This is a genomic window from Pelagibius sp. (genome assembly GCF_028281305.1).
Lineage (GTDB): Bacteria > Pseudomonadota > Alphaproteobacteria > Kiloniellales > Kiloniellaceae > Pelagibius.
Window position 1 is genome coordinate 1 of record NZ_JANQKD010000015.1, and the last position, 57,671, is coordinate 57,671.

Below are 57,671 nucleotides of genomic sequence, written 5' to 3' on the forward strand. Positions count from 1 at the left end.
ATGCCGACCCAAGACTGACCTCCTCAAAGGTCAGTCTTGAATCATGCCCAGATGAAAAAGGGAATCCCCAAAATCATAAATTGTCACCACAGCCTAGGCCAAGTCGGGCGTTAGCCCCATGACCAATCACCGGACTGACCAATTGACTGCTTGATTAACCTGGGCCACGCTAGCGCGCCCTAGAGGGAACACGAGCCTCGTCATCCGCATGCAAATGGGCATCTTGGCGTCTGCCGCCATGGCACAAAGGCTCGGCCCGAGAAGACATCGATAAGACAATGCGCGGGAAAACCCGCCCAACACCTGGGAGGATTGTTCATGGTCAAGAAAGCGATAGCCTCTGCCGTCTTGGCGGGCCTGATGGCAGCCGGGGCCGCGTCCCCGTCCCTCGCTGCCGGCCCCGAAGAAGTCAGCGGACCCGGCTATAATCCCAGCTGCTTCGCGCCTTTCAGCGCCGAAACCAAGCACTTCCAGTTCCAGGCCAAAGAGCCGCCCTACCGCATCGCGCTGGCCAATGGTTTTGTCGGCAACACCTGGCGGATTCAGATGATCAAGACGCTGAAGGCCTATGCCGAGCAGCCGGACGTGAAGCCCTTGATCGAAGAACTGAAGATCGTCTCCACGGGAACGGACGTGGCTGCCCAGGTCGCCGCCATCGACAACTTCATCAACGCCGGTTACGACGCCATCCTGACCATCGCCGTCAATCCCACCGCCTTCGGGCCGGTGATCCGCCGCGCCAATCGCGCCGGCGTCGTCCTGGTGCCCTTCGACAACGTGCTGGACAGCGACAAGATCATCCAGGTCAATGAGGATCAGTCGGAGATCGGCCGCATCATGGCGCGCTGGCTGCTGAAGAACGTCGGTAGCAACGGCAAGATTCTGGAGGTCCGCGGCCTGCCCGGCAACTCGGTCGACCGCGACCGCCACCTGGGCTTCCGCGAGCTGATGGAGGCCGGCGGCAACAGCTTCGAGATCGTCGAAGTGGTCGGCAATTGGGACGACGGCACCGCCCAGAAAGTGACCGCCGATGCCATCGCGGTGCATGGCACGTTCGATGGCGTCTTCGTGCAGGGCGGCTCAACCGGGGCCGTGCGCGCGATGATCGACGCAGGCCATCCCTTCGTGCCGGTGGCCGGAGAGGCCGAAAACGGTTTCCGCAAGCTCTGCGCCCAGCACGCCGGCGACGGCCTGCTGTGCTCGTCGGCCGGGCAGTCTCCGGGCCTTGTGGCCATCGCTGCCAAGACGGCCCTGGAAGCGCTGCAGGGCAAGGTTCTGCCACAGTACGTCTCGGTGCCGATTCCGCTGGTCGAGCACCCGGATTTCAAGGCCAACGTGAACTACTACCCGGACCTGACGGACAACTTCTTCACGCCGAACGAGTTCCCGCCCTGCGGGGTCAACATCACCGCTACGGAGATCATGGCCAAGACGGAAGAAGACCAGTAGGGGCGGGTTTAGACGCCCAGGAGCTGAAGCGCCGCGTCCGCAATCCGGACGCGGCGCCCTTTCATGGAAACACAGCTTGCCCGGAGTCCGCTTGGCCCGATGAACGCACCCGCGGAAGAACCTGTCTCAAGGCCTCCTGACCCCGCCGCCTTCTGGCAGATGCGGGGAATCAGCAAGCGCTACGGCGGTGTCGTCGCCCTGGACGGCGTAGACTTTGCCTGCCATCCCGGCGCGATCCACGCGATTCTGGGCGAAAACGGCGCCGGCAAGTCGACCCTGATCAAGATTGCCGCCGGCGTCGTCCAGCCCTCCGCCGGCACCCTGCTCCTCGACGGCGAGGCTGTCACCTTCGCCGGTCCGCAGGATGCCAACGCCAAGGGGATCGTCTGCATCTTCCAAGAGCTCTCCCTGATGCCGGACCTCTCGGTGGCCGACAACATCTCCATGGCCGATCCGCCGCTGCGCTGGGGACTGATTGACCACCGCGCCCAGCGGCGGCGCGCCGAGGAACTGCTGTCGAAGGTCGGCTGCGACGACGTCAACCCGCTTGAGCTGGTGAAGAACCTGCCGCTGTCGCGCCGCCAGATGGTGGAGATCGCCAAGGCCCTGGGGCGAAACCCCAGGATGTTGATCCTCGACGAGGCGACCTCTGCCCTCACCGCCGCCGACGTGGAAAAGGTTTACGCGATCCTGGGGGAGCTGCGCGCGCAGGGCCTCGCCATTCTCTACATATCGCACCGCATGCACGAGATCGAGGAACTGGCCGACACCTGCTCGGTGTTCCGCAACGGCCGCCACATCGAAACCTTCGCCAAGGGCACCCGCAGCGACAGCGAGATCGTGCAGCTCATGATCGGGCGGGAATACACCCAGGTCTATCCGCCCAAACCCCAGCACGAAACCCCGCCGGAGCCGGAATTGGAGATCACCGGCCTCACCTGGGGCAACCGCCTGGCCGACATCTCGCTCTCCGTCGGCAAAGGCGAAATCGTCGGACTCGGCGGGCTGGACGGCCAGGGCCAGCGCGAGCTGCTGCTGGCGCTCTTCGGCGTGCTGCGGGGCGTCACCGGCGAGGTGAAGGTCGCCGGTCGCCGGCTACGCCTGACCAGCCCGCAGTTCGCCAAGTCCAGCGCCGTCGGCATCGCCCTGATCCCGGAGGACCGCAAGTCCGAGGGGCTGCTGCTGCCCATGTCGGTGCGCGACAACATCTCGATGGCTTCCATCAGCCATTTCACCCGCGGCCTCTTCATCGACCGGGAGCGCCAGAACGCGGAGATCGACGAGATGGTGCGCCGGCTCTCCATCAAGGCCGGCGATGTCGACGACCCGGTCGCCACGCTGTCCGGCGGCAACCAGCAGAAGGTCGTCATCGCAAAGTGGCTGATGACCAACGCGCGCATCGTGCTGCTGAACGACCCGACGCGGGGCATCGATGTCGGCACCAAGCAGGAGATCTATCAGTTGTTGCGCGATCTGGCTGCCGCCGGAACCGCCATCCTGTTCTATACGACGGACTACGACGAGTTGATCGGCTGCTGCGACCGGGTCAGCATCATGTACGACGGCCGCATCGTGCGGGAGCTCGAGGGCGAGGCCATCAACGAGGAGAACATCGTCGCCAGCGCCCTGAACCTGATGCTGGACGACCGCTCCGAGGTTTCCTCCCAGGCGGAGGAGCCGGCATGAACGACTTGAAACTGCGGCTCGGCCAGAACCAGGGGGTGATCCTGGCCATCGTCGTCTTCTTTCTCATGTTCACGCTCTACATCGCCAACCATCCGGCGGGCCTCACCGTGCCGGTGGTCACGACGGCCGCCAACAAGGCGGTGCTGCTGGCGCTGGTCGCCATGGCCCAGACCCTGCCGGTGCTGACCGGCGGCCTCGATCTCTCGGTGGGCATGGTCTTCATCATGACCAACTGCCTGGCCTCCAGCATGGTCAGCGGCGACCCGCTGCAGATCGCCATCGGCACCGCCGTGGTGCTGCTGGCCGGCGCGCTGGCCGGCCTGGTGAACGGCGTGATCGTCGTCTACGGGCGCCTGCAGCCGATCATCACCACCCTGGCCACCGGCGCGGTCTACTACGGCATCGCCCTGCTGCTGCGCCCGGTGCCCGGCGGCGACGTCGACGAGGAGCTGGCCGACTTCATGACCTACACGGTCTTCGAGGTGGTGCCGACCTCCCTGGTCGTGCTGCTGGCGGCGGTGCTGATCATCTGGCTGCCCTTCCGCAATTCCGTCGTCGGCCGCGGCTGCTATGCCGTCGGCTCCGCCGAGGGCGCAGCCTACATGACCGGCGTCGCCATCGGCCGCTCGAAAATGGCGGCCTACACCCTCGCCGGGCTGCTGGCCGGGCTCGCCGGACTGATGCTCACCTTCGTCACCTTCTCCGGCGAGGCCAGCGCCCCGATCGGCGGCACCTACACGCTCAACTCCATCGCCGCGGTGGTGATCGGCGGCACCTCGCTCTACGGCGGCGCCGGCGGCGCCATCGGCTCCATCTTCGGGGCCTTCATCCTGCGCACCATCGACGACCTGCTCTTCGTCTTCGATCTGCCGCCGCTCTGGCAGCCGCTGTTCCAGGGCGTCGTGCTGCTGGTCGCCGTCAGCCTGGGGGCCGCCCGCGTCTTCCAGATCCGCAACCGCCTGGAGCTCTTCAAATAGCCATGTCGATCCAGGAGAACATGCAGGGCGCGCTGCAGGGGGCCTTGAAGTCGGTCGACAGGCCGGTGGTGATCGCTTTCGGCTTCATCGTCGTCATGCTGCTGGCCGGCAGCCTCTATTCCTCCAGCTTCCTCTCGGCCAATTACCTGCTGCAGCAGCTCCAGGTCGCGGCTTTCCTGGGCATCATCGCCTCCGGGGTCATGCTGGTGATCCTGCTGGGGCACATCGACCTCTCGATCCCCTGGCTGGTGACGGTCGGCGGCATGATGTCGACCGCCGCGGCCGGCTGGTGGGGGCCGGAGTACGCCATTCCCTTCGGCCTGTTCTGCGGCCTCGTCTTCGGGCTCATCAACGGCCTGGGCGTGGCCATCCTGCGCGTGCCCTCGATGATCTTCACCCTCGGCATCAACGCCGTGGCCCAGGGCGTCATGGTGCTGCACACAGGCGGCTTCGCGCCCCAAGACCATGCCAGCGAAACGATGCGCTGGCTGGCGGTCGAGCGCAGTTTCCTCAACATCCCCAACGCCGTCTTCATCTGGGCGGTCATCGGGATTGCCGTGGTCATCCTGCTGAAGCGCACGCCGCTGGGCCGCTACATCTACGCCATCGGCAACCAGGAGGGCGCCACCTTCCTCTCCGGCGTCAACACCAAGGCCGTACTGATCGCCTGTTTCGCCATCTCCGGCATGTGCAGCGCCATGGCCGGCGTCCTGCTGGCGGGCTACTCCAACAAGGGCTACCAGGCCATGGGCGACCCCTACCTGCTGCCCGCGATCGCTGCCGTGGTGCTGGGCGGCACCCACATCCTGGGCGGGCGCGGGACTTATCTGGGCACGGTGGCCGGGGTCATTCTGATCTCCCTGCTGCAGTCCATCCTCTCGGTCATGCAGATGCCCGAAGCGGGGCGCCAGATCATCTACGGCTGCGTCATCATCGGCATGCTGCTGGTCTACGGCCGCGGCCAGAGAGTGCAGGGCTAGCCGACCGACCGTTCTACGCCAAAGCCCTCATCCCCTCTGTCACGTCAGAGCGTGACGGTTCAGTGGTCGAGCGGCCGTCGCCTCACGGCCATTGGACGCCGCGGCGGTTCAGGTAGACGGCGTAGAGCGAGGTTGTGGCGGTGATGAAGAGACGGTTCTTCTTCGCGCCGCCGAAGGTGACATTGGAGACCTTCTCCGGGATGCGGATCTTGCCGAGAAGCTCTCCCGCGGGGGAAAAGCAGTGCACGCCGTCGCCGCCGCTGGACCAGATGTTGCCGTCCTCGTCCAGGCGGAAGCCGTCGAAGACACCGGTGTCGCAGACGGCGAAGACCTCCCCGCCCGAGAGGCTGTTGTCGTCGCCGACCTGAAAGGCGCGGATATGGCGCGGCCCCTCGGGATCGTGGGAAAGGCCGGTGTCGGCGATGTAGAGGGTCTTTTCATCCGGCGAGAAGGCGAGACCGTTGGGCTTGTCGAAGTCGTCGGCCACCACGGTCAGATCGCAAGCCTTGGGGTCGAGGCGGTAGACGTAGTTGGCGCCGATCTCGCTGTCGGCCTTGTAGCCCTCGTAGTCGGAGAGGATGCCGTAGGGCGGATCGGTGAACCAGACCGTGCCGTCGGACTTCACCACCACGTCGTTGGGGGAGTTCAGGCGCTTGCCCTGGTAGCTCTCGGCCAGCACGGTGACGCTGCCGTCCCACTCCGTGCGGGTGACCCGCCGGGCGCCGTGCTCGCAGCTCACCAAGCGGCCCTCCCGGTCGCGGGTGTGGCCGTTGGAATAGTCGGAGGGGCGGCGGTACTCGGTGACGCCGGCACCCGCCGTCCACTTCAGGATGCGGTTGTTGGGGATGTCGCTCCACAGCAGGAAGTCGCCATCGCAGAAGTAGACCGGCCCTTCCGCCCAGAGCGTGCCCGTATAGAGCTTCTCCACCGCGCAGTTGCCCAGCAGGTAGTCCCTGAAGCGCGGGTCGCGCACGTCGTAGTCCGGGTTCATCGGCCCCCTCCCCTCGTTGCCCGGGCTTCGCCGCCCGCTGTCGTGGAGAGTGTAGCGCCGGGCGCCCGCTGCGCCAATTGTCAAACCCGAGACATCTATTAGCGGTTGTACAGCTATGATAAACCTTGCCGGACCGAGATGTGTCGCGGGGGAGAGCGTGACGAAGAAGCTGCTTTGTTTTCTGGTGGCGGTGATGGGCTTGGCCGCGGCGCCAAGCCACGGCGCCGATCAGTTGATCTGCACGCTGGTCGAAGAAACGAGGCCAGATGTGAACTGGAAGAACCGCCAGGAATTCAGGATCGCGGCGGAGTTCAAGAAGCACTTCGGAGCCGCGATCGATACCGACTTCGTTCCCTGGACCCCCGATGAGATCGCCGAGAAGGCGGAGAACTTTGTTACGCGAAAGACTACTGGTCTGAAACGGGTGAACACCTTTGCGGTCTGGACGAGCGAACCGCCCTATTTCGACTTCGGGCCGACGGACGAGGGCTTTGCTGTGTTTATCGCGAGATCGGACGGGCGCCTGGTCCTTTTCGAATCTGACAGGCGCATGCAAACAGGCGAACTGGTGTTCACCTTCAGCTTCTTCCTCTCAAGGTCATTGGCGGATTGCGGCCGTGCTCTGCGCGATCCCGAATTCGCATCTTTGCAGTACAGATTTGCCGTTATTGAGTTGGCGGCATGGTGTGCGGGAGACGGCAAGTGGTTCAAATCGAAGATCTGCGATCAGGAGCCACTACGCCTGGAGATCGAGCGCGTTGACAACGCCTATCGCCGGGTCCGGGCACACGCTGCGGACCTGGCTCCCGCGATGGAAGCGAGAGAAGCCTACTTCGTCGTGACCTACCTCAAGGACTGGGCGGAAGCGATCTCGAGGCTGAAGGATGAGTGGTGCCAGAGCTACCAAAACGGAGAAGCCTCCTGCCTAAACTGACCGCGACGCGGTCGGCGCCTCAGGGAATCCAAGCACCATGGCCGTACTGATCCCCGATATCTTCAGCGATCCGATGAGGTACCTCGAGGCGGAGCACGTCCTCCGTCGGCTCTTCGATCGAATCAAGTGTGAAGACTATACTGGGCCCATGTGGACGCAGTGGATGAACAGAACGTTCAACAACGGTACGCGTCTCTATGACGACAGCATGCCCGTCTACACCCAGTACTGCGAAGCGCGACGGAAGGGCATTGCCATCTGGCTCAAGGACCCCGAGGAAATGGAAGGCTACGGTTTTCAGCCGGAAACCTTCTTCCGGGCCTACCTTGAACTCACCGATCCGGATGTCGCGCGGATCAACAAGCTCGACATTTCCTGCGTCCTCTCGGAGGAAAACCTGAACAAGGCCGAAAGCCTGATCCGCCTCTACATGATCGATGACGTCTCGCCCGCCGCTCTTTCCATGGTCATCGAGGAACGGGGACTGGGCTTCGACTGACTTTCAGCTCAGCGGCTGCAGGTTGTCGCGGAACATCTGGGCGCAGTTGGCCCAGGAGAACTTGAGGGCGTGCTCGCGGCAGTGGTCGCGGTCGATCTTGATGGCCTCGCGGGTCGCGCTGCCGAGATCTTCGCTGAGGATGCCGACCCCCGCCCCGTTCACCACGTCCAGCGGTCCCGGTACCGGATAGGCGGCCACCGGCATGCCGCTCGCCAGCGCCTCCAGCATCACCAGGCCGAAGGTGTCGGTGCGGCTGGGGAAGACGAAGACGTCGCCTGAGGCGTAGTGGGCGGCCAGGTCCTCGCCCTGCTTGGCGCCGACGAAATGGACGTCCGGAAAGGCCGCCTCCAGTTCGGCACGCTGCGGACCGTCACCCACCACCACCTTGCTGCCGTCAAGCTCGAGATCCAGGAAGGCCTTGATATTCTTCTCCACCGCGACGCGGCCGACGTACATGTAAACCGGCCGCGGCAGATCCAACGCGTGCGGTGCCTCCGGCCGGAACAGCGCCGTGTCGACGCCCCGGGTCCAATCGACAAGCCGTTCGAAGCCGCGGGACTCCAGTTCCTCACGCATCGACTGGGTGGCCACCATGACGCCGCTGGAGGGCCTGTGGAACCAGCGCATGAAGCGGTAGCCGACATCGGCCGACACGGGGATTCTCGCGGAGAGGTATTCCGGGAAACGGGTGTGGTAGGAGGTGGTGAAGGGCAGCTTGTGCTTCACGCAGTAGCCGCGCAGGGCCACGCCGATCGGTCCCTCGGTGGCGATGTGGATGGCGTCGGGCCGGAAGGCCTCGATGCGCTTCTTCAGGCCGATCTGCGGCAGGACCGCCAGCCGGATCTCCGGATACGTCGGGCAGGGAAAGGTCCGGAACATATGCGGGGCCAGGACTTCGAAGACGTCGCCCTGCGGCTCCAGTTCCTCGCGCACCCGGTTGAGAGTGCGCACCACGCCGTTGATCTGTGGATACCAGGCGTCCGTGGCCAGAAGGATACGCATCTCCGTCACGCCGCGGCGGTTGCCGGCTCCAGCATGGGAAAGGCCCGCAGCTCGGCCCAGGGCAGGATCTCCAGCCTGCCGTCGAAGTGCTCCACCAGGGCGGTGCAGCTTTCCACCCAGTCCCCGTCGTTCACGTAGAGGATCCCGTCGATCATCCGCATCTCCGCCATGTGGATGTGGCCGCAAATCACGCCGTCGGCGCCGTGACGCTTCGCTTCGGCGACCACAGCCTCCTCGAAGTTGCAGACGAATTGAACGGCATTCTTCACCCGGTGCTTGAGGTAGGCCGAGAGCGACCAGTAGCCGAAACCCAGCTTGCGGCGCAGGTAGTTGAACCAGGTATTGACGTGCAGCATGGTCACATAGGCCCAATCACCGAGCAGAGCCAGCCAGCGCGCGTACTTGACGATGCCGTCGAACTCGTCGCCGTGGATCACCAGCATGCGCTTGCCGTCGGCGGTCTCGTGCATCACCTCCTTCATCACTTCGACGCCGCCGAAGTGCATGCCCAGGTAATCACGCAGCACCTCGTCATGGTTGCCGGGCACATAGACCAGCCGCATGCCCTTGCGCACCTTGCGCAGAAGCTTTTGAACGACGTCGTTGTGAGCCTGAGGCCAGTACCAGTTCTTCTTGAGGCGCCAACCGTCGAAGATGTCGCCGACCAAGTAGAGCGTCTCGCACTCGGTCTCTTTCAGGAAGTCCAGCAGGTAGTCCGCCTTGCAGCCCCGGGTGCCGAGATGGATATCGGAGATAAAGATGCTGCGGTAGCGGGTCGGTCGCGAAGGTGCCAGGCCGTCCATGGGTCCACTCTCTAGATCCCATTGCAATCACCAAAAACGGTGATCTTTCGCCGGCTTATATCAAGATGCTGAAGCGGGAAAAAGGAATACGATCAAATAAGCCACAGATATCATCCCAGCTTCACTGCACTGTCACAGAAAGTACATGCAGCAATTACTTTTGGTTAATGAAGGCATCGAAATCCCGATTCGTTTCGCCGCGGACGATTACTTTGTCGATGCGAATCGCAGACTGGAGGCGCTTCATCCACAGAGACTCGGGCCCAGAGACTCGGGCCCAGAGACTCGGGCCCTGCCTCACGCGAAAGGGGCCTGCGCAACGTACAGGCCCCCCGGAAACCGCACGTCGTCGGTTCTATGGCAGTTCTCGTGCCGAACGCATCAGCGCCACATGGGATTGAGCCCGATCGCGTTGGCGCGCTGGTCGATGCGGTCGCTGTGCGACATCGGAATCATGCCCAAATCCACCAGATAGCCGTCCGGGCCCCAGGCGCGGTCGCTGGTGTACTCCGTCACGAACTCCAGGATCCCGGGCACCTGCTCGTAGTGCTGAACCTTCACGTAGATGAAGAGCGTGCAGATCACGGGGTACTCGCCCAGCGCAATGGACTGCTCGTCCGGCAGGACACCGTCGATGGGGTGCAGGGTCAGGCTGTCCGCATGGATCTCATAGAACGAGAACGGCATGATCGCCAGCTGATGCTCGCGCGAACTCACCAGACGGACGGCTTCGTCATAGCTCTTGGAAACCGACTCGAAAGCCTCGTCATTGCGCAGGCTGACGCAGGCCGGATCGCGCACCTCCTCCGGCAGGCGCGCCATCGCTTCGATTTTGCGGCAGCCGGTGTCCATAACCTCCAGCAGGAAGGCATTACCCGGGTCCGTATTGACCAGCGGGCCGATCACGCGGATCGGCATGTCGGGCAGGGAGTCGTGGATCTGATTCCAGCGGGTGTGAGGGTTGTCGACCAGCGCGCCGTCGACGACCAGGCGCTTGGCCAGGGCCTGGAAGATCTGCGCCTTGGTCGGCCGGACAACCGGGCCGTCCTGTGCCCCGACGAGGACGATCCCGTCGTAGCCGATCTTGATCTCGGTGATCCGGCTGACTCCGTTCTCCTGGCACTCCTTGAATTCGGCGTTCCACATGCGCCTGGGGATACCGATGATGTCCGGAAACTCGTGGCCGACCCCGGCACAGAAGCTGCGGGTGCTGCTGCGCGCCGTGGTTCGTTCGATAATGGGTGTTGGCTGGCGGTAATTGCTGGCGAAGCTCTCGCCCACCATGGCGGTAAAGGGAAAGTTGGATTCGGAAGACATAATGCGGATGGTATCGCGCCCCTCGGCCTGCGCGCCGAAAAGCATCGTGGCCGCCGCCGCGGCAAACACCAGATGTTTCATCTCAAGTCCCCAAGAATACGAATGACCGAATAACCCGGACTCCGGAGGCCGAAAAATCCTGACTGACGGAGGCGTCGATGCCACGCGCAATCGCTGCACACCCGGGTGGGCCTCCTTCTATTGTCTTCCTGTAACGCCTGGATTGCTTCGGCTCCGACACGCGGTTTCTTTTGTTTCGGTCGGCACTCGTTACTGAAACGGTTCAGCGTCATCTGTGCGATCCATCACAAATGCTTCACAAATCACAAAACAGTCATGAAACTGTAAGATTTGACGCCCTGTACGGCGATGCCGTCGATGACCTAAAAGTCATGGAGAAAGTTGGGCATGAAGCCCGGTGCATCGGCTCAGTCGCTTTAGGGTTTCGCTCAAACGCAGAGCGAGAGCCAGTGTTCTTTCGAAGCCACTGTTCTTTCGGACTCAGTCCGCTTCAGTACCGGTTCGATCAGGTTACCCATGATGTTTCGCCCTGCCATGGTTCGCAAAGAGGTCAGTCCGTGAGTTCGAGCACCCACCCCCGCTACGCCATCTACTACGCACCGCCGCCGGGCGGCGGCCTTTGGGAACTAGCACAGCGCTGGCTGGGCCGCGACTGCGAGAGCGGTGCCACCTTGGTGCGTCCGGAGATCGATGGGCTGAGGGCCATTGACCTGGATGCCGCCACGGCAAGTCCACGCCGCTACGGCTTTCATGCAACGCTGAAGGCGCCTTTCCGCCTGGCGCCCGGCACTTCGCTAAGGGATCTGCACGATGCGCTTGCCGTCTTTGCCGCCCGGCAGAGCCCCTTTGAAGCACCAGCGCTGACGGTGCGGGCCCTTGGGCCCTTTCTGGCCATGACACTCTCCAAGCCTTCGGAAGAAATGGACAGGCTTGCGGCTGCTGCGGTGCGCGACTTCGAGCCTTTGCGTGCGCCGCTTCGCGAAGGGGACCTGCAGCGGCGACAGAAATCGGGGCTGACCCCGCGCCAGGAAGCCCTGCTGCGTCAGTGGGGCTATCCCTACGTCATGGAAGAGTTTCGTTTTCACATGACTCTGACGGGCCCTCTGGAGACCGCAGAGAGGGAGCTGCTGCAAAGTCACCTGACCGACCTCTTCAGCCCGCACACGGCGGCGCCCTTTCACGTGGACACTGTCTGCCTCTATGGCCAGCACAATCAGGAAACCCCCTTTCAGCTCATGGACCGCGTCCGTCTTTCGGGTCCGAGGGCGCCCGATGCGGCAGACGCGGAAAGAGGAGAACTTGCGCGATGAGCAATGCAGGTGAACGAACCCACAGCCATGCGGCCGCAGGCATGCCGGATGAAGACGAAAGCCCCTCGGCGATTGCGGATGCCCTGCTCTCACAACTCGAGGCCTTGGGCGGCAGCCGCTACGGCGGCGAAGCGGTGAGCCAGTTGGATCACGCCCTGCAGTGCGCCACCCTGGCCCGCAGCGCCGGGGCGGAAGACGCATTGATCGCCGCCGCTCTGCTGCACGACATCGGCCATCTTGTGAACCCCAAGGATGAAGGTGCCGCCGCCGCCGGAATCGACGCAGCCCACGAAACCATCGGCGCGACCTATCTGTCCCGTTGGTTCGGCCCCGCCGTAACGGCGCCGGTCGCGCAGCACGTCGCCGCCAAACGCTATCTCTGCCAAGCCGAACCCGGCTACTTTCAGACGCTCTCCGAAGAGTCCGTCCGCAGCCTCGCGCTTCAGGGCGGTCCCTTCACGGCCGAGGAGGCGGAGGCTTTTCTGGCGGGACCCCACGCCAAAGCGGCCCTCGCCCTCCGGCGCTGGGACGAAGCCGCGAAGGACCCGGCCATGGAGACGCCGCCGTTGCGGGACTTCGAAGCCGTGATCGAGCGGACCCTGAGGACCGCGCCCTGAGATGGCAGGAGCTTCGAGAGCGTCTTCCCCAGGGCCTTCCAAAGCGGCATCCGGCCATCTGGTTCTTGTCGTCGGACCGAGCGGCGCCGGCAAGGACAGTCTGATCAACGGCGCGAGGCTGCGCCTGCCCGTAGATGAGGGCTATGTCTTTCCAAGCCGGATCATCACACGCACCAGCGATCCGGCGAGCGAGGTCCATGAGACGGTCGATGAGGACGAGTACGCGTCCCTGAAGGAAAGCGGGGCCTTTTTTCTGCACTGGGGCGCTCATGCCCTGCGCTATGCCCTGCCCGCCTCCGTTGCCGAGCAACTGGACGCCGGGGCCACGGTGATCGCGAACGTGTCCCGCGCCGTTATTGCTGAAGCCTTGCGCAAACATCCGAAAACCACCGTCGTACTGGTCACCGCGCCGCAGGCCGTGCTCGAAGAGCGCCTGCTGGCGCGTGGACGAGAGGATCTTGCGGCGGTGCGCCGGCGCCTCGCCCGCAGCGCCGCCCTGCCGCCCGGGGTTCGAACCGTCACCATCGTCAACGGCGGCAGTCTGGAGGCGGCCGTCGACCAGTTTGTCGACGCGATCTCCCGGGCGCCTGCTGACGGCGCCGTGCCTTGAGGACCTGACTGATTTCCTACCCGCGGTGAAACCCTCACGGCCTTGGCCGCGTAGATCTGAACAGGAAGCAATCTGGCCCTGACCAGGACCTCTTCAGCCAAGGATCTTAAGAGATGGTTGCCGTTCACTTTTCTTTTATTTCAAGGCTTTGCAGCGTAGTTCTGTCGCCGAACGACCACGCCGCCGAGGCACCGGGTGCCCGGCGAAGCGCGCTGCCCGGCAGTTCGGAAGACCCCCGCGCCCTGCTGACAGGGGCGCTGGCCGACATGCTTCCCTCGACGCTGGAGGAGATTGCGCTTGCCGCGGGCCTGGAGCCGGCGACCGCTGCAGCCTATCTGGCCGACATGTCTGCACGCTGCGCGGTCATGTTCAATCCCTTGACCAAGCGCTACAGCCTGCCGAAAACCGCCTTTGGGTCGCCTCTGGCAGCCTAGCCTGCACCCGGTCACAGCCGGAGCCTTCTTGTCTGGGCGGGAAGAACAACTGAAACACTCTGCCCGCCCCAAGACATCACACAGAAACCACCCGCCATTACACTGTTCGACAGCCAATAGCACCTTATAGACCAAGGAATTACTGGTCGTCCTGGTTTTCGAGAAGCGCGATTTGATACGGAAGATTTTTCACCTTCTGCGGTGAATACACGTCTGGAGAGGCTTCACCGCATCGATCCCCACTGGACGTCGACCTCCACAGGATGCCTGCCCAAGGATACCGGGCAAGTCTTTGGCTACAGGCCCCCAATCGAGACCGTCGGCGGACACAGGGCCATGACAAAACCCGCGGAATGCCACGGGTAAAAAAGCCGCACAACCAAGAACACACAATGCCTCTGGTGCCTCGTTAACCAGTTTTTGTGTGTTGCATGTTGAGATTTCGACTGAGGAGCAAAACGAATGCTGTTCAGAACGCTGATTGTTGTCCTAATTCTTGGGATCGCGGCACCTCTGCAGAAGGCGGAGGCGCAGGGTGCCAGCGCGCCGCTGTCCACCGACTTCAATCTGATTACCGCGATCGACGTTTCGGACTCGATCAGCCGTCATGAGGAATGGCTTCAACTTACCGGCCTCTCCCGCGGGGTCGTCCATCCCAGCTTTGTCTCTTTGGTGCGCGAAGGGCTGATGCAGCGCATCGGCTTCATGGCCTTTACCTGGTCCAGTGACGGCCAGGTGCGCATCGTCGTGCCCTGGACGGTTATCGCCGGGCCGGAGGACGCCGCCCGTGTCGCCGCCCAGCTGCGCGACGCTCCGCGCATCGACCGCTCCCACTACGACGGCAACCATCAGGCCCCGCAAGCCGGCGGTGGCGCCGGCACCGCCGCGTCGACCGGCGGCATGACCGATATCGCCCAGGCCGTCGGCGCGGCCACGCGCATTGCCGCCGCTGCGCCGTACCAGGGCCGCCGCGCCGTCATCAACATCCTGAGCGACGGCGTCGACAACGCAGGCTTCGATCCAGCCATGCTGCGCGACGAGGCGATCCGACAGGGCGCGACGGTCAACGGCGTTGTCTTCGGCGGGCGCCGGGACCTGCCGGCCTACTTCCGGGAGAATGTCATCGGCGGGCCCGGCGCTTTTCTGATGACCGTCCAGGACCCCCAGGACCTTCCCAAGGCCCTGGAGAAGAAATTCTGGCGGGACCTGATCGCCGGTCACACGCCGGCCTCCGCCGCAGCGGGCTGATCCCGTCAATCTACCTCCCTCTTCGCGATAGCCCACCCGGGCGGCGGGCCAAGCGGCCCGCCCGCGCCGCTTCATCGTCGCCAGAAAGGCTTGATGCAGGTCACACGACCGCGGCGCCGGATATCTCCGCCAGGCGCCGGGACGCTTCCTCGCGGTAGCGCTGGTTCAGCGGGCTGCTCGGCTTCAGCTCGACCCTTTCGTTGGCAAGGGCGCGGACAAGGGAGAGTTGGCCGTCGCGGCGTGCAGCCTCGATCAATGTCAGATCGAAGACGTCCCGCTGCGCATGGCTGCCGCCAAAGCGGCTGAGACGGCCACGGACCTGGCGCAGCAGATCGACCGCCGTCACGTAGTCACCCCGGCCAAAGGCGCGCAGCGCGTTGCACAGGGGATAACCAACGTGGTGGGTCATCATGGCGTTGCTGCGGGTACCGGTCATGGCCCGCTGCTGCGCCAGCAGCAGGCGTTCGGCAGCAGCCGTGCGCCCGTCGGCGACGAAGGCCATCATGGCGTGAGCATCGTTGAAGGCGTAGAAGCCGTCTTCACCCAGCGGCTCCCAGCAATCCGCCAGCTCGATCCAGCGATCGCCGACGTCCACACCGCGCAGGTGCAGCCGCCACAGCAGCGCTGAAGCATCCAGAAGATCCAGCATGACCCGAGAGCGGTCCTTGCGGATGCTGTCGTCATAGACCGCCAGGACGCTATCGAACTGGTCGAGGTCGAGATGGTAGAGCGCCAGGTGCCACCAGTTGTGAACGGCAAAGAAGCTGTCGTTTGCCCAGTCGCCTTCGCGCCCGCGCATCCAGGCGATTCCGTCTTCCTGGCGGCCCTGCATCTCCATGACATGGGCCACGGCATGCTGGGCCCAGGCGTCGCGCGGATTGAGATCGATGGCACGCCGGCCCATCTCTTCGGCCCGTTCGTAGTCGCCGCATTCCTCCAGACCGAAGGCGTACATCCCCAGCAGCGCATGGTAACCCGGGTCATCGGCCGACCATTCCGGCAGAACCCTTGCGACATGGTCGCGCAGGTGGCGGGCGTCCCCCACATAGAAGTCACTGAGATGCAGGACCTGCAGCGCCAGCGCATCGCGCGGACAGTTGACCAGGGTGTCCTCCAGCACCGCAATGGCCCCTTCCCAGCTGCCCTTCAGGTATTGATCGATCGCTGCCAGATGGCGGCGCTCGCGCGCCGTTGTCGAGTGGCCGCGCGCCGCCTCGAAGCTCTTCTGTGCTTCCGCCATGGCATCCACTTCGGTGGCCAGGGCGAAAACATAGGCGCGCAGGCAGTGCGCCATCACGAACTCGGGGCTCTCCGCAACGGCAGCCTCTATGGTCTCGACCGGATCGCCCTGATAGCACTGCAGCTGCGCCAGGGCCTTCTCATACAGCGTTATGGCATCTTCGGAGGCTCCGCTCACCGGCTCGCCTCGCGCATCGACATGGCTCATCATGTCCTTCCGCACTCCCACACTTCTTTCTTGGGCGGCGATGCGCCGGGCGGGGGTCGTTCCCCGGATCCGGCAGTGTTGTCCCTACGCCTGGCAGGGCAAGCCACCAGTGGGGATTCTCACATTAGCAACATTTGAAACACGCAGGCAGCGCGCAGGAGGGCTATATCCCCATCCGCGACTGGGGCAGCCCAGAACGCAACTGTCCGCAGGTATGCCCTCAAGCGCAGTTGATCACTGCGTGACACCTTGTGAGTTGCCGCCGGACCTCCCCGCCTCCAGGTTATCGAGAGACCCAGCGGACCTCGTCCTCCCCGATGACCCTACGGAGCCGCCGCCGTGAGCAGAGAACCGGGCCGAAAGCAAACCCTCGCCGGAACCCTCGCCGGGGCCGCCCTTGCCGGCCTGATGGCCGTTCTTGCCGCAGGACCCGGCCTTGCCCAGGCCGCGGTCCTGGCGGGCGACAAAGCATTGCAGCCCTTCGACGAGTGGCAGGTGCTGACCCTGCCGGAGAAGCCGCCGGCCGACTTCATCATCGCCGCTCCGGACACCTTGATTGTGGAGGCCGATGGCGCGGTGGCTTTCCTCTATGCCGAGGTCACCGTCAAACCCGGCGCCCAGCTCACGTGGCGCTGGCGTGTCGACCGGGGCATTGCCCCGAGTGCGCAGGACCGGGTCGGCCAGGACGACCGGCCTCTCGCGATCCATCTCTGGTTTCCGCCGCCCGAAGCCGAGCGCTCCCTCTTCGACCGACTCGGTGGGCTGTTCGGCTATCCGTCTATCGGGCGCGTCATGACCTATGTCTGGGGCGGCGAGCGCGAGCGCGGCACCGTGTTCGACCATCCCCACTTCGACGAAGGGCGTTTGACGGTTCTGCGCGGGGCCGAGGCCGGGCTCGGCACCTGGTACGAGGAACGCGTCGATTTCATCGCCGACTACCGGGACGCCTTCGGCGAAGATCCGCCGCAGCGCCTCTACATCGCTATCTCGGCCGACACCGACGACCTGGGCGGCATGTCGCTGGCCAAGATCAAGCATCTGCGCTGGAGCCTCGGGGATCGCGCCTTGTTGCAGCCTTCGCTGCAAGAAGGGCGTTGGTTGGATCGTTGGGCGGGCCGTCCGTGACGGACACACGGGCGCAGTTGCTTGGCCTGTTGCTGGATAAAGGGCAAAAAGCCCTCGCTCTTCCGGTGGGGAGTCTCTGGCAGGACATTGTCGACCGCGGTCCCGCCGGGGAGGACCGGCTGGCCCGGACTCTCGCGGGTCAGTTTCTGGCCGGGGAAGAGACCACGGCGGCGGTCTGCGACGCCTTGGCCAGCCGGCTTTCCCACGCTCGCGCACGCGATTGCCTTGCGCTTCAGGCAGAGGAAGAGCATCGCCATGCGGAACTTTACCGGCGCTACTTGGCCAAGAGCGGGGGCAAGAGCACCGTTGGAGGCCTGGGCAAGGACCCGGCCAGCGAAGCCGGCCCCAGTCTTCTGAGCCCGGCCCGCGACGCCATCCTGGCCTGGCAGGGCCCGCCGGAAGCCGTGCTGCTCGCCGTCCAGGTCATCATCGAGGGTGAGGCCCTCGCCTTTCAGGAAACCGCCCGCCGCTTCACGCACTGCCGGCGCTTTGCCGTCCTTTCGCATACCATCGCACGCGACGAGGCGCGGCACGTGGCCTTCGGGCGCGTCTATCTGCCGGTCGCCCTGCAGGCTCTGACTCGAAGAGAGCGGGTCGAGATCCATAGCTGGTTGCGCGGGCTGTGGTTTGCTTGCATGGAACGGCTGCCGCAGGTCGCCCCGCTGCCCTGGGCCAGCGGCCCCCTGGCACGTCATTGGGCGCGGGCCTGGGCGAGACGGCGATGGTCGCACTGGGACGCGCAACTCGCACTGCTGGGCATCAGTCCTTCCGCAACGCAGCCCATGGGCGCCGACCCCGATCTCGCACCATGAAACTCTCGATTATCGTCCCCACCTTAAACGAGGCCGAGCGCATACCGGCACTGATCGACCGGCTGCGCCGGGAGGATCCGGACAGCGACATCCTGGTGATCGATGGCGGCAGCACCGACGGCACCGTGGCTATGGCCCTGAAAGCCGGGGCACGGGCGATCCGCAGCGCACGTGGACGTGGCCAACAACTGGCCCTCGGCGCGGAAGTGGCCGAGGGCGACGTCTTCTTGTTCCTGCATGCCGACAGCAGACTGGCCCCCGGAAGCCTCGATGCTCTGCGCGAAGCCATGGCCGCCCCTCATGTCGTCGGCGGCAATTTCCGCATCCTTTTCGACGGCAACAGCCCCTTCGACCGCTGGCTGACCCGGTTCTACGCCTGGTTCCGGCGCTTCGGCCTCTATTACGGGGACTCCGCGATTTTCGTGCGGCGCGACGCCCTTCAGCGCATGGGCGGACTCCGGCCCATCGCCCTGATGGAGGACTACGACCTCTGCCGCCGACTCGAGCGCAGCGGCAAGACGGTCTGCATTACCGAACCGCCTGTGACGACGTCTTCGCGCCGATTCGAAGGCCGCTGGCCACCGAGAATCGTCACCGGCTGGCTGCTGATCCACCTGCTGTACTACCTGGGTGTGTCGCCCGACGTCCTGGCACGCCTCTACAGATCCGAACGGCGGACAGGCAAGACGGGAAAGCGGCCACAGCGAAATGCGCTGTCGCGCACTCCATCAGCGAGCGAGAATGTTCACGGCGACACATAGAGTCACCCCGTCTTGCTCGGCTGATTTCTGAAACACCGCCTCTTTTCTGACACAGGCGAGTGCGCCGGCGGCGCAGCCAACCTGAGGCTTGGTTTCAAAAAAATTTCGACTGTGTGTCACGCGACCTTCATGGCTTCGCGAGACTTTCGCTGCGCCCGCTTAACCAAAAAGAAGGCTGTCTCCAGCCCGTAGGAATCTTCAGAGGCACTGTCTGCATTAGTTCTTGCACATCGCGACCAGAGCGCCGACCGGCCGCCGTTGAGGCGCAAGGGAACCGGGTCGGCTGCTCCCGAAGCCCGAACCTGCGAACGACATACGAAGGGGAGCCAATATGTCGGCGGTCATCAACGAGTTTGTCTTCAATCACAGCGGCAGCGACGACGCCGAGTTCGTCGAGATCCTCGGCGATCCGAACACCGACTATTCGAACCTTTGGCTCATCCAGATTGAAGGGGACAGTGGCTCCAACGAGGGCACCATCGACAGCGCGATCCAGGTCGGCATAACCGATGCCAACGGTTTCTGGACGACCGGCCTTCTCAACAGCGAGTTCGAGAACGGCAGTGTGACGCTGCTGCTGGTGGAAGACTTCACCGGCAGCGTCGGCGACGATCTCGACATCAACGACGACGGCACCCCCGATTCCGCGCCCTGGACCTCCATTATCGACTCGGTTGCTGTACGCGATGACGGCGCTTCCGACCTGACCTACGCCGAAACTGAGCTGGCGCAGGGCTTTGACGGCAACACCTTCACCGTCGGCGGCGCCTCGCGCATCCCCGATGGCACCGACAGCGACACTCCGGCCGATTGGGCGCGCAACGAGTTCACCAGCCCCAACGATCCCTCCAATGCAGCCCCCGGCGAGGCGGAGAACACACCGGGCAGCAGCAACGTCCAGGTTCCCGTCATTCCGGTCATCAACGAATTCGTCTTCGATCACGCCAGCACCGATGACAGCGAGTTCGTCGAGGTTCTCGGCGCACCGGACACCGACTACTCCAACCTCTGGCTGATCCAGATCGAAGGCGACGGCAGCGGCGCCGGCACCATCGATACGGCCATTCAGCTTGGAACCACCAATGCCGACGGCTTCTGGACAACGGGTTTCCTTAACGGCGAATTCGAGAACGGCACGGTGACGCTGCTCCTGGTCGAGGACTTCACCGGCAGCGTCGGCGACGACCTGGATACCAACAACGACGGTGTTCCCGAGTCCGGCCCCTGGACATCGATCATCGACTCCGTTGCCGTCTCCGACGGCGACGGCGGCGACCAGACCTATGCGGATCCGGTGCTGGCGGGCGTCGACGGCGCCTCCCGCATTCCCGACGGTACCGACACCGATACGGCCGACGACTGGGTCGAGAACGAGTTCACCAGCCCTTCCGCTCCGTCCAACGCGGCGCCGGGCGAAGCCATAAACACGCCGGGCAGCGAGAACATGGTGGAGGAAGAGCCGGTCCAGGCGGTCACCATCATGGAGATCCAGGGCGCAGGCCACACCTCGCCCTTTGAAAACCAGGTCGTGACCACCACCGGCATTGTCATCGCCCTGGCCTCGGACGGCTTTTTCATCCAGGACCCCAACGGCGATGCCGACATCGCCACTTCCGACGGCATCTTCATCGCCTCCGGGGACACCGTCGCCATCGGCAACGCGGTGGAGGTCACCGGCACGGTCGAAGAGGACCTGCCGGGGGGCAATGCCAACAACCTGACGACGACGCAGATCGGCGGCAGCCCGACCGTCAACGTGCTGAGCAGCGGAAACCCGCTGCCGGCGGCCGTGGTGCTCGGAACCGGCGGGCGCGTGCCGCCGCAGCAGGTGGTGGAGGACGACTCCTTCGGCTCCTTCGACCCCGAACTCGACGGGCTCGACTACTTCGAAAGCCTGGAAGGCATGCTGGTCACCGTGCCGGATGCCGTCGCCACCTCGGCCACAAACCGCTTCGGCGAGACCTGGGTCGTCGCCAACAACGGCGACAACGTGGGCCCCGACGGTCTCAATCCCCGTGGCGGCATCGACCTTGCACCCGACGACATCAATCCCGAGCGCATCCAGATCCAGACCAACTCGGACCTCGGCGCCGACGTTGGCGACGGGTTGGGCGACGTCACCGGCGTGCTGGGCTACGACTTCGGCAACTACGAGGTCCGCCCAACCGGCCCGGTGGCCGTCGTGACCGACGCCGGGCCGGAGGCCGAGACCACCGCTCTGACCGGCACGGCCAACCAGCTGACCGTGGCCAGCTACAACGTTCTGAACCTCTCCGCAACCGCCAGCGACGACACCCAGCGCGACATCCTGGGTCAGCAAATCGTCAACAACCTTCAAAGCCCGGACATCATCGCGCTTCAGGAGATTCAGGACAACAACGGCACGACCGACGACGGCACCACCGACGCTTCGCAGACGCTGCAGGAGCTGGTTGACGCCATCGCCGCCGCCGGCGGACCTACCTACGAGTTCTTCGATATAGCGCCGGAGGACGGCAGCCAGGGCGGCGTGCCGGGCGGCAACATCCGGGTCGCCTATCTCTACAATCCGGACCGCGTCGACCTGCTGGAGGGCTCGGTCCAGGCACTCGACTTCGAGGCTTTCGAAGGCAGCCGGGTCCCCCTGAAGGCGCAGTTCGAGTTCGAGGGCAACGAGGTCACCGTCATTAACAACCACTTCTCCTCGAAGTTCGGCTCGACGCCGGTCTACGGCTCGCAGCAGCCCTTTGTCGACGCCGGCCTTGATGAGCGCGAGGCCCAGGCCCAGGCCATCAACGACTACGTCGACGGCCTGAAAGCGGCCGACCCGGACGCCAATGTCATCGTTCTGGGCGACCTGAACGACTTCCAGTTCGCCACGCCGGCACCCATCCTGACCGGCGAGTCCGATGGCGATCAGGTGCTCTTCAACCAGATCGACGAGCTGACCGACGACGAGGTCTACACCTTCAACTTCGAGGGCAACTCCCAGGTCCTCGACCACTTCCTGGTGACCGAGAACCTCGCCGACGACACCGAATTCGACATCGTTCACGTGAACGTCGACTTCGACGACGGCGCGCGCAGCGGCACCGAGACCGGCAGCGACCACGAGCCGATCGTCGGTCGCATCACCCTGGAGTCACAGCCGGAGACCTTCAAGCTGCAGATCCTCCACGCCTCTGACCTGGAGGGCGGCGTCGAAGCGGTCGAGCGGGCGGGCAACTTCGCCGCCATTGTCGACTTCCTGGAAGACACCCACGCGAATTCCATCACCCTTTCCGCGGGCGACAACTTCCTCAGCGGCCCCTTCTTCAGCGCTGCCGACGACCGCGACGTGTTCCGCGACCAGGGCGTCTTCAACGACTTCTACAACGATTTCTTCGGCCTGGAGGCACCGGACGAGCTTTACGAGAGCCTGCGCGAGGGCGGCGGCCGGGTCGATATCTCGATCATGAACGCCATCGGCTTCGACGCCTCGGCCCTGGGCAACCACGAGTTCGACCTTGGGACCGCGACTCTGGCTGATATCATCGCCCCGCAGTTCCGCAACGACGACGGCGTGGCCGACGACCGCTGGGTCGGTGCCCAGTTCCCCTACCTGGCGGCCAACCTGGATTTTTCCAACGACGACAACCTGGCCGACCTCTTCACCGATCAGATCCTGCCCAACACCGACTTCCAGACCGGGCCGGAGCAGTCGGCGACCAGCACACCTTCGCCCAAGATCGCCCAGGCGACGATCCTGGAGGAAGGCGGCGAGAAGATCGGTGTGATCGGCGCCACCACCCCGAATCTTGCCAATATCTCCTCGCCGGGCGACACCACCGTGATCGACGGCGATAACCCGGACGACATGGACGCCCTGGCCGCCGTCCTGCAGCCGATCATCGACGACGTGATCGCCCAGGGCGTCAACAAGATCGTCCTGGTCACCCACCTGCAGCAGATCAGCCTTGAGAAGGAACTGATCGGCAAGCTGAGCGGCGTCGACGTGATCATCGCCGGCGGCTCCGACACCCTGCAGGCCGACCAGGAAGACATCGACCGCGGTCTCAACGAAGGCGATACGGCGGACGAGGACTATCCCTTTAACACCTTCAACAAGGATGGCGATCCGGCGGTCATCGTCAGCACCGACGGCGAGTACTCCTACGTCGGACGCCTGGTGATCGAGTTCGATGAAAACGGCGTTCTCATCACCGAGAACGGCGAGGCGACCGACGAGGACGTCAGCGGTGCCTTTGCCACGACGGACGAGCAGGTCGAGGCCTTGTGGGGCAATAACGACGCTTTCGCCGAGGGCACCAAAGGCGGTCAGGTCAAGACCCTGACCGACGCAGTGGAAGACATCGTGATCGCCAAAGACGGTGTCATCCTCGGCCGGACAGACGTTTATCTGGAAGGGCGCCGCGACGACGTGCGGACCGAGGAAACCAACTTCGGCAACCTCACCGCCGACGCCAACCTGGCCCTGGCCCAGGAATTCGATGACAGCGTCATGGTCTCGATCAAGAACGGTGGCGGCATCCGGGCCCCCATCGGCGTGATCGAGGAGCAGCCGCCGGGCTCCGGCAACTTCGTCGAGCTGCCGCCCCAGGACAACCCGGCCTCGGGCAAGCAGGCCGGCGAGGTCTCCCAGCTCGACGTCGAAAACACCCTCAAGTTCAACAACGGTCTGACGCTGCAGACCTTGACCGCGGCGCAGCTTCTGGAGGTCCTGGAGCACGGGGTCGCCGCCACCGGGCCGGGCGAGACCCCCGGACAGTTCCCGCAGGTCGGCGGCATTTCCTTCAGTTTCGATCCCGACGCGGCGCCCGGCGCGCGCATACAGTCGGCGGCCATCATCGACGAAGACGGCAACCCGGTCATGGCGCTGGTCGAGAACGGTGAACTGGCGATCGACCCGGATACGCCGATCCGCATCGTGACCCTCGACTTCCTGGCCAACCTGGGCGGCGACAGCTATCCCTTCCCGGATTTCGCGGCAGCCGATCCGGACTTTGCCGACGTGGTTCAGCTCAAGGACGTTCTGAGCGACGCCGGGGCTTCCGACTTTGCCGACCCGGGCAGCGAACAGGACGCGCTGGCTGAGTTCCTGCTGGCCAACTTCTCGACCACGCCCTTCGGTGAGGCCGATACAGATGCCGCCGACGACACCCGCATCCAGAACCTCAACGAGCGCAGCGACACGGTGCTCGACGGACTGCCGGACCCGATCAGCGACAACGGCACCCGGGGCGATGACTTGCAGGACGGCACCGCCGGCAACGATACCCTGGGCGGCGGCCGCGGCGACGACACCCTGAACGGCGGTGGCGGCGACGACGAGCTGGACGGCGGCCGGGACGATGACCTGATCGACGGCGGAACGGGCGCCGATACAATCGTGGGTGACCGCGGCGAGGATACCATCGAAGCGGGCTCCGGCGACGATCTTGTGGACGGCGGCCGGGACGATGACGAGATCAGTGGCGGTGACGGCAACGACACCATTGAGGGCGATCGCGGTGACGATACCATCGATGGCGGTGACGACGACGATCTCATCGACGGCGGCCGCGATGAGGACCTGATTCTGGGCGGGGCCGGCGACGACACCATCGACGGTGGCCGCGACGAAGACACCATCGACGGCGGCGAGGATGACGACGTCATCGACGGTGGCCGCGGCGACGATGAGATCGCCGGCGGTGCAGGCGACGACGTCATCGAGGGCGGCCGCGGCGACGACACGCTGGAGGGCGGCGAAGGCGACGATACGCTGGAAGGGGACCGTGGCGACGATGTCTTTGTCTACAATCCCGGCAGCGGCAGCGATGTCATCAAGGACTTCGAACCCGGCGACGACCTGATCAAGCTCGACGGCTTCTCGATCGCCGATTTCGATGACCTGCTGGACGCGGCGGTAAACGATGGCGACGACGTGGTCATCACCCTCGACGAGGTGGCCGGCGACGAGATCCGTCTGGTCGGCGTGAACGAGGAAGACCTGTCTTCTGACGACTTCATGATCACCGGTGTCTGATCAGCCCGAAAGCCATCAGACCCCAGCGGGGCGGCGGTGCCGAATGGCGCCGCCGCCTCGCGGCTTTTCCAGAGCAGGCAGTTCTTAAGGCTAGACGATGACCACAGTGGCGCGAAAGCAAGGCCAGAACCCCCTCTCAGAGGCGCTCCAGCGGGTGCGCAGCACGTTCTTTTCGGTGGGCTTCTTCAGCTTTTTCATCAATCTGCTGATGCTTACCGGCCCGCTTTACATGCTGCAGGTTTATGACCGCGTGCTGAGTTCCGGCAGCCGCCACACCCTGATCATGCTGACGGTTGTGGCCATCGGAATGATCCTGACCAGCGCCCTGCTGGAGTTCGTTCGGGCCCGTATTCTGGTGCGCATCGGATCGCGGCTGGACACTTCGCTCAGCGACACACTGTTCGGCGGTCTGCTGCGCCGGCGCCTGCGGCAAAACGAGGGCGGCGAAGCCCAGCCCCTGCGCGACCTTGAAAGCCTGCGCGGCTTCCTCACCGGAAATGGACTGATCTCGTTCTTCGATGCACCCTGGACCCCCCTCTTCCTGGCGATCATCTTCCTGCTGCATCCCCTGCTGGGGCTGGTCGCCCTGGGCGGCGCGGTGATCCTCTTCACGCTGGCTGTGATCAGCGAGCTGACCACCCGGGGTCCGCTGCGCGATGCCTCTGCGGACAGCGCTGCCGCCCATAACTTCACGGAGAACACGCTGCGCAATGCCGAGGTGATCGAGGCCATGGGCATGATGCCGGCCCTGCGGCAGCGCTGGCGGCAGCGCCACCAGGCCGCGCTGGCCGCCCAGGCGCAGGCCAGCGACCGCGGCGGACTGCTCACCGCCGCGGCAAAGTTCGTCCGCCCGGCTCTCCAGATCGCCATTCTCGGAACCGGTGCCTATCTGGCGCTGCAGCAGATCATCACACCCGGCGTGATGATCGCCGCCTCCATCATCATGGGCCGCGCCCTGGCGCCGGTCGAGGGTGCCATCGGCCATTGGCGCAGCTTCATTCTGGCGCGCAGCGCCCACGGGCGCCTGAAAGCCTTCCTCGCCAAGGAGAAACAACCTGAAGAATGTCTGCCCCTGCCGCGGCCCAAAGGCGCGCTGGCGGTGGAACGCCTCGTCGCCGCGCCACCGGGCCTCGATAAGCCGGTGATCAAGGGCATTTCCTTTGCGCTCAGCCCCGGCGAGAGCCTCGGCGTGATCGGGCCGAGCGCCGCCGGCAAATCGACCCTCGCCCGGCTGCTCATCGGCGTCTGGGCCCCCGCGGCGGGGAACGTACGGCTGGACGGCGCCGACATCAGCGACTGGGATCACGTGCTGCTGGGGCCCGCCCTCGGCTACCTGCCCCAGGACGTCGAGCTTTTCGACGGCACGGTCGCGGAAAACATCGCCCGTTTCGGGGCAGGCGACCCGGAGAAGATCGTGCGCGCCGCCCAGCGCGCCAACGTCCACGAGATGATTCTGCGCCTGCCGCAGGGCTACGACACGGTCATCGGACAGGGCGGCGCGGCGCTTTCCGGCGGCCAGCGCCAGCGTATCGGCCTGGCCCGGGCGCTCTACGGCGAGCCCGCCTTTATCGTGCTTGACGAACCGAACTCCAACCTGGACGGCGACGGCGAAGAGGCACTGCGCAAAGCCGTCGCCGAACTCAAGGCAGCCGGCACGACCCTGGTGGTGATCGCGCACCGGCCCTCGGTCCTGGCCGGCATGGACAAGCTCCTGGTCCTGCGCGACGGCCTGATCGAACAGTTCGGACCACGCGCGGAGGTCATGCCCAAGGTCACCAAGGCTGTACCCAAAACGGCACCGAGAGATGCGGCTGCGGACACCAGAAGCAAGGCTGCATCGTCATGACACAGATTCCCAAAGCTCCCAAAGCAGCGCCGACCCGCGTGCTGCCTATCGTCATCGCCGGGATTGCCGTCGTCACCCTGACCTTCGCCGGCTTCTTCGGCTGGGCCGCGACCGCCGAGCTCTCTTCCGCCGTCATCGCCTCCGGCAAGGTGACGGTAGACAGTAACCGCAAGGCCATCCAGCATATGGAAGGCGGGATCGTGAAGCGGATCCTGGTGCGCAACGGCGACGCCGTCGCACGGGATGCGCTGCTGGTGCAGCTCGACGAGACCCGCGCCCATGCCTCCCTCGCCATCCTCAAAGCCAAGCTGGACGAAGCGCAGGCGAACGAGGCGCGCCTGATTGCGGAGCGTGACGAGGCCGACACCATCGTCTTCACCGCGGGCCTCCTGGCGCGCCAGGACGAGCCTCAACTGCGCGACAGCCTGCGCGGTCAGCAAAGCCTCTTCACGGCGCGGCGCGAGACCTTGAAGGGGGAAATCAAGATCTATGAGGAGCGGATCGGTCAGGTCGGGGAACAGATCCGCGGCTTGCGCGCCCAGCAGGAGGCCAAGGAGCGCCAGATTGCACTGATCGGCGAAGAACTGGAGGGTCTGCGCAAACTGCTTGAGAAGGGCTTTGCGGAGAAGAACAAGGTCCTGGCCCTGGAGCGGGAGGCGGCCCGCCTGGGCGGTGAGCGGGGCGAGCACATCGCGGAGATCGCTGCGGCCAAGACCTCGATCAGCCAAGCCGAACTGGAGATCCTCCAGCTCCGCAAGGACAGCCTCGAGAAGGTCGAGTTGGAACTGCGGGACCTGCGCACGGAGATCTTCGATCTGAGAGAGCGGGTCGCTGCCTCCCAGTTCGTTCTGGACAATCTGGAGGTACGTGCCCCCGAAGACGGCGTGGTCGTCGGCCTGCAGGTTTATGCGCCCGGTCAGGTGGTGCAGCCGGGCGCGACGATCCTGGAGCTGGTGCCGGTTGACGACGAATTGATCGTCGAGGCGCGGGTACTGCCGTTCGACGTCGACAGCCTGGCGCTGGGCCTCGAAGCCGATGTCATGTTCACCGCCTTTTCGCAGCGGACCACGCCGAAGCTGATCGGCAGCGTCGCCTATTTCTCCGCCGACCGCTTCGAGGACGAGCGAAGCGGCGAAGCCTATTACCTGGCGCGCATCTCGATCCCCGAGGAGGAGGTCGCGCGCCTCGGCGAAGACCGAATGCTGCGCCCAGGCATGCCCGCCGACGTGATGATCAAGACCGGCGAACGGACCGCTCTGGACTACCTGGTCCAACCCCTGAAAGACAGTATCACCAAGGCTTGGCGGGAAAACTGAGGATCCGGCGGCTCAGCACCGCGACCGGCCGCCATCCGCCTTGGCCCGCAGACCTCAACCGCCCGCCGCGGTGCCGGTGTTGTTGAGGCTCCAGTCATAGGCGGTGCCATTGATGGTTCCGATGTCTTCGAGCTGGGCTGCAAGCGACGGCTCCGCATAGCGCTTCAGGTGCTGCAGAAGCAGCGATACCGACTCGCCGAAGTCCTCGAAGAACCAGTCATAGATCTTGGAGACCGTGACCTCTCCATTGGCCACTGTGACGCCGCGCGGGTCGTTGATGTAGCTCCTTGCGGCAGCCTCAAGCTGCTCTTCCAGGTCGGCGCCCGTGAAAGCATCGACCGCCAGATTGGGGCAGCCGATGGAGGCACAGTTGACCGCATAGTGTATTCGCGGATCATTCCAGATCGGCCGCAGGATGCGGTGCTCGATGTCGTTCAGCGTCAGCGCTTCGCCTTCCACCGTCACCAGATCCTTGTCCCAGGGCCCACTGGCAAAGAGGCCGGGTGAGATGTCGATGTCGCGGATCGACTCGACCGGATGGTGGTCCGCAATCAGTTTGACCGTGACCACGTTGTAGAGATTGACCCAGTAGGCAAACTGCTCGCGCCGCCCGTAGGTGCTGATCGGCACCGCGGCAAAGTCAGCGACGATCTGCGCGAGGGTGTCCCGCTCGTCCGCGGCGAGGTTTCCGTAGTCCAGCCGGTGCACACCATCATCACCTACCTGCACATGGGCCTTCAGAAAGGCATCCCAGGCCGTGAAATCGATCACCGCGGCACTTGCTGGGTCGTGCTGCTCCCAGCGTGGCCAAAGCTCTGAAGAAGGGGCAAACAACCGCTCCGCCGAGGTGAAAGCGGCAAGCGGCAGAACCATGACGGCGGCCAGGACAACGCGGCCGAGCCTTCTTCCGATCGGCAGAGCCCAGGGCTTTTTCATCAACAACTCCCACGCAGGTTCAAAAGGGCCTGTCCGATAGAAATCGACCGCGAGAGGGAAAAGTGAATTCAAAGACGCGCGAGCAGGGTGTGAACGGCGCCGGATGGCTGCGGAGACAGAGGCGCCGAGAGAAGATTTGGGGCTACTGGACGGGGCTCGGATTACACCTTTTCCACGAACTAAGTACTTGATTTCCCCTAATGACCCGCGGGGATTATGCCTTTGGTTTATGCAATCCGGCCATTCGGCTTGAAGCGATCAGATCATAGCGCTTATGCACCCTGGCCCCCCCGATGCGAGCCCCGCTAGACTCGTTTTCGGAGATTGAGGGGGCTGTGCACAACAGTATGCCCTTGAGGATCCGGAAGGCGCCCGCGAGAAGGTTGCCCGGGCACAGGCTGAGACCATGAGCTAGGTCCCGGTGAAAGCGTCAAGGGGGTCAAGGAAATGCCGCCGTTGCTTTCGGAGAGGTCAAGATGACCGACCGAGAACTCACCCGCGATGAAGTGTTGAGCCGGGATCACGAGGCACTTGCCGAACTGGTCGTGAAACTCGGTCGCAGTGACGCCGGGCTTGCTCAGCTGATTCGCGCCCTGATACCGGCTGCGATACCGGCTTCCGGCGAGACCCCTCAGCCACGATGCGCAAAGGCGCGACCCCTCCCCGCTGCCGCCACCGTGGCAGAACCGGTCGAACCGCACATGGTGGGCGAGAGCCCGGCCATGCAGACCGTCTTCAACACAATCCGCAAGTTTGCTCTGCCCCGCGCGCCGGTCCTGATTCAGGGCGAAAGCGGCACCGGAAAGGAGCTCGCCGCTCTGGCGATCCATGAGCGATCGACCTATGCCGATGGGCCCTTCGTTGCCATCAACTGCGGCGGACTCCCGGCCTCTCTGGTCGCCTCGGAACTCTTCGGTCACGAGAAGGGCGCCTTTACCGGTGCGCACCAGCGCAAGATCGGCAAACTGGAAGCGGCAAACGGCGGCACGCTGTTCCTGGACGAGATCGGCGATATGCCGCTGGAGTTGCAGCCCCACCTGTTGCGGTTCCTGCAGGAGCAAACGATCGAGAGAGTCGGCAGCAACACACCGATCCTCCTGAACTGCCGCGTGATAGCGGCGACGAACCGAAACCTGGATCGCATGATCCGCAAGGAGCAGTTCCGCGAAGACCTTTTCCATCGGCTGAACTGCCTCACGCTCAACCTGCCGCCGCTGCGCGAGCGCGGTGAGGACATCACGCTCGTGGGTGCGTTCTTCGCCAAACGCTTTGCGGCGGAGATGCAGGTCGAGAACCGCTTCCTTTCCGAAGACGCTCTCTCGGCAATGCAGCGCTATCACTGGCCGGGGAACGTCCGCGAGCTGATCAGCAAGGTGCGCCGCGCCGTGGTGATGACGGACAGCGACCGGCTGACGGCCGAGGACCTCGGTCTCGCGACCGGTCCAGGGGCTGCGGCGGAGGCCCCAAGCCGCGCGGCGGCGGGCATCGATTCGTTGCCGCAGATCGATCTTGGCGGAATTGCCGCGGCAACCCGGGTCTCGCGCGCTCCGGAGCCCTGCGCCGAGCCTATGGCTGCATCGGAATCCGCAACAACGCTGGAGCAGGCAAAGGCCAGGATCGAAGAGAAGCTGGTGCGGGATGCGCTGGGCAAGCACGCCCACAACATCACCGTCGCCGCCCGTGACCTCGGGGTTTCAAGGGTCACGCTCTATCGCTTGATCGAAAAGTACAGCATCCGCGGACAGGGTGCCCCCTCTGCACACTAACTGGCCGCCCGTGTGGCACCCGCTTGCGCAAACGCACCGCGGCCGCATTTCGAAACCGAAGACCCTCACCTGAGCCTTGATTTGTGCCGATTTCGCGGTGATAGTGGCGCATGAGTGAGGGGGGAGCCGAGTCAGCTTATGGGATTCGTGCCATCATCATCTGAGACATCGGCGCTCAAACGCGTCGTTTTGGGGAGCGGCGTCGGGCTTTGTGTAGCTCTGATGGGCAGTGCTTCCTACGCGCAGGAAACCGGACAGTCCACGGCAACGCAGCCTGCTGCGCCGGTGACCGTTGAGCAGCTCTTCGACCTTATCCAGGTTCAGCGCGCACAGATCGAGGCGCAGCAGCGCCGGATCGATCAGCTCGAGAATGCGATCCGCGGCATCGCCGGCGTGGGACAGCCGGGATACCAGCCCGGATCCCCCAACTACAGCTATGCCGACTATCAGGGACAGCCCGGCCAGGTCGCCCAGCAGGGCCAGAACCAGGGACAGTCCCAAGGACAGCAGGGGCAGCCGCCGAGCCAGGGCGCACCACAGACTCAGGGCACGCCGGACCGGCCGGTGGGCGAGGAAGATCCCGACGCGCAGCGGCGGCGGATCGACGTCTCCGGGGTCCAGGACGTCGGCGGCGTGCTGACCCGAAAGGGCAACCTTGTGTTCGAGCCCTCGATCGAGTTCGAGAGCACGGACAGCACCCGCTTCTTTTTCGATGGCGTCGAAATCATCGAAACCGTCCTGGTCGGCGATATCGAGGTTTCGGACGCCGAGCGGCAGACGATCACGGCTGCCGGCACTCTGCGCTACGGCATCACCAACCGGGCCGAGGTCGAGCTGAAGGTTCCCTTCGTCTACCGCAGTGACGAGATCACGCAAGAAGTCATCGGCGCCGGCGGCGCGGTAAGCAGCAGCCCCGATGCGGCCAATCTCGGCGACATCGAGTTCAGCGGCCGCTACCAGATCAACGACGGACTGGATGACTGGCCGATTTTCGTCGCCAACGCCCGGGTGAAGTCAGACAGTGGCCAGGGTCCCTTTGATGTCGACCGCGACGACGACGGTCTCGAAACAGAACTGTCGACCGGCTCCGGGTTCTGGGCTGTGCAACCCGGGCTGACGGTGATCTATCCGTCCGATCCTGTCGTCTTCTTCGGAAGCGTCAGCTATACGCACAGCTTCGGAAAAGACGTGGACGAGACCATCGGCGGATCGGAGATCGGCGACGTTCAGCCGGGCGATGTCATCGGCTTCGGCTTCGGCATGGGCTTTGCGCTGAATGATCGCGCCTCTTTCAGCGTCGGCTATGCTCACGACTTTGTCTTCGAGACCGAACAGGAAATCGACGGAGTGACGGTGGAGTCGGAAGACTTCGACGTCGGCCGCCTCAGCCTGGGCTTTTCCTACGCCCTCACCGACCAGATCAACCTCAACCTGAACACCCAGGTCGGCGTCACGGACGACGCCCCCGATGTGGTGCTGACCCTGCGGACGCCGGTCACCTTCGATCTGGGCAACGCCTTCGACTGAGCAAGAGGCCCTGCGGCACAATCGCGAAGACAGTTCTGACCGAACAAAAGAAAGGGGCCCCGAGGGGCCCCTTTTTCATTGAACAACAGAAACGAACTAAAGAATGAGCGCGTCCTGCGCTGTCCGGACTCCGTTCACCTCGACAGACCGCGGATCAGGGCCTGTTGCATCTCCATGGGCATGCGCCGGCCGTTGCCGAGCGCCCGCCCGCCCTTGTGGACATTGCGCAGGCCGATGATGTCGATTGCGAGCGTTGAAATGTTCTCGATATCGATTCCGTTCTGTGAGTTGAGAATCGTGGCGCTGATGCCATCCGGCCCGGCAGCATGGATGATTTCCGTGATGCCGCCATCAGCACCGGAGATTGAGATGTTGTTCAAGCTGGGAACAACGCCGTTACCGCTTACGATGTCGTTCAGAGTCAGGACCGAAGTGAGTTGAGGCGTTCCGTTCACCATTGTGGTGAACTCAAAGCCGAAGTTTACCTGAAGACCGCCAACGGTCAGGAAGCCGCCGCGCTGCTCCTCGAGGATCTCTTCTTCGACAACCTCCTGCGGGTCGATGGCCTTTCCTGTTGCCATGGCCATCAATACGTTGCCGCTTCCCGCCTCAAACGGCTGACCGGCTTGGTTGATCGCATCCGTACCGGAGCAGGCTGCGGTGGCCATGGCCAGACCGACGACCGCCGCAACGCTCCGCAGAACAGCGGCGGCATCAATACTGAACCGTCTGATCGCTGATACAGCAATGAGTGTCGTCATCGGATGTCTCCCTTATCGGGTTCCCGTGCCCGGCAGGTAGATGGTGATGTTGGCCAGATTGCTGGAACTCACCGCCGGGCCCAGAGGCGCCTGAGGGTGAGCACTCCATTCATCCTCCAGATTGAAATTCGCTTTCGCGAGTTCCACCTGAGTACGGACGACAAAGACAATGTCGTTGGCCAACAGCTTCTCGAAATCGCTGCGCTTGTATCGTTGAATGCCGCGCGACGGATCGCCGACCAGAACGTGATGCGGCGTCACGCCCTTGACGACCACGAAGTGCTTATAGCCACGAATGTCGAGCAGAACGATGGCCGGCACGCCGACCTCCGCCAACTTGTCCATGGAAACGCGGAAGCCGTCGGCCGTGAAACCGCGGGCGTCGAGAAAGCGCTTCATGTCCAGGAGGGAAAAGCCCTGCGCCATGATCTTCTGCCGGTCACCGACAGCGAACATGGCTTCGAAGACTTCGACCTCCTCGGTCGGACGGTCGTAGTGATAGGTCAATAGGGTCGCAACCGCCGCCGATCCGCAAGAGAAATCGCGTTCCTGCCGGACAACGGACTCCCACTTACGTTCCTTTACGCTCTTGACCTTGAGATTGAAGGCCATCCCGCCCGCCGAAACGAAGCGGGTTTCACCGGCTTCGGCAGGGGCATGGACCAGGCAGAGCGCTCCCATGAAGGGAAGCGCGCAAGCAAGAGCCAAGACGCCCCGCCGGAAGCGGACTTGCAGCGGATGCGAAACGACGGTCATGGCAGACTCACGCTGCTATCGATGACGGTCACCGCAACGACGTTCTGATTCTGCAGAGCGACATTGTTGCCGGTGTTCATAACGTTAAGCGACATGACCTGGTCGGCAAAGGTGTGGCTGCCCAGGTGGATCTCGCCGCCGGAGCCGACCGCCGCCATACCGTCAAAGGTGACGTGCTGATACTGCGCGCCGATCGCCGTGGCCAAGGAGTCTTCGTCGATCTCGAAAGCCTTGCCCCGTTCTTCGGACAGGGCCTCCGTCGATACGGCTCCCCATTCAGCAAAGGCGTCTTCGGCCACGGCCGGTGCTGCACTCAGGATGAGGCCAACGCCGGCAACGGCCGCTGAAAGGCTGAGAACTCGGTTTCTGTACTTCATAGCAACGCCTCCCGAGCATTGCGGATTACATCAACTTCGCGATGGGTGTCCGGTGAGCGCCTTGGAGACGCCCACCGGAACCCGCGGCCCTCGTTTTGAGGGCCATTACCCAGTTTTAGAAACCGGTACCGCCGCTGACAGCGATGGCAACCGTGTTCGAACCCTGCTGAACCGAGTTGATGCCAGAATTGATGTTGTTCTGGTTGATCACCTGGTCCTGGAAGGTGTGGTTCCCGAAGTTGTTGTTCAGGGCGTTGTTGGGCCCGCCGGCGATACCGGCATTGCCCATGCCACCGGCCACAGCGGTGTTGGTCACCGTCTGCGACAGAGAGGCAAGGCTGACAGCACCGTTCAGGTCGACGCCACCCGGGCCACCAAGATCCAAGGACAAGGCCGTGGTGTTGGCACCCTGCTGGGCGGAGTTGATACCAGAGTTGATGTTGTTCTGGTTCATCACCTGCTCACGGAAGGTGTCGGATCCGAACTCGTTGGAGAGCGGATCGATACCATCACCCAGGCCCTGCGGATTGCCGCCAATGCCACTGCTGTTGTCGCCCGTGGTCGACGCCAGATTTGACAGCGGGGTTTCCTCGCTCCCCTGGGTCAGGTCGGTGGTGGCAGCGCTCAGGTTGACATCAACAAAACTCACGTTGTCAGCCACCGCCAGAGCAGAGGTGTTGCCACCCTGCTGCGCGGAGTTGATGCCGGCATTGACGTTGTTCTGATTGATGCCCTGCTCTCTGAAGGTGTCGCTTCCAAAGACGTTGTTGAGGTTGTTCTGCTTCGGATTACCACCGATACCGAGGCCGGTATCGTCAAGCACGCCGTCGGAATCGTCGGTCGCCGAGTTGGAACCGTTCTGCACACCTGTGGTGCTGGCCCAGGCGGCATTGCCGTCAGCGAAAGAACCGGAGTTGTCGATGGCCATCGCGGTGGTGTTCATGCCTTGCTGCATCGAGTTGATGCCGGCATTGATGTTGTTCTGGTTGATGACCTGTTCCCGGTAGGTATCGCTGCCGAAGCTGTTGAACAGCGAGTTATTCGGCTCGTCCGGATCAGTGTTGTCCGGGTCGAAGCCGCCGACACCGTCGTTGTCCTCATCATCCGCCGCAGCGGTGTTGGTGACCGTCTGCGTCTGATTGGAGTCGGACACCGCGATGTTCAGATCGAGGATGTTGAAGGCGCCATCCGTATCCGTGGCGATCGAGGTGGTGTTGGCACCCTGCTGGGCAGAGTTGATCCCAGAATTGATGTTGTTCTGGTTGATCGCCTGCTTGCGGAAGGTGTCGTCGCCGAAGTTGTTGTGCAGCGAGTTCACCGGATCTCCACCGATGCCGCCGTCTTCGTCACCATCTTCGTTGGCTTCGGAGTCGCCGCTGTTGTCAGCGTTATTGACGACCGTCTGTTCGCCTTGCGAGCGGGAAGCCGCGATGTTGGCTTCAAAGGCTTCGACATCGCCGCCCATGTTGCCAAGACCGGCGCCGCCGACGTCGAAGGCCAGAGCGTCCTCAATGGCACCGATGGCATCCGAAATCGCGTCGTCGGTTTCAGAGTCCGGATCACCTGGGCCGAGATCGATGTCGGGGTCGCCGATGCTGGCAGCGATCGACGCGGTATTGGCACCCTGCTGGGCAGAGTTGATCCCAGAATTGATGTTGTTCTGGTTGATCACCTGGTTCTCGAAGGTCTGCGTGCCGAAGGTATTGCGCAGCGAGTCAACCGCTTCGCCGGCGATGGCGTCGTTGTCCTCGTTGCCGTTGTCGCCCGGGTCACCGTCGGTCACAAGCGCCTCGTTGGACACCTCCTGAGTCAGATAGTTCCCGGAAAAGGCCGCGTTGACACTGACTTCATCCTCGGAGCCGTCGAAGTCCACGGCCAGCGCGGCGGCATTGGCGCCTTGCTGAGCCGAGTTGATGCCCGAGTTGATGTTGTTCTGATTGATCGCCTGATTGTCAAAGGTGTCGCTGCCGAAGTCGTTGTTCAGCGAACGCAGGGCTTCGCCCGCAATGCCATCCTCTTCCAATTCCGGATCGGCGTTGTCGGGAACCGGCCCGTCGGTGGAGTCGACCGAAGCCGTGTTGGTGACGTCCTGGTCGGCGATGTTGCCAGAGATTGCGACGTTGGCATCGAATTCCGGATCAAGACCAAGGTCGAGAACGCCGTCCTGATCCACGGCAATGGCCGCAGCGTTGCCGCCCTGCTGACCAGAGTTGATTCCGGAGTTGATGTTGTTCTGATTGAGAACCTGATCTTCGAAGGTGTCGCTGCCAAAGTCGTTGTTCAGCGAGTCCTGCGCGCCACCAGCGATACCCTGGTTGGCCTCGTCGTTTTCCTCGGTCACCGTGGCCGAGTTGACGACCGTTTGGTTCAAGGTGCCCAGGCTGACGGCCACATTGACATCATCGGCCAATGCGGAGGCGCCATAGCCCGCCACCAGTGCGAAGACGGAGGCCCCCGCAATGAGAGACTTCTTCATGGTTTTCTCCTCTTGATGCTTCATCCGGTTCCTTTGCCCCCGTCCCTGGGGGTTTGGTACCCCGGAAGCCGACCCCGACGGACCTTTGCTCCCTGGGTTGCCCCCGGGATCGACCTCTACGGGACCTTCCGGTCAGGAGTCCGTCCATCGCACGCACCCCTGCCACCCTTACAGCAACCGCCATGCCACATCAGGGTCACAGCCCGAAGTCCATGAATCCCAGGGTGTTAGGGTGCTTTTTTGGAGGTTGGGTCGAAGCGAGGCGCCACCACTCTGCGGTGACGGCTGTACAGGCCGTACATCTGCTTTACGCTTTGTATGCCCGACGAAACAGATGGCACCGGCAAACGACACCACGCGCGCGCTGCCCAGCCTCGGGTCAGCCGCTCTACCCCTTAATTGCCGGGAACCGGACCGCGGTCGAGGCGACCCACGCTATCCTTGCCGCGAGTGTTACAGGGACGTTACAGCCGTTCAGGATTGTAACGCCATCGCATGGTGAGCAGCCACGCGTCGAGGACCACCGGCTGACATCACCGCGTGCTTGTCGAGATGGAACTATGTCCTTGGCCCGGCTGAGGCGCAGGCGGCGCGCCGGGTTTCGGCGGCCTTGCCTCGTCCCACAGAATGACCCCCCAGTCACCGCCGGTGCCGGGCGCTTCAAACCCCTGATCCGAAAGGCCCTTTGCCTGCTGGCGGTCCAACTCTTTTTCACTGACTGCTGCCGTCTCACCGTCCAGAAACGCAACGGCCACGCCCGGCAAATCCGCCGATCCCGCCCTCACCGCAAAGAAAAGCAAAGCTGCGCTGACGGCCAGGAGCGATCCAACAACCCTTATGTTCATCACATCCCCCGCCCAGGTCCGAGCGACCGGTCTCGAGCACCGCACCGTTACCTCGGCCACTCGCCCCAAAGTTAAGCAAGCGACATGCCATCGCAGGAAGAGCGTGGAGTTTTTCCAGCCGCGGCGTAACCGCTGCGCCGCAGCTTTCGATGCGCTGTCGGACGTTATCGAGCAGCGCTGAGCCCCGCGGTCCCAGGTGTGCTGCCGACCTCAGCGCGGCGGCGGCATCCTGGGCTCAGCGGGCTCAGCGCGCTCAGGCCTGGTTTGGGAAGGGATAGACGTTTTCTTCGACCGTGCCGCCGCCGGACGCACGCGGTTTGTCCGCCTTCGCCGGGACGGCCGACGCATTCAGGACCTCTGCGGCCACCAGCGCGGCCTGCACCCGGTTGGCAACGCCCAGCTTGCGGAACACGGTGCGGAGCTGTGCTTTAACCGTACCCTCCGCAATCCCCAGTTCCCGGGCGATGATCTTGTTGGACTTACCATCAGCCAGGCGTTCGAAGATCATGAGCTGACGGTTGCTCAAAGCCGGCAGAGCCGGCAAGGGCCGCCGCTGCCCGCAGGGTGCCGGGGTGTCCGAAATGAGCGCCTGGACCGGGGCGTAGGTTCCACCGGCCAGGATCAGTTCCAGGGCATGCTGCAAAACCGCCAGGCTGTCGCTCTTCAGGATATAGCCTTTGGCACCTTGCTTGATGGCCCTGCAGGCATCGGCAGGATCGTCTGAGGCGGAAACCATGGCGAAGGGAACCGCCGGGTTCAGACAGACCAGCTGCGCTATGCAGTCGGCGTCCTCCATACCCGGCATCCGCAGATCGCAGATCACCAGATCCAGATCGCGTTCCGCTTCAATGATCTTGGCCAAGCTCGCACGATCGCTGGCTTCCAGGACCTCTGCCCCCGGACCGAAAGCGTCCTTCAGTGCCGAACCGAGACCGGCCCGGAAAAGCTCATGATCGTCTGCCAGGGCAATTCTCATCGGTCTTCCCTCTCCCACGACCGTGATGAACTCAACCTAGCGGAGCTAAATTGCAGGCGCGTGAAACCCCACTGAACCCAATGCAGCACCAAGCGAACAGGAAGGAGTAAACCTTTCGGTTTTCAGTCTCCGCCCAGTCTCCGCGCCCCTGCTTGGGACGCCCCTGGCGCGCACCTTCAGACCTCTTGTCCTGTGCAGTGTCAAACTGCCTTATGGGGCCCCAAATGCGGCTACACTCGAGAGTGCTGAGAGAAACCCCCAGAGAACAAACAAAAGGATTTACTTTGGCAAAATTACCACTCTGAATAGTACGACTTGCAATCAACCCCGGACGTTGATGATAGCGGCATAGATGAGTGGCGTATAGGCCCTTTCGCTGCATTGATCACAGCACGCGTAATTGTGATCAAGAGGTTCAACCCTGGAACGTCGCCATGATCGCCGAAAAAGCAAGCCCGCGCCGTGCCTTGGCGTCAACACAATGCTTTGAGCTTCCCCAACAGCTCCCGGAGCACTGCCGGATCCAACGCCGCCGGATCTCCGCCCTGTTTCAACCTATGCTCGAAACTACGCGCCAGATCGGTGGCTTCCGGCACGCCGAAAGGCCGGCCGGTTCCCTTGATGTCATGGAGATGCGCGGCCAGGGCATCGGCGATCTCCGCCCCACCGGCGGACCGGGCCTCAAGCTGATCGAGCAACCTCTCCATCATCGCAACGCGACGCGCCAGGTCGGCTTGAAAGGCGGCGCGCATCTCTGCCGGCGTCATGGGGTTTTCCGCCGCAGCCTAACCGCCCCTTCGTCCCGCCGCTGCGTTCCGCCAGCGTGCGCTTCCGGGAGGCCGCACGGCATCGGAAGGGCCTTCAGTCTCTGTGCATCTTGATCGTTTCGCCGTGCCCCGCACCCTTCCAGAAATCATACACGGCCATGGCGCTGACGACGGCGACCACGATGATCAGGTCAGGCTCGCGTACCCACCAGATCAGGATACCCAGAAAGGCGATGAGAAGCGCCATGGAGAGCGCCGCCAGAACCTTGTCGATCAGGGGCATTGCGCATCCTTCCTTTGTGCCGCCCTGCGCGGCCGCATAAAGACATTAGACATCATTCCCGGGGCTCCACAAGTTGCTCTGTCAGCCAGCGGGCGGTCCGCAGCAGGCGCGCATCATCGCCGCGCGGCCCGACAAGCTGAACGCCGATCGGCAGCCCCGCCGAGCCCTGCAACAAGGGCAGCGAAACCGCCGGCGTCCCGCAGAACGTCCAGAGCGTGCAGAAGGTCGGATCGCCCGTGGCAGAAAGGCCCTCCGGCGCTTCGCCGATGGCTGCTGGCGTGATGACCGCGTCATAGCGCTCGAAGATCTCCTCCAGCCCGGCATTCAGAACGGCGCGCCATTCCTCCGCGAGAGCGTGGTCGACTGCCAGAACCCGGCGTCCCTCTTCGATCGCAGCGCGCATCACCGCACTCAGGTGCGACGCCCCGCGCTCGTAGTAGGATGAAAGGTTCTTGGCGAAGCCGGCCATCATCAACACACGGTGCAGCTCGTGCGCCCGCTCAAAGGCCGACGGCAGGGGCACTTCGTCACAGGCATCACCCAGGAACCCCTGCAGCTCTTCCAAGCCCTCGCGCGTATCGGCGGCGGCGGCGTCCCAGGTCGGCCCCTTCACCAGGGCGAAAGCGGGTTTGACGGGGGGCGCGGCTCCTGCGGTCCTCTGCAGCTGCGGATGCGCCAAGGGGAAGGTCTCGCCGTCGGCGGGGTCGTGACCGGCCATGGCATCGGCCAGAAGTCCGGCATCTTCCACCGAGTTCGCGAAGATCCCCACCGCATCGAGCAGCGGCGCCTGGGTCAGCATCCCGGTCCGCGGAATCAGGCCGTGGCTCGGCTTGAAGCCGACCACACCGCAGAACGAAGCCGGACGAATGGTGGAGCCATTGGTCTGGGAGCCGACCGCGACAGGCACGTGCCCGGCAGCCACCGCCGCAGCCGAACCGCTGGACGATCCGCCCGGCGTGCGGCTGGTATCGTGCGGGTTTCGGGTCTTCCCGGGTCCATAGAAGGCCAGCTCTGTCGACACCGTCTTGCCCAGAACGACCGCCCCGGCCGCCCGCAGACGGGCCACCATCGTCGCGTCCTCACGCGGCCGCCGGCCCGCGTCCAGAGCCGTTCCGTTCTCCGTCGGCATGTCGGCGGTGTCGATGATGTCCTTCAAGCCGACGGGCACCCCATGCAGCGGGCCGACGGGCCGGCCGGAGCCGCGAAAAGCGTCACGCTCGCGGGCCTGCTTCAGGGCATAGTCGGGGTCCAGAAAGGTCCAGGCCTGAACCGCCTCCTCGCTTGCCTCGATCCGCTCGAGGCAGGCGCGCACCAATTCTTCGGAGCGCAGGCTGCCCTCCGCGATGGCCGCTGCGGCCTCGGCTGCTCCCGGCAGGCGTTCCGTCACCATCTGATCCACCACCCGGCCTTTCGCGTCAGTTCCCGTAGAAGTACTCGGGCAGGAACAAGGCGACGCCCGGGAAGTTGTACATGATGATCATGGCGATGAGGATCATCACCAGGAAGGGCATTACCCCCTTGAAGATCTGCATCAACTGAACATGCGGTGGCGACACGCCCTTCAGGTAATAGGCCGCCATCGCCATCGGCGGCGTGAGGAACGAGGTCTGCAGATTGAGCGCAACCAGGATGCCGAAGAACAGCGGATCGATGCCGAAGAAAGGCAGCAGCGGCAGGAAGATCGGCACGAAGATGATGATGATCTCGGACCACTCCAACGGCCAGCCCAGCAGGAAGATGATGAGCTGCGCCATCAGCAAAAAGGCCAGAGGCGAGAGGTTGAGCCCCAGCACGAAGTCGCTGATGAGCTGCTCGCCGCCGAGATAGGAGAAGACCGACGAGAAGGTCCAGGAGCCAACGAAGAGCCAGCAGACCATGGCCGAAGTGCGCACCGTGAGATAGACGGACTCGCGCAGCCGTTGCCAGGTCAAGGAGCGGTAGGCGGCGGCCAGCACAAGCCCGCCCAAGGCACCGATGGAAGCGGCCTCCGAAGGGGTCGCGAGGCCGAAGAGGATCGCACCGAGCACCGAGAGAATGAGAAAGGCCAGCGGAAAGAACGAGGTGAGCAGCATCAAGGCCACCTGGCCGACGGAGACGTCCTCCACCTCGTCCTCGCGCGGCTTGGGTGCCAGCGAAGGATTCACGACGGCACGCCCGATCACGTACATCATGTAGAGGCCGGCCAGCATGAAGCCAGGAATGATTGCGCCGGCGTAGAGCTTGACGATCGAGACGTTGGAAGTCGCAGCGTAGACGATCAGCATGATGCTCGGCGGGATCAGAATCCCCAGGCAGCCGCCGGCGCAGATGACGCCGGACGCGAAGCTGGTGTCGTAGCGCGCCTTCAGCATGGCCGGAAAGGCCAACATGCCCATCAGTGTCACCACCGCGCCGATGATCCCGGTCGCGGTGGCGAACATGGCGCAGGTCGCAAGGGCCGCCACGGCCATCGATCCGGGAATGCGCCGCGAGGCGATGTAAAGGGTATGGAACAATCGGTCGACGATGTTCGCACGTTCGACGATGTATCCCATAAAGAGAAACAAAGGCACTGCCGTCAGTACGTCATTGGCCATGACCGAATAGGTCTGGTTGACGAAGAGATCGAAGACCCGGTTATCGAAGATGGTGCGCATGCGCTCCGGGTCGTAATAGGCGTAGTAGCCGAAACCGACGGCCATAGCCATCAGGGTAAAGGCGATCGGGAAACCCAGCAGGATGACGAGGATGAAGATGCCCAGCATCATCACCGCGATTTGAGGATCAGTCATCGCGGCGCTCCCCCGTTTTTCCGTCCCGGTCCAAGGGTTTGACGATATCGATCGCTTCGGAGGAGTGCTTCAGGACCTCCTTTTCGTGTTCGCGCAAGAGGACATCCTCCAACTCTTCGACATCTTCCTCTGTATGCTTGGGCCAAGCGCCGGTTCGCATGCAAATGATGCAGCGGAAGACCTGGGCGATGCCCTGTATCAGGAGCAGAATTCCGGCAATGATGATAACGGTCTTGAACTGAAAAATCGGCACGTTGGCCGGGCTCATCACGCTGACCTCGGTAAAGCGCCAGGAGCGCGCGGCGTATTTCCAGCCGGCCAGAATGAGCGCTATGATTCCGGGAAAGAAGAAAATGAAATACAGCACCAGTTCGATGGTCGCCTGGGTCTTCGGCTTCAGTAGACGATAAACGAAATCGCCCCGCACGTGACCGTCGCGCGACAAGGTGTAGGCGCCGGCCATCATGAACAGAGTGCCGTACATCATGTAGCTGACGTCAAAGGCCCAGGAGGTCGGATCGCGCAACAGATAGCGCACAAAAACCTCGTAGCCGACACCGAAGGTCATCACCAGGATCAACCAGGCGAAGGCCTTGCCGAACCAAGCGGAAACCTTATCGGCGAAACGTATGTAGCTTTCCATGCCGCGCCCCAGATGTGATGTCAGCGACCATGCCGGCGCCCTGTGGTAAGGGCGGCACGCAGGCGTGCCGCCCTCTCCACATCTTGGCCCCGATTACTTCCCTTAGAAGTTGATCTTGCCGGGGAAGTAGTGCTGGTAGGCCAGCTTGTAGTCGGCCGAGTTCATCAGGTCGTAGAAAGCGACCCGCTCCGCCCAGGCTTTCTGGCTGTCCACCACCTTCTTGAAGAAGGGATCTTCCACCAAGCCCTCGAGCACCTTATCCCAGGACTCGAGCTGTGCCTTCATGATCGTGCTGTCGGTCCGGTAGACGTTCACCCCGTCCTCGTTGATCAGCTTCTGCAGATCGCGGGAGTAGTTGTCCATGGCAAAGCCGTAGTTGGCCGTGTTGGTCGCCTCGGCCGCGTATTCAAGGATCGCCTTCTGCTCGTCCGCCAGGGAATCGAAGCGGCGCTTGTTGAAGATGATCTCGAAGAATTCGGCCGCCTGGTGGTAGGAGCCCATGTGATAGTGCTTTGAAACGTCCTGCGCACCGAACTGGCTGTCCGCGGTCGGGTTGTTGAACTCGAAGGCCTCAATCACGCCGCGCTCCAGGGCCGGAACGATTTCGCCGCCCGGAAGCTGGGTCACCTTCAGGCCCATGCCCTGCATGATGTCGGTTGCCAGGCCGACGGTGCGGTACTTCAACCCCTGCATGTCTTCGGCGGATTTAACGTGCTCCTTGAACCAGCCCAGCGGCTGGGTCGGCATGGGCATGGCGAAAAAGCCGACCAGATCCAGACCCAGGATATCCTGGACCAGTTCCTGATAGAGCTCCTTGCCGCCGCCGTAGTGGATCCAGGCAAGGATCTGCGAGGCATTGGCGCCGAACACAGGCCCGGTTCCGAAGAGCGAGGCCGACTTGTTCTTCCCGTACCAGTAAGCGGTCACCGTGTGGGCCGCATCGAGAATGCCGTCATGGCAGGCATCCTGCACCTGAAAGGCCTTCACAACCGCGCCGGCCGGCAGGTAGTCGATCTTCAGGCGCCCGCCGGACATCTTCTCGACGCGCTCTGTGTACTGCTTGGCCATGTCGCTGAAGATCGACGCGGCACCCCAGGAACCCTGCATCTTCAGGGTAACGGTCTGCGCCCGCGATACCTGCGGCATGGCAATGACGCCGGCTGCCGCACCGGCGGCAAGGGTGCCGCCCTTCAGCAGCTTGCGGCGTGTAACCTTTTTGCTCTGAGTGTCCTTCTTCACGAGTTTCCTCCCTCGTTGGCCTTGTTGGTCCATTGCTCCAGAAGCCTTGCGGGCTTCCGCTCTACCCACGACGTCCTTCCCTCACTTCACTGGCCCGCTACCAGGGGACAGGCTCGCCCTTACAAACCTAAGGTTGCCAACCCTAGGACCGGCACTGACGCGGACCGCTGCTCTTTGGCGCCGAAGCCGGACAGCAAGCCGCGCACATATGCAAATACGGACCGCAGCCCCCAGACCGGCTGGAGGATTCGGCGCGGCGCCGTCGGCTGTATCATGAAGTGTCAGGAGCCCGGGTGGCAACATGCGAGCCGGCCTGCTGCCGGCCGACGATGGCCCCCGCTCCACGAACCTCCCTGTTGTTCAATCCCTTGAGCTGCTTTCCGCAGCCTTCTTTCAAACTCCCGGCCGGACTCCCGAAGGAACCCGCTGCTACCACATCCCGGAAACGATTTCCATTATGCACATCGAGTGCCCGCGATCATCAAAAAAAATCGACAACTCAATGGTTTGCCCAGCATACCACTTACCAGCGAAGCTGGCCGCAGGCCGCGTGTCACAACTCCTGTTACAGCGTCTGTCTCGCTGGCATCAGGCCACAGCCCGCCCAAGAGACCAAATCACGCTTGCGCGAATGCGTGGCCGCTGCTCCCGACAGCCCCTCCCCAAAAGGCGAAGCTGCGGACGCAGTAGCGGTACCCCCGGGGGGCAGCTATGCGCCTGTAAGCGAAACTGCTAGGGTCGCAACAAGTGTCGGAGACGGTCAGCATACGAGTCTCGGCAGTGTTTTCGCACTCAGTGTTCTTACACTCAGTCGTCCTTCACTGCGGTGTCCTCTCCTGGCCGTCCGTTCCCTGTACCGCCATTCGGACAGCGGCGAAGAGGTGGCGCTCCTGTCATGAACCAGAATCTCATTCTTAAATCCGGCCAGCTGGAGCCAGCGGAAGTTCAGGCCATGGCGCGGGAACTGGCCGGCAGCATCAACCGCCACACGGCGGCGCAGGCAAGCCTGCCCAACGGCGCTACACGCCCCGGCGAACGCGGCGACCCAGTGACACTCGGCGCCATCGCCCTCAGTGTCATCACCAGCGGCACCGCGGTTGCCCTGTTTCAGGTCATCAAGGCCTACTTCGAGCGCGACGAGAGCCTGGAGATGGCCTTTGAGGGTCCCGAGGGGCGCAAACTCACCATCAAGACCGAGAACATGAGCGCCGAGCGCATCGACGAAACGATTGCGATGGCCCAGGCGTTCTTCGGCGCGCACAGCGGCTGAGTGCAGCCGGAAGGCGGCCCGATGAGCGCGGATGCAAACCAGCCCAAACGCTATGGCGTGCTGATCGCCAGCAGCAGGTTTCCCGACGAGCCCAAGCTGAAGGATCTCGCCTGTCCCGAAAACGACGTGGACGGCCTCAACGAGGTGCTGACGGACGAGGCCATCGGCGGCTTTTCCGAACTGCTGGTCGTCAAAAACGAGCCCAGCCATGCCGCCCTGCGCAAGGTCCATCAGGTGCTGCGCAAGGCAGGCCGCGACGACTTCGTGCTGATCTACTACGCCGGCCACGGCAAGACGGATCTCGCCGGGAAGCTCCATCTCGCCACCACCGAGACCGTCAGCGACGAGTTGGAGACCACGTCGATCCCGGCCCAGCGCATTCGCTCCCTGATCGACAACGCCCGCACCACCAAGGTGGCCCTGATCCTGGACTGTTGTTACAGCGGCGCCATCGAGAAGACCTTTCTGCGCGGTGACGTCGAAGACCAGCTGAACCTCATGGCCGGCGGGCGCGGGACCTTCATCATGACCGCTGCCACCGACGTGCAGACGGCGCGCGAGGAGATCCGCGACGGCTTCGGCATCTTCACCAAGCACCTGATCGACGGCATCCGCGGGGCTGCCGATGTCGATGGCGACGGCATCGTCACCATGAACGAGCTTTACGACTACGTGCATCGCGAGGTGATCGCCGAGAGCCACCAGGTCCCCATGAAGTGGAACCTGAACGTTCAGGGCGAGATGGTGATTGCGCAAAGCAGTCACAAGCCGCGCGAGGCCCGCCGGGCGGCGATCCGCGCGCGCCTCTTCGCCATGGCGGATCAGGGCGTGCTGCCGGACATGGTATTCACCAAGGCTTTGGAGATATCGAACCTCTCCTTCCAGGAAACCCGCCATGGTGCCGCAGCACGTTACGACGGGCTGCTCGACCGGGTGCTGGACCCCAACCTGCGCATCGGCGACTTCCTGACGGCCTGGCTGCAGGTGCAGCCCGACGATGCCCCCGCAGCAGCCGAAAAACCGACACCAAAGCCGGAGCCAGAGCCCCGACCCCAGAGCGAGCCCCGACCCCAGAGCGAGACCGAACCCCAGCCCGAGGCGCGATCCCGTTCATGGTCCGGCTTGAGCTCCGGTTTGGGCTCTGGCCTGGGCTCCGGCTTGAAGGACGGGCTGGGACTGGCGTCGGGCTTTGCGGCCAAGATGAAACCGCACGCGGAAGCGACGACGAAGGGCGGGCAGAAGGCGGAATCCCTATGGCCTGCCGCGGCCGGTGCCGAGGCGAAGTCCAGCGACGATCCGCCGAAGGACCCTCAAGCCGAGCAGCCGCCGAAAAGCGCGCAGACAGCGACTGCCGCCGCCAAGCCGGCCACGGGTTCTGCCACCAAATGGCCGGACATCGGAGCCTGCGTGGGCTGGGTCCTCGCCGGCCTGATCCTGATACCCGCCTCCTTTGAGACCCTCTCGATCCTTGCCGTCATGGTCGCCATGCTTGGCTGGCCCGCTGCCGGCTGGGTGCTGATGAAGCGGGCCGGCGCCCGGCTGAACGCCGTGATCAAGGGAGTCTACTGGGTCGGCATCGTCGGCTCCGTGGCCCTACTGCTCGCCCTTCTCAGCGAGTTCTAGCTGCCCCCTACCCCAGCATGCGTTCGCGGGCGGGATCGAACAGCGGCTCGGGCTGAAGCTGCGCGGCGCGCCGGTCGCCGATGATCTCCACCTCGAAGCTGCCGTTCTCGGTCGCCAGGTCATTCGGCACATAGGCGAGCGCGACGGAGCGGTCGACGGTATGGGCATAGCCGCCCGAGGTCACCCAGCCGACCACCGCACCATCGTGCCAGACGGCCTCGTCGCCACTCACGTCGGCAGCCTCGGCATCGACGGTCAGAGTCACCAGGCGGACCTTCGGCCCCTGCTCCCTGTCGTGCAGCACCGCATCTCGGCCCACGAAGGCGTTCTTGCGCAGATCGACGAAGCGGTCGAGCCCCGCTTCGGCCGGCGTGTAGATCGGCCGGAACTCCCGTGCCCAGGTGCCGAAGCCTTTCTCCAGGCGCAGGGAGTCGAGCGCCCGCAGGCCGAAGTGTCGGAGACCCAGATCGGCGCCCGCCGCCATCAGGTCGTCGTAGAGCCTGAGCTGATAGTCCGGCGACACCCAGATCTCGTAACCGAGATCGCCCGTAAACGAGATACGCCCCACCCAGGCCGGCACCATGCCCAGCGCCATGCTGCGGAAGGCCATGAAGGGGAAAGCTTCGTTGGAGACGTCCTCGGCGGTCAGCCGCGCCAGGAGTTCGCGCGCCTTCGGCCCGGCGATGGAGAAGCCGACCATCTCGTTGCGCAGCGAGCGCAGCGCGACCCCCTCTTCCGCCATGTGCCGTTCGAACCAGCGCAGGTGGTAGTCCTCTGCAATGCCGGAGCCGAAGATGAAAAACTGCTCCGGACCGGCCTTGGCGACCGTGAAGTCGCCGATCAGCTTACCCTCGTGATTCAGCATGGGCGAAAGCACGATGCGCCCCTGGCGCGGCATGCGGTTGGCCAGGATTTCGCCCAGCCAGCCCTCGGCCCCCGCGCCACTGACCTCGTACTTGGCAAAGCCAGAGGTCTCGATGAGGCCGACAGCTTCGCGGACGGCATGGCACTCCTCCTTCACAGGCTCGAAGGCGTTGGAGCGGCGGTAGCTCGGCGTCTCGACGGGCTCGGCGCCCTCCGGCGCGAACCACAGCGGCGTTTCCAGCCCGTAGCCGGCCCCGAAGACCGCGTTCTGCGCCTTGAAGCGCTCGTAGACCGGCGTGGTCCGCAGAGGCCGGGCCGCCGGCAGTTCCTCGTTCGGGAAGGTGATCTTGAAGCGTCGGCCGTAGTTTTCGCGCACCTTGGCATTGGTATAGGCCATGGTGGCGAAATCGCCGAAGCGGGCCACGTCCATGGCGAAGATGTCGAGCCCGGGATCGCCGTCGATCATCCAGCTTGAAAGCGCGAGGCCAACGCCGCCGCCCTGGCTGAAGCCGGCCATCACGCCGCAGGCGACCCAGAAGTTCTTGAGGCCGCGCACCGGGCCGACCAGCGGGTTGCCGTCGGGGGCGAAGGTAAAGGGGCCGTTGATCACCTGCTTGATGCCCGCCTCGCCCAGCACCGGGAAGTGGTCGAAGGCGACTTCCAGATTGTCGGAAATGCGGTCCAAGTCCGGCTGCAGCAACTCATGGCCGAAGTCCCAGGGGGTCTGGCGCTCGGACCAGGGCACGCCGCCCTTCTCGTAGGTCCCCATGACCAGGCCGCTGCGCTCCTGGCGCATGTAGATCTCGCCGCCGAAGTCGATGCAGTGCGGCAGCTCGGTCTCGCGCGCGGCAACCTCGGGGATCTCGTCCGTAACGAGATACTGATGCTCCATCGCCAGGATCGGCAGTTCGAGGCCCACCATGCGGCCGACCTCGCGCGCCCAGAGGCCACCGGCGTTGACCACGTGCTCGGCCTGGATGGTTCCCTTGTCGGTGATCACATCCCAGCCGCCGTCGGGGCGCGACTGCAGGTCGGTGACCCGGGTGAAGCGCTCGATCTCAGCGCCGCCGACCCTGGCCGCCTTGGCGTAGGCGTGGGTGACGCCGGAAGGGTCGATGTGCCCTTCGAGCGGATCGTAGAGGGCACCGACGAAGCGCTCCTCGTTCAGCAGGGGGTGCATCGCCTTGGCCTCGGCCATGGAGACGAACTCGTTGTCCAGGCCCAGCACCCGCGAGCGCCCCTGCGCGACCTTCAGGTAGTCGAGCCAGCTCTCGGTGTTGGCCAGCATCAGCCCGCCGGTCATATGGACGCCGCAGGACTGGCCGGAAATCTCCTCGATCTCTTTGTAGAGATCGATGGTGTAGCGCTGCAGCTTGGCGACGTTGGGGTCGCCGTTCAGGGTGTGCATGCCGCCTGCGGCATGCCAGGTCGAGCCCGAAGTCAGCTCATCGCGTTCCAACAGGACCACGTCTTTCCAGCCGGCCTTGGTCAGGTGGTAGAGCACGCTGCAGCCGACGACACCGCCGCCGATGACAACAACCTGGGTATGAGACTTCATCTGCCGATCCCTGTGCGCAAGAGGATTTCCCGGACGTCGGAGCTTCTTGCCCGCTGGCTACTTGCCTCCCTCCGCCGGGGCCCGTCCATGCTGACCCACCGGCATCGAAGATTTCAATGGCGGGGATCACGATGGATGATGCCAAAGCCGACGCCGGTTCGTCCGGTTCGCTTGAAAGTGAGATTAGGCGTCGGTTCCGGGCGCTTTCAGGCCAGCATGCGACAGCCAGTGGCGTCCTAGGACCGGTCAGAGCCCGCCCTGGCTGTCGCTGTAGCCAAAGGCACCGGCCACGGGCCCGGCCAGACGCTCGATGGTGGCCCGCTCCGTCGGAGAGAAATCGGGGCGGTAGTAGGCCGGCATCCGCATGAGCTCAGCCGCCTCGGCCACCAGACGGGCGCTGCCGGGCAGGCGGCAGTGCTCGCAGACCCGGGTCAGGATCTCGGACGGCTTGGCACAGAGTTCCTCGAAGCGGACGACCAGCACCGCTTCGGCCAAGTGCGGGTTCTGCGCCAGACGCCCGGCGAGATAGCCGTAGAGACTGGCCCAGTAGCGGGCCCAGCCTTCCACCTCCGCCCCCTTCTCCCAGGCCGTCAGGATGGCGGGCATGGCGCCGTCGCCGACGTTGACCGGACGCCGGTCGAGCCCGAACTCGAAGTGGCCGATGCGGCGCATATGGTCCAGGGCCCGGGGGTGGCGGCGCTCGCCCTCGCAGAACAGGCGGTGCTGCTTCACCAGCGAGGCGATCTGCCCGAGCGGCGCGCGCAGGGGCAGGACAAAGCGCGCATCGGGGAAGACCTTCAGCAGGTATTCCAGGCGTGTCACGTTGTAGTTTGCCTTGGCCAGATAGCGGCTGCGCCCGCGCACCTGCAGCAACTTGCGCAGGTGATCGGCGTAGAACCGCTCAAAGGCGGGATGGCTTGTCTCCCCGTCCAAAACGTTGCTGACCTGGGGGTCGTGCAGGCTGTCGAAGAAGGCCATCCAGAGTACCTCTTCGAAGGCCTCCGGGCTGTCCGGCGAGACGGCGATGCCGTCGCCGTGGCTGCGCTCCCGCGCGGTCTGGCGCCCTTGGGGCACGAAGCTCAGGAAGCGGTTCCAGAGAAAGGGCGTGAAGAGAAAAGGATAGTCCTTGTAGCGGTGGCTCGCGACCCGGGGATGGCGGGCCAGCACCTCCAGCAGGATGGTGGTGCCCGAGCGGGCGAGCCCCGAGACAAAGATCGGCGCCTCGATCCTGGTCTCGGCGATTTCTTCGGCGCGCAGCCGTGTCTCGCCATCGCCGAGGCGGATCCAGAAGGCGCGGTTGCGGGCCACAAGGCCGCCGCAGTGATGCACCCAGGGTGTCACCCGAAAACCGGCGTAGCGGCTGTCCGTTCCGCTCTTGGTCTCCGCCATTGCGCGCTAGACCAGCCGGAAGACCAGCTTGATCGCCAGTGAAGCGCCGACCAGTGCGGTAAAGAAAAGAACCTCCCAGCCGCGCAGCCAGTCCGGCCCCATGCCGATGATCTCCTGGCGCGGCAGAGCGATCTCGACACGTTCCAGCGCCCCCTCCGCCGGCAGATACCCCAGAGGATTGGCAATCAGCAGGTTCCACCAATGGCGCTTGTGCAGGCTGGTCACGGGTTCCGAGAACGCAATGGAATCCACCACGCGTTCCTGGGCATCGATCACTTCGATCAGGGCGCGCGGCGCTTCGGGCGCGGCCTGGACGACCGCATCGCCGGCCGGGGTGCCACCGCTCCGCTGGGGCTCGATCCAGCGGGCCGCCAGCCCCTGCGGCTCCACGGAGAGCGGAACCACAGTAAGCGAGGATGGAATGAAGTGGCCGAAAGCGCCGCTCATCCAGACGATCACGAAAAGCACCGGCAGGGAGGCAAGCACGGCGGGCCCCAGCACCAGCCCCAACTGCGCCAGCGCACGGCGCAGCATGGCAGCGATCAGCGGCATGGCCTCGCCAAGGCTGCCCTCGTGGCTGTCCAGCGCGCGGCGGGCGTCTTCCGCCCCGGCCTTGACGTGCCGCAGGCGCCTCTGCGGGGACAGCAGCGCATAGAGAGCCATGGAGATGCAGGCTGCGACCAGCCCCCAGACCGCCACCCGCCAGGCCGGGGCCAGCAAGGGTGAAAGGCCCTCATCCAGCGTCGACAGCAGGGGCGAAGTGAGATCGAGCAATCCGGTCATGGAGGCGGTATCTCAGCGATCCGATGCTTGCGCGGCGCGGCGAACCAGGGCCCGGAGGACCACCCTGGACCCTCTGCCTCCTGCGTCAATCGTAATAGGTCTTCTCGGCGCTCTTGGACTCCGGATTGCGCGCCGTCGCCGAAGCAGACGTGCTCGAAGTAACCGGGGCCGTGCGGCGGCGTTTCATCAGACGCCGCAAGGGCCAGATCAGGAGGAACAGCAGAGCCGCCGCAACAGCCGCCACGACGCCCCAGAGCGCCCCGAGCAGGGAAAGACCCGCACCGGGTCCGATGTAGGCGAGTGCTGGCGCGGTCCAGGCCAGCGACAGGACGAGACCCAGGCCGGTCGCCGCGAGTGGATTCCGGTTCATTGCGCGCTCCTCTCCTCTTCCTTTCTTTGAAGGGCCTCGTGAAAGGCCGGCTGCAGATCGTCCGCAGCGATCCGCTGGCCCCAGGAAACGACCGGCAGGATGACCTGGTCCGGGTCCTCGGGGTGTCGGGCACGGATGGGATTGATGAACTCCCATACGATGCGGCCGTCCTCGGTAACCTCGAACAGCCGGCCGCCGGTCGACTCGGTGATCAGCGTGTTACCGTTCGGCAGGCGCTGCTGGGCGGCGCGGACCCGGCTTTCGAAGGGCTGCTCGGCGCTGCCGGCGTAGACCCAGACCTCCTCCCCGGTCAGGGGGTCGATCTCGATCACCCGGGATTCACCGCCCTGTCCAAAGTGGCCGATGTTGTCGAACAGCAGGATGTTGCCGTTCGGCAGGACATCGGGATCGTGCTGGCCCAGCCAGGCGCCGCGCAGGGCCCAGACGATCTTTTCCTGCTCCAGGTCGAGGACCGCGATGCTGTCGATGTCGCGGAACGACAGCAGCACCTGCCCCTCTTCCGCAAAGGGCAGCACGGCGGCCATCTCCGCGTCGATGTAGTCGATGTTGTTGGTGTGGATAAAATCGTGCTTGTTGAACCACGTCACCCGGTGCAGCAGGCGCGCATAGTCGGAATTGACCAGGGCATCGAGGATGGAGACCCGCTTTTCCTCCTCGCCGTCCGGCGACAGCACCACCACGAAGTCGTCCAGCCGCGGCACGGTCAGCTGCGGGAAGTCTTCATAGGTCGTGCGGCGCATCTTGTGAATCAGCGTGTAAACCCGCCCGTCGTCGGCAATGTCCAGATCGTGGTGTGTCTGACCGAGATAGGACCAGAGCACATTGGACTCGCTGTCGAGCTTCACGAGGCCATAGCCCCAGGGCGTGTCGCCTGTTGCGACGAAGAGCGCCAGCAGGTCGCCGTTCGGCTGCATCATTGCTTTGCGCCAATACAGGAAGGGGTCCGGCTGCGGCTCGACAATCGGCGAGTCTTCGGCCGACCAGATGGCGCTGTAAGGCAGTTGCCAGGAATGGATCAGCCTGCCTTCCATGGAAAACAGGAAGGCCTCGCTGCCATGGCCGGAGGTGTAAAGCGTATAGCCCGGAAAGGCACTCGCGGGATCGTGGATCGTCACCCCCTGGTCCGGCCGGCGTTCGGGCATCCAGAAGTCCGATGTCAAAGGGTCGCGCGAAGCGCGCGTCTTGTCGATCAGCGCCTTGCCGCCACGGTAGGCATCGCTGAGGGGGCCGGCGGGGAACACGTTGGTGAGGATCACCATCGCCCCGCCCAGAAAACTGAGGAACAAAAGGGCGATCACGAAGGCCGGCAGGGCGATGCGATCGATCAGCGGCGGCGGCAGCGGACGCAGTTCCGGTCCCTGCCGGTGCTCGCGTCTCTCACGCCGCCCGGGGGCGGACTCCGCCATCGAACCGCTAGCCAAGGTCCGCTCTTTCTCTTGATTGCGTGACGCAAGAGTCGTGGCGGTATTCTGGCCAAAGGGCGAGGATCAAAGATCGGGCAAGCTGCAAGGGTCGAACCTCCTGGGAGAATGGACCCCCAGGCGGTTGCCTTTATTCCCGTGAATCTCCCGGATTCAGGTGCCTGTGGCCCTGTCCCCTGTGCCCCTGTCCAGAAGCCAGCAGTCCACCGTCTTCCCGGTCACCCAGGGGCCAACCTTGTCGTCGAAGTCAGCGAAGTGATCGCTTGCAAGGTGAAGATCGAAGGCCGCCTTGTCAGCGTAGATCTCATAGAGGAAGAAGCGGGTGTCCATGCTCTGGTCTCTGCTCACGTCGAAGCGATAACAAGCCCTCTCGCGGCTGAGGGAGACCTCGGCCTGGCGGAGAACCGCGGCGCGGAAGTCTTCCGCGAAATCCGGCTCCACCTCGAAAACGACCGTCACCACGAACATCGCTGCGTCCTCTTACCTCTCGGCCCGTCTTTCAAGACAAAAGGTCCCAAGCCTTCACAAAGAAGTCCGGCGCGCCGAAGTTTCCGGACTTCAGGGCCAGCGCCAGGGACGGTGTGCCTGCGGCGACGGTCCAGGGGACACCCGGATCGATCTCCGGCCCGATCTCCAGCACCCGGACACCGAGCGCCTGGACAACGGCGCCGGAGGTCTCGCCGCCGGCAACGATCAGGCGCCGCACCCCCTGGTCGACCAAGCCGCAGGCGACCTGGGCCAAAGCCTCTTCCACGAGGGCGCCTGCCGCGTCCCGGCCCAAGCGGTCCTGGACGCTGCGCACCGTCTCCGGCGCGGCCGTCGAATACACGAGCAGCGGTCCCTCACCGCCCTGCTCTGCCGCCCAGGCCAGGATCTCCGCCACGCCGGTCTGACCGGACGCGAGGTCTTGCGGATCGACCCGCAATGCAGGAACGCCCGCCGCCCGCGCCTCGGCCACCTGTTCCTGGGTGGCCGCCGAGCAGGACCCGGCCAGAATGGCCGCGCGGCCCTTGGGCGGCGCAAACCCGGCCACCGGATCGTCGGAAGCGATCTGGCCGCGGCGGCGGAAGGTCTCCGGCAGGCCGATCGCCACCCCGGACCCGCCGGTTATGAGCGGCAGCTCGGCGGCCGCTTCGCCGATGGTATGAAGATGACGATCACTGACCGCATCGACGATGGCGATGGCCGTCCCCGCCTCTTCCGCCTCGCGAAAGGCCTCGGTCAGCACGTCAGCGCCGCGGTCGACGACGTCAAAGGGCACAAGCCCGACGGAACGCCCTGTCTGGCGGCTCAGCACGGAAACCAGGTTGGGATCGCGCATCGGCGTCAGCGGGTGATCCTTCAAAGGGCTGTCGGAGAGCAGCAGGTTGCCGACGAAAAGGTGCCCCAGGTAGACCGTGCGCCCCGTCGCGGGAAAGGCGGGGCAGGCCAGCGTGAAGGAACAGTCCAGGCGCTCCATCAGCGCCTCGGTCACCGGCCCGATGTTGCCCCGGTCCGTGGAATCGAAGGTCGAGCAGTACTTGAAGAAGAGCTGGCGCGCGCCGGCAGCCAGCAGCGCCTCCGCACTGGCAAGCGACTGCGCGACCGCTTCTTCGGCCGGAATGGTGCGGGACTTCAGGGCCACCACGACAGCGTCCGCCTGCGGCAGGCTGCCCGCGTCATCGGGTACGCCGATGACCTGAAGCGTCCGCATGCCGCCCCGCATCAGCATCAGCGCCAGATCGGTGGCGCCCGTCAGATCATCGGCAATGCAGCCCAGCAACATGCGGCGACTCAGGCTCTGCACACAGGGCGGTGCGGCTCAGGCGATCGTCCCCGCCCTTGCCCAAAGGCACCGGAAATGAGAGGAAACGATTGGCGCTGGAATATATGCATGCTTTAATGTATGCATTATCTTCAATGAAAGTGCAAGGCTGTGGCTCCCGGCGTGCCGCGCTGAGCGACGCCCGTGCGAGCATATGGACCTGTGGGAGTAGATGGAATCAACATGAGCGGGAAGACGAGCCTCGAAATTGCGGTCTTTGAGGGTGACGGCATCGGCACCGAAATCATGCAGCCTTGCCTCGACCTCTTGTCGGCAGTGACCGAGACTGTGGGCGGTTTCGGGCTGACGTTCAAGTCCCTGCCCGCCGGTGCCGGCACTTACAGCCGGGAGGGAACCGCGCTGCCGCCGGCCTCGCTGCAGGCCGCCCGCAACGCGGATGCCATCCTGCTGGCCGCCATGGGCTTGCCCGACATCCGCTATCCCGACGGAACCGAGGTGGCCCCGCAGTTGGACCTGCGCTTCGAGTTCGGTCTCTACGCCGGGGTCCGGCCTGTGCGCAGCGTCGCCGGCACGCCGGCGGTCCTGGCGGACCCGCGTGCCGCCGGTCTCGACTTCGTTCTGGTCCGGGAATCGACCGAGGGCCTCTTCGCCGCCCGCGGCAAGGGAAGTGTGGAGAACGACAGCGAAGCCCGCGACACCCAGGTCATCACCCGCGCCGTCTGCGAACGGCTGTTCGACTTCGCTTTCAAGCTGGCCGGCGAGCGCAAGGCGGCGGGACTGCCCGGGCGCGTGACCTGCGTCGACAAGGCGAACGTGTTCACCTCCTTCGCTTTCTTCCGCAAGGTTTTCGATGAACGCGCGGCGCTGCATCCGGACATCGGCTCCGACCATGCCTACATCGACGCAACCGCGCTGAACATGGTCCGCCACCCCTGGGACTTTGACGTTCTGGTGACCGAGAACATGTTCGGCGACATCCTCTCCGACCTCGGCGCCGGGCTGATCGGCGGCATGGGCATGGCCCCCTCCGCCGACATCGGCGACGAGCATGCGGTTTTCCAGCCCTGCCACGGCAGCGCACCCGACATCGCCGGACAGGGCAAGGCAAACCCGACAGCCATGTTCCTTTCCGGCGCCATGATGCTGGACTGGCTGGCGGTCCGCGAAAGCCTGCCGGCCTGCGCGCAGGCCGCGGCGATGATCCGCAAGGCGGTCGACCGCGTTTTCGCCTCCGGCGCGGTGGTGCCTTTCGATCTCGGTGGGTCGTCCGGCACCCTGGCTGTGACCGAAGCGGTGATGGCGGCGCTGCGCGACCCCGAGGCCGCGGCAGTGGCTGCGATCTGAAGCCGGCGCGACGCGGAGCGACACGGCGTGGCAGGACAGGACGCGCTCAGACTTGGGACCGTCGGCACCGGCTATTTCAGCCAGTTTCACTACGACGGCTGGGCCCGGATTGCAGAAGCGCGGCTGGTCGGTGTCTGCGACCGCGACGCCGTCGGCGCCCAAAAGGTGGCCGAGATGCACGGCGCCACGCCCTATGTCAGCGTGGCGGAAATGCTGGCCCAGGAGAACCTTGACCTGCTGGATATCATCGCCCCGCCGCCGGCCCACCTGGACCTCATCCGGCAGGCGGCAGCACGCAAAGTGGCCGTCATCTGCCAGAAGCCCTTTTGCCAGACCCTCGAAGAGGCCGAGGAAGCCGTCACCCTCTGCGAGGAAGCCGGCGTTCTGCTGGTGGTTCACGAGAACTTCCGCTTCCAGCCCTGGCATCAAAAGGCCCGCGCGCTGATCGAAGAAGGCCGCCTTGGCCGGATCTACCAGGCCGGGTTTCGCCTGCGGCCCGGCGACGGCCAGGGACCGGAAGCGTATCTGGACCGCCAGCCCTATTTCCAGAAGATGGAGCGCTTTCTCGTGCACGAGACGGCGATCCACCTGATCGACGTCTTCCGCTTTCTGCTGGGCGAGGCAACGGGCGTCTATGCCGCGCTGCGCCGGCTGAACCCGGCGATTGCCGGCGAAGATGCCGGTTTCATCCTGCTGGACTTCGAAGACGGCGCCCGCGGGCTGTTCGACGGCAACCGGCTGGCCGATCATGCGGCGGAAAACCGGCGCCTGACCATGGGAGAAATGCTGATTGAGGGCTCCGGAGGCAGCCTGCGGTTGGATGGGGAGGGGCGGCTCTACCTCCGCCCCTTTGGCGGCAACATGGAGGAAGTGATCACCTATCCCTGGGAGAACAAGGGTTTCGGCGGGGATTGCGTGTTCCACCTGCAGCGCCACGTGGTCGACCAT

At 64.2% G+C, this 57,671-nt stretch carries 47 protein-coding genes (1 of these 47 running past the window's edge); 23 read left to right on the forward strand and 24 right to left on the reverse strand.

Annotated features, from left to right (window positions below):
- Positions 1–318: 318 nt before the first annotated feature.
- The 4 genes from Q0982_RS03310 to Q0982_RS03325 all read left to right on the forward strand — a co-directional run bounded on the left by Q0982_RS03310 (position 319) and on the right by Q0982_RS03325 (position 5,092).
- On the forward strand, positions 319–1,449 hold the full coding sequence (locus Q0982_RS03310; protein WP_299391679.1) for a sugar ABC transporter substrate-binding protein: 1,131 nt from the start codon (positions 319–321) through the stop codon (positions 1,447–1,449).
- A gap of 159 nt (positions 1,450–1,608) precedes the next feature.
- Complete coding sequence (locus Q0982_RS03315; RefSeq protein ID WP_299391681.1) at positions 1,609–3,135, forward strand: sugar ABC transporter ATP-binding protein; 1,527 nt, start codon at positions 1,609–1,611, stop codon at positions 3,133–3,135.
- Positions 3,132–4,112 carry an ABC transporter permease gene (locus tag Q0982_RS03320; RefSeq protein WP_299391683.1) on the forward strand — a complete coding sequence of 327 codons (981 nt, stop codon included), beginning with the start codon at positions 3,132–3,134 and terminating at the stop codon, positions 4,110–4,112. The genes Q0982_RS03315 and Q0982_RS03320 overlap by 4 nt, the downstream gene beginning before the upstream one ends.
- Positions 4,113–4,114: 2 nt before the next feature.
- Positions 4,115–5,092 (forward strand): ABC transporter permease, encoded by a 978-nt coding sequence (locus Q0982_RS03325; protein ID WP_299391684.1) that lies wholly within the window; start codon positions 4,115–4,117, stop codon positions 5,090–5,092.
- An 82-nt stretch (positions 5,093–5,174) separates the two neighbouring features.
- On the opposite strand, the gene Q0982_RS03330 is transcribed toward Q0982_RS03325, so the two are convergent.
- A complete protein-coding gene (locus tag Q0982_RS03330) occupies positions 5,175–6,083 on the reverse strand; it encodes an SMP-30/gluconolactonase/LRE family protein (RefSeq protein WP_299391686.1) in 909 nt (302 codons plus the stop codon).
- 157 nt (positions 6,084–6,240) lie between these two features.
- Between Q0982_RS03330 and Q0982_RS03335 the strand changes: the two genes are divergently transcribed.
- Complete coding sequence (locus tag Q0982_RS03335; protein ID WP_299391688.1) at positions 6,241–7,017, forward strand: hypothetical protein; 777 nt, start codon at positions 6,241–6,243, stop codon at positions 7,015–7,017.
- Positions 7,018–7,180: 163 nt separating this feature from the next.
- Positions 7,181–7,516 (forward strand): hypothetical protein, encoded by a 336-nt coding sequence (locus Q0982_RS03340; RefSeq protein WP_299391689.1) that lies wholly within the window; start codon positions 7,181–7,183, stop codon positions 7,514–7,516.
- Positions 7,517–7,519: 3 nt separating this feature from the next.
- On the opposite strand, the gene Q0982_RS03345 is transcribed toward Q0982_RS03340, so the two are convergent.
- The 3 genes from Q0982_RS03345 to Q0982_RS03355 form a co-directional block, all read right to left on the reverse strand.
- Positions 7,520–8,518 carry a glycosyltransferase family 1 protein gene (locus Q0982_RS03345; protein WP_299391691.1) on the reverse strand — a complete coding sequence of 333 codons (999 nt, stop codon included), beginning with the start codon at positions 8,516–8,518 and terminating at the stop codon, positions 7,520–7,522.
- Between the two features lie 5 nt (positions 8,519–8,523).
- Complete coding sequence (locus Q0982_RS03350; RefSeq protein WP_299391693.1) at positions 8,524–9,321, reverse strand: UDP-2,3-diacylglucosamine diphosphatase; 798 nt, start codon at positions 9,319–9,321, stop codon at positions 8,524–8,526.
- A 381-nt stretch (positions 9,322–9,702) separates the two neighbouring features.
- Positions 9,703–10,719, reverse strand: a complete 1,017-nt coding sequence (locus Q0982_RS03355) for a substrate-binding domain-containing protein (RefSeq protein WP_299391694.1) — start codon at positions 10,717–10,719, stop codon at positions 9,703–9,705.
- 497 nt (positions 10,720–11,216) lie between these two features.
- Between Q0982_RS03355 and Q0982_RS03360 the strand changes: the two genes are divergently transcribed.
- The 5 genes from Q0982_RS03360 (at position 11,217) to Q0982_RS03380 (ending at position 14,878) form a co-directional block, all read left to right on the forward strand.
- Entirely contained in the window at positions 11,217–11,969 is a 753-nt protein-coding gene (locus tag Q0982_RS03360) for a DUF1045 domain-containing protein (RefSeq protein ID WP_299391696.1), read from the forward strand.
- The gene (locus Q0982_RS03365) at positions 11,966–12,586 is read left to right on the forward strand and encodes a phosphonate degradation HD-domain oxygenase (protein ID WP_299391697.1); all 621 of its coding nucleotides are present in this window, start codon (positions 11,966–11,968) and stop codon (positions 12,584–12,586) included. Before Q0982_RS03360 ends, Q0982_RS03365 begins: the two co-directional genes overlap by 4 nt.
- Position 12,587: 1 nt before the next feature.
- Complete coding sequence (gene phnN / locus Q0982_RS03370; RefSeq protein ID WP_299391699.1) at positions 12,588–13,196, forward strand: phosphonate metabolism protein/1,5-bisphosphokinase (PRPP-forming) PhnN; 609 nt, start codon at positions 12,588–12,590, stop codon at positions 13,194–13,196.
- 113 nt (positions 13,197–13,309) lie between these two features.
- Positions 13,310–13,630, forward strand: coding sequence for a hypothetical protein (locus tag Q0982_RS03375; RefSeq protein WP_299391700.1), 321 nt, complete (start codon positions 13,310–13,312; stop codon positions 13,628–13,630).
- Between the two features lie 462 nt (positions 13,631–14,092).
- Complete coding sequence (locus Q0982_RS03380; RefSeq protein ID WP_299391701.1) at positions 14,093–14,878, forward strand: DUF1194 domain-containing protein; 786 nt, start codon at positions 14,093–14,095, stop codon at positions 14,876–14,878.
- A gap of 100 nt (positions 14,879–14,978) precedes the next feature.
- Here Q0982_RS03380 and Q0982_RS03385 read toward each other — a convergent pair whose 3' ends face one another.
- Positions 14,979–16,340 (reverse strand): tetratricopeptide repeat protein, encoded by a 1,362-nt coding sequence (locus tag Q0982_RS03385; RefSeq protein WP_322096940.1) that lies wholly within the window; start codon positions 16,338–16,340, stop codon positions 14,979–14,981.
- Between the two features lie 324 nt (positions 16,341–16,664).
- Here Q0982_RS03385 and Q0982_RS03390 point away from each other — a divergent pair, with 324 nt between their 5' ends.
- The 6 genes from Q0982_RS03390 to Q0982_RS03415 all read left to right on the forward strand — a co-directional run bounded on the left by Q0982_RS03390 (position 16,665) and on the right by Q0982_RS03415 (position 28,192).
- Positions 16,665–17,450, forward strand: coding sequence for a DUF3047 domain-containing protein (locus tag Q0982_RS03390; protein ID WP_299391703.1), 786 nt, complete (start codon positions 16,665–16,667; stop codon positions 17,448–17,450).
- On the forward strand, positions 17,447–18,262 hold the full coding sequence (locus Q0982_RS03395; RefSeq protein ID WP_299391705.1) for a ferritin-like domain-containing protein: 816 nt from the start codon (positions 17,447–17,449) through the stop codon (positions 18,260–18,262). The genes Q0982_RS03390 and Q0982_RS03395 overlap by 4 nt, the downstream gene beginning before the upstream one ends.
- Positions 18,259–19,023 (forward strand): TIGR04283 family arsenosugar biosynthesis glycosyltransferase, encoded by a 765-nt coding sequence (locus tag Q0982_RS03400; RefSeq protein WP_299391706.1) that lies wholly within the window; start codon positions 18,259–18,261, stop codon positions 19,021–19,023. The genes Q0982_RS03395 and Q0982_RS03400 overlap by 4 nt, the downstream gene beginning before the upstream one ends.
- 331 nt (positions 19,024–19,354) lie before the next feature.
- Positions 19,355–25,030 (forward strand): 5'-nucleotidase C-terminal domain-containing protein, encoded by a 5,676-nt coding sequence (locus tag Q0982_RS03405; protein ID WP_299391708.1) that lies wholly within the window; start codon positions 19,355–19,357, stop codon positions 25,028–25,030.
- A 106-nt stretch (positions 25,031–25,136) separates the two neighbouring features.
- The gene (locus Q0982_RS03410; RefSeq protein WP_299391709.1) at positions 25,137–26,876 is read left to right on the forward strand and encodes a type I secretion system permease/ATPase; all 1,740 of its coding nucleotides are present in this window, start codon (positions 25,137–25,139) and stop codon (positions 26,874–26,876) included.
- Positions 26,873–28,192 carry an HlyD family type I secretion periplasmic adaptor subunit gene (locus tag Q0982_RS03415; protein ID WP_299391711.1) on the forward strand — a complete coding sequence of 440 codons (1,320 nt, stop codon included), beginning with the start codon at positions 26,873–26,875 and terminating at the stop codon, positions 28,190–28,192. The genes Q0982_RS03410 and Q0982_RS03415 overlap by 4 nt, the downstream gene beginning before the upstream one ends.
- Before the next feature lie 54 nt (positions 28,193–28,246).
- On the opposite strand, the gene Q0982_RS03420 is transcribed toward Q0982_RS03415, so the two are convergent.
- On the reverse strand, positions 28,247–29,128 hold the full coding sequence (locus Q0982_RS03420) for a DUF547 domain-containing protein (protein ID WP_299391712.1): 882 nt from the start codon (positions 29,126–29,128) through the stop codon (positions 28,247–28,249).
- Positions 29,129–29,604: 476 nt separating this feature from the next.
- Here Q0982_RS03420 and Q0982_RS03425 point away from each other — a divergent pair, with 476 nt between their 5' ends.
- Together Q0982_RS03425 and Q0982_RS03430 are read left to right on the forward strand one after the other, a co-directional pair.
- The gene (locus Q0982_RS03425) at positions 29,605–30,894 is read left to right on the forward strand and encodes a sigma-54-dependent Fis family transcriptional regulator (RefSeq protein ID WP_299391714.1); all 1,290 of its coding nucleotides are present in this window, start codon (positions 29,605–29,607) and stop codon (positions 30,892–30,894) included.
- A gap of 222 nt (positions 30,895–31,116) precedes the next feature.
- Positions 31,117–32,421: a transporter gene (locus Q0982_RS03430; protein ID WP_299391716.1), complete on the forward strand. Its 1,305-nt coding sequence runs from the start codon at positions 31,117–31,119 to the stop codon at positions 32,419–32,421.
- Positions 32,422–32,555: 134 nt separating this feature from the next.
- Here the strand turns inward: Q0982_RS03430 and Q0982_RS03435 are convergent, their stop codons facing one another.
- The 11 genes from Q0982_RS03435 to Q0982_RS03485 form a co-directional block, all read right to left on the reverse strand.
- On the reverse strand, positions 32,556–33,182 hold the full coding sequence (locus Q0982_RS03435; protein ID WP_299391717.1) for a hypothetical protein: 627 nt from the start codon (positions 33,180–33,182) through the stop codon (positions 32,556–32,558).
- A 12-nt stretch (positions 33,183–33,194) separates the two neighbouring features.
- On the reverse strand, positions 33,195–33,938 hold the full coding sequence (locus tag Q0982_RS03440) for a C39 family peptidase (RefSeq protein ID WP_299391719.1): 744 nt from the start codon (positions 33,936–33,938) through the stop codon (positions 33,195–33,197).
- Entirely contained in the window at positions 33,935–34,315 is a 381-nt protein-coding gene (locus tag Q0982_RS03445) for a hypothetical protein (RefSeq protein WP_299391720.1), read from the reverse strand. The genes Q0982_RS03440 and Q0982_RS03445 overlap by 4 nt, the downstream gene beginning before the upstream one ends.
- Before the next feature lie 115 nt (positions 34,316–34,430).
- Complete coding sequence (locus Q0982_RS03450) at positions 34,431–36,791, reverse strand: hypothetical protein (RefSeq protein ID WP_299391722.1); 2,361 nt, start codon at positions 36,789–36,791, stop codon at positions 34,431–34,433.
- A gap of 1,098 nt (positions 36,792–37,889) precedes the next feature.
- Positions 37,890–38,612 carry a response regulator transcription factor gene (locus Q0982_RS03455; protein ID WP_299391723.1) on the reverse strand — a complete coding sequence of 241 codons (723 nt, stop codon included), beginning with the start codon at positions 38,610–38,612 and terminating at the stop codon, positions 37,890–37,892.
- 473 nt (positions 38,613–39,085) lie between these two features.
- Positions 39,086–39,379, reverse strand: a complete 294-nt coding sequence (locus Q0982_RS03460; RefSeq protein WP_299391725.1) for an Hpt domain-containing protein — start codon at positions 39,377–39,379, stop codon at positions 39,086–39,088.
- A gap of 94 nt (positions 39,380–39,473) precedes the next feature.
- Positions 39,474–39,662, reverse strand: coding sequence for a hypothetical protein (locus Q0982_RS03465; protein ID WP_299391727.1), 189 nt, complete (start codon positions 39,660–39,662; stop codon positions 39,474–39,476).
- 52 nt (positions 39,663–39,714) lie between these two features.
- The gene (locus tag Q0982_RS03470; RefSeq protein ID WP_299391728.1) at positions 39,715–41,064 is read right to left on the reverse strand and encodes an amidase; all 1,350 of its coding nucleotides are present in this window, start codon (positions 41,062–41,064) and stop codon (positions 39,715–39,717) included.
- A gap of 13 nt (positions 41,065–41,077) precedes the next feature.
- Entirely contained in the window at positions 41,078–42,433 is a 1,356-nt protein-coding gene (locus tag Q0982_RS03475; RefSeq protein WP_299391730.1) for a TRAP transporter large permease subunit, read from the reverse strand.
- On the reverse strand, positions 42,426–43,076 hold the full coding sequence (locus tag Q0982_RS03480; protein ID WP_299391732.1) for a TRAP transporter small permease subunit: 651 nt from the start codon (positions 43,074–43,076) through the stop codon (positions 42,426–42,428). Before Q0982_RS03480 ends, Q0982_RS03475 begins: the two co-directional genes overlap by 8 nt.
- A gap of 102 nt (positions 43,077–43,178) precedes the next feature.
- Complete coding sequence (locus Q0982_RS03485; RefSeq protein ID WP_299391733.1) at positions 43,179–44,315, reverse strand: TRAP transporter substrate-binding protein; 1,137 nt, start codon at positions 44,313–44,315, stop codon at positions 43,179–43,181.
- An 895-nt stretch (positions 44,316–45,210) separates the two neighbouring features.
- Here Q0982_RS03485 and Q0982_RS03490 point away from each other — a divergent pair.
- Together Q0982_RS03490 and Q0982_RS03495 are read left to right on the forward strand one after the other, a co-directional pair.
- Positions 45,211–45,585, forward strand: a complete 375-nt coding sequence (locus Q0982_RS03490) for a hypothetical protein (RefSeq protein ID WP_299391735.1) — start codon at positions 45,211–45,213, stop codon at positions 45,583–45,585.
- Positions 45,586–45,606: 21 nt separating this feature from the next.
- On the forward strand, positions 45,607–47,208 hold the full coding sequence (locus Q0982_RS03495) for a caspase family protein (RefSeq protein ID WP_299391737.1): 1,602 nt from the start codon (positions 45,607–45,609) through the stop codon (positions 47,206–47,208).
- Positions 47,209–47,215: 7 nt separating this feature from the next.
- On the opposite strand, the gene Q0982_RS03500 is transcribed toward Q0982_RS03495, so the two are convergent.
- From Q0982_RS03500 to otnK, 7 genes are all read right to left on the reverse strand, one after another.
- The gene (locus Q0982_RS03500) at positions 47,216–49,630 is read right to left on the reverse strand and encodes an FAD-dependent oxidoreductase (protein ID WP_299391738.1); all 2,415 of its coding nucleotides are present in this window, start codon (positions 49,628–49,630) and stop codon (positions 47,216–47,218) included.
- A 246-nt stretch (positions 49,631–49,876) separates the two neighbouring features.
- Positions 49,877–51,019 (reverse strand): sulfotransferase, encoded by a 1,143-nt coding sequence (locus Q0982_RS03505; RefSeq protein WP_299391740.1) that lies wholly within the window; start codon positions 51,017–51,019, stop codon positions 49,877–49,879.
- A gap of 6 nt (positions 51,020–51,025) precedes the next feature.
- Positions 51,026–51,802: a hypothetical protein gene (locus Q0982_RS03510; protein WP_299391741.1), complete on the reverse strand. Its 777-nt coding sequence runs from the start codon at positions 51,800–51,802 to the stop codon at positions 51,026–51,028.
- Positions 51,803–51,887: 85 nt separating this feature from the next.
- On the reverse strand, positions 51,888–52,172 hold the full coding sequence (locus Q0982_RS03515) for a hypothetical protein (RefSeq protein ID WP_299391744.1): 285 nt from the start codon (positions 52,170–52,172) through the stop codon (positions 51,888–51,890).
- Complete coding sequence (locus Q0982_RS03520; protein ID WP_299391746.1) at positions 52,169–53,614, reverse strand: arylsulfotransferase family protein; 1,446 nt, start codon at positions 53,612–53,614, stop codon at positions 52,169–52,171. Before Q0982_RS03520 ends, Q0982_RS03515 begins: the two co-directional genes overlap by 4 nt.
- A gap of 153 nt (positions 53,615–53,767) precedes the next feature.
- The gene (locus tag Q0982_RS03525; protein ID WP_299391748.1) at positions 53,768–54,082 is read right to left on the reverse strand and encodes a putative quinol monooxygenase; all 315 of its coding nucleotides are present in this window, start codon (positions 54,080–54,082) and stop codon (positions 53,768–53,770) included.
- Between the two features lie 31 nt (positions 54,083–54,113).
- A complete protein-coding gene (gene otnK / locus Q0982_RS03530) occupies positions 54,114–55,379 on the reverse strand; it encodes a 3-oxo-tetronate kinase (protein WP_299391750.1) in 1,266 nt (421 codons plus the stop codon).
- A 222-nt stretch (positions 55,380–55,601) separates the two neighbouring features.
- Here otnK and Q0982_RS03535 point away from each other — a divergent pair, with 222 nt between their 5' ends.
- Positions 55,602–56,723 (forward strand): isocitrate/isopropylmalate dehydrogenase family protein, encoded by a 1,122-nt coding sequence (locus tag Q0982_RS03535; protein WP_299391753.1) that lies wholly within the window; start codon positions 55,602–55,604, stop codon positions 56,721–56,723.
- 27 nt (positions 56,724–56,750) lie between these two features.
- On the forward strand, positions 56,751–57,671 hold the 5' portion of the coding sequence (locus Q0982_RS03540; protein WP_299391755.1) for a Gfo/Idh/MocA family protein. 111 nt of this gene lie beyond the right edge of the window; the window shows 921 of its 1,032 coding nt (coding positions 1–921); the start codon lies at positions 56,751–56,753; the stop codon falls past the right edge of the window.

Excerpts from the sequence above, each read along its gene's own strand:
- Q0982_RS03310 (WP_299391679.1), top strand. The coding sequence starts at position 319 with ATGGTCAAGAAAGCGATAGCCTCTGCCGTCTTGGCGGGCCTGATGGCA.
- Q0982_RS03315 (WP_299391681.1), top strand. The coding sequence starts at position 1,609 with ATGCGGGGAATCAGCAAGCGCTACGGCGGTGTCGTCGCCCTGGACGGC.
- Q0982_RS03320 (WP_299391683.1), top strand. The coding sequence starts at position 3,132 with ATGAACGACTTGAAACTGCGGCTCGGCCAGAACCAGGGGGTGATCCTG.
- Q0982_RS03325 (WP_299391684.1), top strand. The coding sequence starts at position 4,115 with ATGTCGATCCAGGAGAACATGCAGGGCGCGCTGCAGGGGGCCTTGAAG.
- Q0982_RS03330 (WP_299391686.1), bottom strand. The coding sequence starts at position 6,083 with ATGAACCCGGACTACGACGTGCGCGACCCGCGCTTCAGGGACTACCTG.
- Q0982_RS03340 (WP_299391689.1), top strand. The coding sequence starts at position 7,181 with ATGAACAGAACGTTCAACAACGGTACGCGTCTCTATGACGACAGCATG.
- Q0982_RS03345 (WP_299391691.1), bottom strand. The coding sequence starts at position 8,518 with ATGCGTATCCTTCTGGCCACGGACGCCTGGTATCCACAGATCAACGGC.
- Q0982_RS03350 (WP_299391693.1), bottom strand. The coding sequence starts at position 9,321 with ATGGACGGCCTGGCACCTTCGCGACCGACCCGCTACCGCAGCATCTTT.
- Q0982_RS03355 (WP_299391694.1), bottom strand. The coding sequence starts at position 10,719 with ATGAAACATCTGGTGTTTGCCGCGGCGGCGGCCACGATGCTTTTCGGC.
- Q0982_RS03365 (WP_299391697.1), top strand. The coding sequence starts at position 11,966 with ATGAGCAATGCAGGTGAACGAACCCACAGCCATGCGGCCGCAGGCATG.
- phnN (WP_299391699.1), top strand. The coding sequence starts at position 12,588 with ATGGCAGGAGCTTCGAGAGCGTCTTCCCCAGGGCCTTCCAAAGCGGCA.
- Q0982_RS03375 (WP_299391700.1), top strand. The coding sequence starts at position 13,310 with ATGGTTGCCGTTCACTTTTCTTTTATTTCAAGGCTTTGCAGCGTAGTT.
- Q0982_RS03380 (WP_299391701.1), top strand. The coding sequence starts at position 14,093 with ATGCTGTTCAGAACGCTGATTGTTGTCCTAATTCTTGGGATCGCGGCA.
- Q0982_RS03400 (WP_299391706.1), top strand. The coding sequence starts at position 18,259 with ATGAAACTCTCGATTATCGTCCCCACCTTAAACGAGGCCGAGCGCATA.
- Q0982_RS03405 (WP_299391708.1), top strand. The coding sequence starts at position 19,355 with ATGTCGGCGGTCATCAACGAGTTTGTCTTCAATCACAGCGGCAGCGAC.
- Q0982_RS03415 (WP_299391711.1), top strand. The coding sequence starts at position 26,873 with ATGACACAGATTCCCAAAGCTCCCAAAGCAGCGCCGACCCGCGTGCTG.
- Q0982_RS03420 (WP_299391712.1), bottom strand. The coding sequence starts at position 29,128 with ATGAAAAAGCCCTGGGCTCTGCCGATCGGAAGAAGGCTCGGCCGCGTT.
- Q0982_RS03425 (WP_299391714.1), top strand. The coding sequence starts at position 29,605 with ATGACCGACCGAGAACTCACCCGCGATGAAGTGTTGAGCCGGGATCAC.
- Q0982_RS03430 (WP_299391716.1), top strand. The coding sequence starts at position 31,117 with ATGGGCAGTGCTTCCTACGCGCAGGAAACCGGACAGTCCACGGCAACG.
- Q0982_RS03435 (WP_299391717.1), bottom strand. The coding sequence starts at position 33,182 with ATGACGACACTCATTGCTGTATCAGCGATCAGACGGTTCAGTATTGAT.
- Q0982_RS03440 (WP_299391719.1), bottom strand. The coding sequence starts at position 33,938 with ATGACCGTCGTTTCGCATCCGCTGCAAGTCCGCTTCCGGCGGGGCGTC.
- Q0982_RS03445 (WP_299391720.1), bottom strand. The coding sequence starts at position 34,315 with ATGAAGTACAGAAACCGAGTTCTCAGCCTTTCAGCGGCCGTTGCCGGC.
- Q0982_RS03450 (WP_299391722.1), bottom strand. The coding sequence starts at position 36,791 with ATGAAGAAGTCTCTCATTGCGGGGGCCTCCGTCTTCGCACTGGTGGCG.
- Q0982_RS03455 (WP_299391723.1), bottom strand. The coding sequence starts at position 38,612 with ATGAGAATTGCCCTGGCAGACGATCATGAGCTTTTCCGGGCCGGTCTC.
- Q0982_RS03460 (WP_299391725.1), bottom strand. The coding sequence starts at position 39,379 with ATGACGCCGGCAGAGATGCGCGCCGCCTTTCAAGCCGACCTGGCGCGT.
- Q0982_RS03465 (WP_299391727.1), bottom strand. The coding sequence starts at position 39,662 with ATGCCCCTGATCGACAAGGTTCTGGCGGCGCTCTCCATGGCGCTTCTC.
- Q0982_RS03475 (WP_299391730.1), bottom strand. The coding sequence starts at position 42,433 with ATGACTGATCCTCAAATCGCGGTGATGATGCTGGGCATCTTCATCCTC.
- Q0982_RS03480 (WP_299391732.1), bottom strand. The coding sequence starts at position 43,076 with ATGGAAAGCTACATACGTTTCGCCGATAAGGTTTCCGCTTGGTTCGGC.
- Q0982_RS03490 (WP_299391735.1), top strand. The coding sequence starts at position 45,211 with ATGAACCAGAATCTCATTCTTAAATCCGGCCAGCTGGAGCCAGCGGAA.
- Q0982_RS03495 (WP_299391737.1), top strand. The coding sequence starts at position 45,607 with ATGAGCGCGGATGCAAACCAGCCCAAACGCTATGGCGTGCTGATCGCC.
- Q0982_RS03500 (WP_299391738.1), bottom strand. The coding sequence starts at position 49,630 with ATGAAGTCTCATACCCAGGTTGTTGTCATCGGCGGCGGTGTCGTCGGC.
- Q0982_RS03505 (WP_299391740.1), bottom strand. The coding sequence starts at position 51,019 with ATGGCGGAGACCAAGAGCGGAACGGACAGCCGCTACGCCGGTTTTCGG.
- Q0982_RS03510 (WP_299391741.1), bottom strand. The coding sequence starts at position 51,802 with ATGACCGGATTGCTCGATCTCACTTCGCCCCTGCTGTCGACGCTGGAT.
- Q0982_RS03515 (WP_299391744.1), bottom strand. The coding sequence starts at position 52,172 with ATGAACCGGAATCCACTCGCGGCGACCGGCCTGGGTCTCGTCCTGTCG.
- Q0982_RS03525 (WP_299391748.1), bottom strand. The coding sequence starts at position 54,082 with ATGTTCGTGGTGACGGTCGTTTTCGAGGTGGAGCCGGATTTCGCGGAA.
- otnK (WP_299391750.1), bottom strand. The coding sequence starts at position 55,379 with ATGTTGCTGGGCTGCATTGCCGATGATCTGACGGGCGCCACCGATCTG.
- Q0982_RS03535 (WP_299391753.1), top strand. The coding sequence starts at position 55,602 with ATGAGCGGGAAGACGAGCCTCGAAATTGCGGTCTTTGAGGGTGACGGC.